General features: G+C 36.9%; 60 protein-coding genes, 1 riboswitch and 1 other annotated feature (1 of these 62 running past the window's edge). Of the genes, 29 read left to right on the top strand and 31 right to left on the bottom strand.

The window, feature by feature from the left end:
• Window positions 1–319: the start of an ABC transporter ATP-binding protein gene (locus tag D8M04_RS09465; RefSeq protein WP_121522677.1), read on the bottom strand. It extends 800 nt beyond the left edge of the window; only the first 319 of its 1,119 coding nucleotides appear in the window; the start codon lies at window positions 317–319; its stop codon lies beyond the left edge, outside the window.
• 292 nt (window positions 320–611) lie between these two features.
• Here D8M04_RS09465 and D8M04_RS09460 point away from each other — a divergent pair, with 292 nt between their 5' ends.
• On the top strand, window positions 612–1,775 hold the full coding sequence (locus tag D8M04_RS09460) for an LL-diaminopimelate aminotransferase (RefSeq protein ID WP_121522676.1): 1,164 nt from the start codon (window positions 612–614) through the stop codon (window positions 1,773–1,775).
• A gap of 48 nt (window positions 1,776–1,823) precedes the next feature.
• Here D8M04_RS09460 and dapA read toward each other — a convergent pair whose 3' ends face one another.
• Entirely contained in the window at window positions 1,824–2,717 is an 894-nt protein-coding gene (gene dapA / locus D8M04_RS09455; protein WP_121522675.1) for a 4-hydroxy-tetrahydrodipicolinate synthase, read from the bottom strand.
• 105 nt (window positions 2,718–2,822) lie between these two features.
• Window positions 2,823–3,001, bottom strand: a riboswitch (Lysine riboswitch).
• Window positions 3,002–3,196: 195 nt separating this feature from the next.
• On the opposite strand from dapA, the gene D8M04_RS09450 reads away from it, so the two are divergent.
• The 6 genes from D8M04_RS09450 to D8M04_RS09425 all read left to right on the top strand — a co-directional run bounded on the left by D8M04_RS09450 (window position 3,197) and on the right by D8M04_RS09425 (window position 9,657).
• Window positions 3,197–4,927: an ABC transporter ATP-binding protein gene (locus D8M04_RS09450; protein ID WP_121522674.1), complete on the top strand. Its 1,731-nt coding sequence runs from the start codon at window positions 3,197–3,199 to the stop codon at window positions 4,925–4,927.
• Window positions 4,917–6,725 carry an ABC transporter ATP-binding protein gene (locus D8M04_RS09445; RefSeq protein WP_121522673.1) on the top strand — a complete coding sequence of 603 codons (1,809 nt, stop codon included), beginning with the start codon at window positions 4,917–4,919 and terminating at the stop codon, window positions 6,723–6,725. Before D8M04_RS09450 ends, D8M04_RS09445 begins: the two co-directional genes overlap by 11 nt.
• Window positions 6,726–6,924: 199 nt before the next feature.
• Window positions 6,925–7,662: an alpha/beta hydrolase gene (locus tag D8M04_RS09440; RefSeq protein WP_121522672.1), complete on the top strand. Its 738-nt coding sequence runs from the start codon at window positions 6,925–6,927 to the stop codon at window positions 7,660–7,662.
• Between the two features lie 56 nt (window positions 7,663–7,718).
• On the top strand, window positions 7,719–8,237 hold the full coding sequence (locus tag D8M04_RS09435) for a YjcG family protein (RefSeq protein WP_121522671.1): 519 nt from the start codon (window positions 7,719–7,721) through the stop codon (window positions 8,235–8,237).
• Window positions 8,234–8,656 carry a GNAT family N-acetyltransferase gene (locus tag D8M04_RS09430; protein ID WP_121522670.1) on the top strand — a complete coding sequence of 141 codons (423 nt, stop codon included), beginning with the start codon at window positions 8,234–8,236 and terminating at the stop codon, window positions 8,654–8,656. Before D8M04_RS09435 ends, D8M04_RS09430 begins: the two co-directional genes overlap by 4 nt.
• A gap of 287 nt (window positions 8,657–8,943) precedes the next feature.
• Window positions 8,944–9,657 (top strand): DUF421 domain-containing protein, encoded by a 714-nt coding sequence (locus D8M04_RS09425; RefSeq protein WP_121522669.1) that lies wholly within the window; start codon window positions 8,944–8,946, stop codon window positions 9,655–9,657.
• Between the two features lie 101 nt (window positions 9,658–9,758).
• Here the strand turns inward: D8M04_RS09425 and D8M04_RS09420 are convergent, their stop codons facing one another.
• Both D8M04_RS09420 and D8M04_RS09415 read right to left on the bottom strand, forming a co-directional pair.
• The gene (locus D8M04_RS09420; RefSeq protein ID WP_121522668.1) at window positions 9,759–10,013 is read right to left on the bottom strand and encodes a hypothetical protein; all 255 of its coding nucleotides are present in this window, start codon (window positions 10,011–10,013) and stop codon (window positions 9,759–9,761) included.
• A gap of 95 nt (window positions 10,014–10,108) precedes the next feature.
• Entirely contained in the window at window positions 10,109–10,306 is a 198-nt protein-coding gene (locus D8M04_RS09415; RefSeq protein ID WP_121522667.1) for a hypothetical protein, read from the bottom strand.
• Window positions 10,307–10,487: 181 nt separating this feature from the next.
• Between D8M04_RS09415 and D8M04_RS09410 the strand changes: the two genes are divergently transcribed.
• Entirely contained in the window at window positions 10,488–10,970 is a 483-nt protein-coding gene (locus tag D8M04_RS09410; protein ID WP_121522666.1) for a CotY/CotZ family spore coat protein, read from the top strand.
• A 107-nt stretch (window positions 10,971–11,077) separates the two neighbouring features.
• On the opposite strand, the gene D8M04_RS09405 is transcribed toward D8M04_RS09410, so the two are convergent.
• Window positions 11,078–11,602: a CotO family spore coat protein gene (locus D8M04_RS09405; RefSeq protein ID WP_121522665.1), complete on the bottom strand. Its 525-nt coding sequence runs from the start codon at window positions 11,600–11,602 to the stop codon at window positions 11,078–11,080.
• A 690-nt stretch (window positions 11,603–12,292) separates the two neighbouring features.
• The gene (gene mgtE, locus D8M04_RS09400) at window positions 12,293–13,675 is read right to left on the bottom strand and encodes a magnesium transporter (protein ID WP_121523122.1); all 1,383 of its coding nucleotides are present in this window, start codon (window positions 13,673–13,675) and stop codon (window positions 12,293–12,295) included.
• A 495-nt stretch (window positions 13,676–14,170) separates the two neighbouring features.
• On the opposite strand from mgtE, the gene prpE reads away from it, so the two are divergent.
• Window positions 14,171–14,911 carry a bis(5'-nucleosyl)-tetraphosphatase PrpE gene (gene prpE / locus D8M04_RS09395; RefSeq protein ID WP_121522664.1) on the top strand — a complete coding sequence of 247 codons (741 nt, stop codon included), beginning with the start codon at window positions 14,171–14,173 and terminating at the stop codon, window positions 14,909–14,911.
• Here prpE and D8M04_RS09390 read toward each other — a convergent pair.
• Genes D8M04_RS09390 through yjbM form a run of 3 tightly spaced genes read right to left on the bottom strand, consistent with a single transcriptional unit; the run spans window position 14,908 to window position 17,274 of the window.
• On the bottom strand, window positions 14,908–15,795 hold the full coding sequence (locus tag D8M04_RS09390; RefSeq protein ID WP_121522663.1) for an RluA family pseudouridine synthase: 888 nt from the start codon (window positions 15,793–15,795) through the stop codon (window positions 14,908–14,910). The two genes, prpE and D8M04_RS09390, sit on opposite strands and share 4 nt — an antisense overlap.
• Before the next feature lie 15 nt (window positions 15,796–15,810).
• Entirely contained in the window at window positions 15,811–16,620 is an 810-nt protein-coding gene (locus tag D8M04_RS09385; protein ID WP_121522662.1) for an NAD kinase, read from the bottom strand.
• A gap of 45 nt (window positions 16,621–16,665) precedes the next feature.
• Window positions 16,666–17,274 (bottom strand): GTP diphosphokinase, encoded by a 609-nt coding sequence (gene yjbM, locus D8M04_RS09380; protein ID WP_121522661.1) that lies wholly within the window; start codon window positions 17,272–17,274, stop codon window positions 16,666–16,668.
• 283 nt (window positions 17,275–17,557) lie between these two features.
• On the opposite strand from yjbM, the gene D8M04_RS09375 reads away from it, so the two are divergent.
• The 4 genes from D8M04_RS09375 (at window position 17,558) to D8M04_RS09360 (ending at window position 20,020) form a co-directional block, all read left to right on the top strand.
• Window positions 17,558–18,130: a CYTH domain-containing protein gene (locus D8M04_RS09375; RefSeq protein ID WP_121522660.1), complete on the top strand. Its 573-nt coding sequence runs from the start codon at window positions 17,558–17,560 to the stop codon at window positions 18,128–18,130.
• A gap of 163 nt (window positions 18,131–18,293) precedes the next feature.
• Window positions 18,294–18,680 carry a globin domain-containing protein gene (locus D8M04_RS09370; RefSeq protein ID WP_121522659.1) on the top strand — a complete coding sequence of 129 codons (387 nt, stop codon included), beginning with the start codon at window positions 18,294–18,296 and terminating at the stop codon, window positions 18,678–18,680.
• An 18-nt stretch (window positions 18,681–18,698) separates the two neighbouring features.
• Window positions 18,699–19,592, top strand: coding sequence for a ClpXP adapter SpxH family protein (locus tag D8M04_RS09365; RefSeq protein WP_121522658.1), 894 nt, complete (start codon window positions 18,699–18,701; stop codon window positions 19,590–19,592).
• Window positions 19,593–19,840: 248 nt separating this feature from the next.
• Window positions 19,841–20,020 (top strand): hypothetical protein, encoded by a 180-nt coding sequence (locus tag D8M04_RS09360; RefSeq protein WP_121522657.1) that lies wholly within the window; start codon window positions 19,841–19,843, stop codon window positions 20,018–20,020.
• Window positions 20,021–20,601: 581 nt separating this feature from the next.
• Here the strand turns inward: D8M04_RS09360 and pepF are convergent.
• The 6 genes from pepF to D8M04_RS09330 form a co-directional block, all read right to left on the bottom strand.
• The gene (pepF, locus tag D8M04_RS09355) at window positions 20,602–22,413 is read right to left on the bottom strand and encodes an oligoendopeptidase F (protein WP_121522656.1); all 1,812 of its coding nucleotides are present in this window, start codon (window positions 22,411–22,413) and stop codon (window positions 20,602–20,604) included.
• Between the two features lie 103 nt (window positions 22,414–22,516).
• Complete coding sequence (locus D8M04_RS09350) at window positions 22,517–23,692, bottom strand: competence protein CoiA (protein ID WP_121522655.1); 1,176 nt, start codon at window positions 23,690–23,692, stop codon at window positions 22,517–22,519.
• 91 nt (window positions 23,693–23,783) lie between these two features.
• Window positions 23,784–24,458 (bottom strand): adaptor protein MecA, encoded by a 675-nt coding sequence (gene mecA / locus D8M04_RS09345; protein WP_121522654.1) that lies wholly within the window; start codon window positions 24,456–24,458, stop codon window positions 23,784–23,786.
• Between the two features lie 417 nt (window positions 24,459–24,875).
• Entirely contained in the window at window positions 24,876–25,271 is a 396-nt protein-coding gene (gene spxA / locus D8M04_RS09340; RefSeq protein ID WP_121522653.1) for a transcriptional regulator SpxA, read from the bottom strand.
• A 347-nt stretch (window positions 25,272–25,618) separates the two neighbouring features.
• Entirely contained in the window at window positions 25,619–26,197 is a 579-nt protein-coding gene (locus D8M04_RS09335; protein ID WP_121522652.1) for a GNAT family N-acetyltransferase, read from the bottom strand.
• Between the two features lie 209 nt (window positions 26,198–26,406).
• The gene (locus D8M04_RS09330; protein WP_121522651.1) at window positions 26,407–27,621 is read right to left on the bottom strand and encodes a putative glycoside hydrolase; all 1,215 of its coding nucleotides are present in this window, start codon (window positions 27,619–27,621) and stop codon (window positions 26,407–26,409) included.
• A gap of 310 nt (window positions 27,622–27,931) precedes the next feature.
• Between D8M04_RS09330 and D8M04_RS09325 the strand changes: the two genes are divergently transcribed.
• Complete coding sequence (locus D8M04_RS09325; protein WP_342772636.1) at window positions 27,932–28,849, top strand: nuclease-related domain-containing protein; 918 nt, start codon at window positions 27,932–27,934, stop codon at window positions 28,847–28,849.
• A 924-nt stretch (window positions 28,850–29,773) separates the two neighbouring features.
• Window positions 29,774–29,947: a binding site (T-box leader), on the top strand.
• Between the two features lie 54 nt (window positions 29,948–30,001).
• Window positions 30,002–30,997 (top strand): tryptophan--tRNA ligase, encoded by a 996-nt coding sequence (trpS, locus tag D8M04_RS09320; protein ID WP_121522650.1) that lies wholly within the window; start codon window positions 30,002–30,004, stop codon window positions 30,995–30,997.
• Between the two features lie 40 nt (window positions 30,998–31,037).
• On the opposite strand, the gene D8M04_RS09315 is transcribed toward trpS, so the two are convergent.
• From D8M04_RS09315 to D8M04_RS09290, 6 genes are all read right to left on the bottom strand, one after another.
• Window positions 31,038–31,799 carry a YjbA family protein gene (locus tag D8M04_RS09315; protein ID WP_121522649.1) on the bottom strand — a complete coding sequence of 254 codons (762 nt, stop codon included), beginning with the start codon at window positions 31,797–31,799 and terminating at the stop codon, window positions 31,038–31,040.
• A gap of 144 nt (window positions 31,800–31,943) precedes the next feature.
• On the bottom strand, window positions 31,944–32,159 hold the full coding sequence (locus D8M04_RS09310; protein WP_425464015.1) for a YuzI family membrane protein: 216 nt from the start codon (window positions 32,157–32,159) through the stop codon (window positions 31,944–31,946).
• A gap of 171 nt (window positions 32,160–32,330) precedes the next feature.
• Window positions 32,331–33,572: a beta-ketoacyl-ACP synthase II gene (fabF, locus tag D8M04_RS09305; RefSeq protein ID WP_121522647.1), complete on the bottom strand. Its 1,242-nt coding sequence runs from the start codon at window positions 33,570–33,572 to the stop codon at window positions 32,331–32,333.
• Between the two features lie 19 nt (window positions 33,573–33,591).
• Window positions 33,592–34,530, bottom strand: coding sequence for a beta-ketoacyl-ACP synthase III (locus tag D8M04_RS09300; protein WP_121522646.1), 939 nt, complete (start codon window positions 34,528–34,530; stop codon window positions 33,592–33,594).
• Window positions 34,531–34,626: 96 nt separating this feature from the next.
• Complete coding sequence (locus tag D8M04_RS09295; protein WP_246001170.1) at window positions 34,627–35,583, bottom strand: BMP family ABC transporter substrate-binding protein; 957 nt, start codon at window positions 35,581–35,583, stop codon at window positions 34,627–34,629.
• A 117-nt stretch (window positions 35,584–35,700) separates the two neighbouring features.
• The gene (locus D8M04_RS09290; protein ID WP_121522645.1) at window positions 35,701–36,303 is read right to left on the bottom strand and encodes a hypothetical protein; all 603 of its coding nucleotides are present in this window, start codon (window positions 36,301–36,303) and stop codon (window positions 35,701–35,703) included.
• Between the two features lie 178 nt (window positions 36,304–36,481).
• Here D8M04_RS09290 and D8M04_RS09285 point away from each other — a divergent pair, with 178 nt between their 5' ends.
• Window positions 36,482–36,658, top strand: a complete 177-nt coding sequence (locus tag D8M04_RS09285) for a DUF2929 family protein (protein WP_187695432.1) — start codon at window positions 36,482–36,484, stop codon at window positions 36,656–36,658.
• 121 nt (window positions 36,659–36,779) lie between these two features.
• Here D8M04_RS09285 and D8M04_RS09280 read toward each other — a convergent pair whose 3' ends face one another.
• The gene (locus D8M04_RS09280) at window positions 36,780–37,106 is read right to left on the bottom strand and encodes a hypothetical protein (protein ID WP_121522644.1); all 327 of its coding nucleotides are present in this window, start codon (window positions 37,104–37,106) and stop codon (window positions 36,780–36,782) included.
• A 257-nt stretch (window positions 37,107–37,363) separates the two neighbouring features.
• Between D8M04_RS09280 and D8M04_RS09275 the strand changes: the two genes are divergently transcribed.
• The gene (locus D8M04_RS09275; protein ID WP_121523114.1) at window positions 37,364–38,176 is read left to right on the top strand and encodes an undecaprenyl-diphosphate phosphatase; all 813 of its coding nucleotides are present in this window, start codon (window positions 37,364–37,366) and stop codon (window positions 38,174–38,176) included.
• Between the two features lie 39 nt (window positions 38,177–38,215).
• On the opposite strand, the gene D8M04_RS09270 is transcribed toward D8M04_RS09275, so the two are convergent.
• Window positions 38,216–38,527, bottom strand: coding sequence for a metal-sulfur cluster assembly factor (locus D8M04_RS09270; RefSeq protein ID WP_121522643.1), 312 nt, complete (start codon window positions 38,525–38,527; stop codon window positions 38,216–38,218).
• Between the two features lie 80 nt (window positions 38,528–38,607).
• Window positions 38,608–39,369 (bottom strand): esterase, encoded by a 762-nt coding sequence (gene yjfP, locus D8M04_RS09265; protein WP_121522642.1) that lies wholly within the window; start codon window positions 39,367–39,369, stop codon window positions 38,608–38,610.
• A 221-nt stretch (window positions 39,370–39,590) separates the two neighbouring features.
• On the opposite strand from yjfP, the gene D8M04_RS09260 reads away from it, so the two are divergent.
• The 4 genes from D8M04_RS09260 (at window position 39,591) to D8M04_RS09250 (ending at window position 41,353) form a co-directional block, all read left to right on the top strand.
• Window positions 39,591–40,409 (top strand): Cof-type HAD-IIB family hydrolase, encoded by an 819-nt coding sequence (locus D8M04_RS09260; protein WP_121522641.1) that lies wholly within the window; start codon window positions 39,591–39,593, stop codon window positions 40,407–40,409.
• A 205-nt stretch (window positions 40,410–40,614) separates the two neighbouring features.
• A complete protein-coding gene (locus D8M04_RS20175) occupies window positions 40,615–40,764 on the top strand; it encodes a hypothetical protein (RefSeq protein WP_187695431.1) in 150 nt (49 codons plus the stop codon).
• Window positions 40,765–40,953, top strand: coding sequence for a DUF3813 family protein (locus tag D8M04_RS09255; protein ID WP_121522640.1), 189 nt, complete (start codon window positions 40,765–40,767; stop codon window positions 40,951–40,953).
• Between the two features lie 136 nt (window positions 40,954–41,089).
• Window positions 41,090–41,353 carry a NifU N-terminal domain-containing protein gene (locus D8M04_RS09250; RefSeq protein WP_121522639.1) on the top strand — a complete coding sequence of 88 codons (264 nt, stop codon included), beginning with the start codon at window positions 41,090–41,092 and terminating at the stop codon, window positions 41,351–41,353.
• A gap of 330 nt (window positions 41,354–41,683) precedes the next feature.
• On the opposite strand, the gene D8M04_RS09245 is transcribed toward D8M04_RS09250, so the two are convergent.
• Window positions 41,684–42,091, bottom strand: a complete 408-nt coding sequence (locus D8M04_RS09245; RefSeq protein ID WP_121522638.1) for a hypothetical protein — start codon at window positions 42,089–42,091, stop codon at window positions 41,684–41,686.
• A gap of 15 nt (window positions 42,092–42,106) precedes the next feature.
• Entirely contained in the window at window positions 42,107–42,949 is an 843-nt protein-coding gene (locus D8M04_RS09240; protein ID WP_121522637.1) for a YitT family protein, read from the bottom strand.
• 188 nt (window positions 42,950–43,137) lie between these two features.
• Here D8M04_RS09240 and D8M04_RS09235 point away from each other — a divergent pair, with 188 nt between their 5' ends.
• Together D8M04_RS09235 and yppF are read left to right on the top strand one after the other, a co-directional pair.
• The gene (locus D8M04_RS09235) at window positions 43,138–44,001 is read left to right on the top strand and encodes a DegV family protein (RefSeq protein WP_121522636.1); all 864 of its coding nucleotides are present in this window, start codon (window positions 43,138–43,140) and stop codon (window positions 43,999–44,001) included.
• Between the two features lie 222 nt (window positions 44,002–44,223).
• Window positions 44,224–44,430, top strand: a complete 207-nt coding sequence (yppF, locus tag D8M04_RS09230; protein ID WP_121522635.1) for a YppF family protein — start codon at window positions 44,224–44,226, stop codon at window positions 44,428–44,430.
• A gap of 304 nt (window positions 44,431–44,734) precedes the next feature.
• On the opposite strand, the gene D8M04_RS09225 is transcribed toward yppF, so the two are convergent.
• From D8M04_RS09225 to D8M04_RS09215, 3 genes are all read right to left on the bottom strand, one after another.
• Complete coding sequence (locus D8M04_RS09225; protein ID WP_121522634.1) at window positions 44,735–46,237, bottom strand: alpha-amylase family glycosyl hydrolase; 1,503 nt, start codon at window positions 46,235–46,237, stop codon at window positions 44,735–44,737.
• Window positions 46,238–46,387: 150 nt separating this feature from the next.
• Window positions 46,388–46,762: a YisL family protein gene (locus D8M04_RS09220; protein WP_121522633.1), complete on the bottom strand. Its 375-nt coding sequence runs from the start codon at window positions 46,760–46,762 to the stop codon at window positions 46,388–46,390.
• A gap of 109 nt (window positions 46,763–46,871) precedes the next feature.
• The gene (locus D8M04_RS09215) at window positions 46,872–48,035 is read right to left on the bottom strand and encodes a DUF418 domain-containing protein (RefSeq protein WP_121522632.1); all 1,164 of its coding nucleotides are present in this window, start codon (window positions 48,033–48,035) and stop codon (window positions 46,872–46,874) included.
• 98 nt (window positions 48,036–48,133) lie between these two features.
• Between D8M04_RS09215 and D8M04_RS09210 the strand changes: the two genes are divergently transcribed.
• The 6 genes from D8M04_RS09210 to D8M04_RS09185 all read left to right on the top strand — a co-directional run bounded on the left by D8M04_RS09210 (window position 48,134) and on the right by D8M04_RS09185 (window position 50,381).
• Complete coding sequence (locus D8M04_RS09210) at window positions 48,134–48,349, top strand: spore germination protein (protein WP_121522631.1); 216 nt, start codon at window positions 48,134–48,136, stop codon at window positions 48,347–48,349.
• Between the two features lie 13 nt (window positions 48,350–48,362).
• Complete coding sequence (locus D8M04_RS09205) at window positions 48,363–48,572, top strand: spore germination protein GerPB (protein WP_121522630.1); 210 nt, start codon at window positions 48,363–48,365, stop codon at window positions 48,570–48,572.
• An 84-nt stretch (window positions 48,573–48,656) separates the two neighbouring features.
• Window positions 48,657–49,235, top strand: coding sequence for a spore germination protein GerPC (gene gerPC / locus D8M04_RS09200; RefSeq protein ID WP_121522629.1), 579 nt, complete (start codon window positions 48,657–48,659; stop codon window positions 49,233–49,235).
• Complete coding sequence (locus D8M04_RS09195) at window positions 49,232–49,408, top strand: spore gernimation protein GerPD (RefSeq protein WP_121522628.1); 177 nt, start codon at window positions 49,232–49,234, stop codon at window positions 49,406–49,408. Before gerPC ends, D8M04_RS09195 begins: the two co-directional genes overlap by 4 nt.
• Before the next feature lie 342 nt (window positions 49,409–49,750).
• A complete protein-coding gene (locus tag D8M04_RS09190; protein ID WP_121522627.1) occupies window positions 49,751–50,113 on the top strand; it encodes a spore germination protein GerPE in 363 nt (120 codons plus the stop codon).
• A gap of 46 nt (window positions 50,114–50,159) precedes the next feature.
• Window positions 50,160–50,381 (top strand): spore germination protein, encoded by a 222-nt coding sequence (locus D8M04_RS09185; protein WP_121522626.1) that lies wholly within the window; start codon window positions 50,160–50,162, stop codon window positions 50,379–50,381.
• A gap of 30 nt (window positions 50,382–50,411) precedes the next feature.
• Here the strand turns inward: D8M04_RS09185 and addA are convergent, their stop codons facing one another.
• Window positions 50,412–54,146, bottom strand: a complete 3,735-nt coding sequence (addA, locus tag D8M04_RS09180) for a helicase-exonuclease AddAB subunit AddA (protein WP_121522625.1) — start codon at window positions 54,144–54,146, stop codon at window positions 50,412–50,414.
• The gene (gene addB / locus D8M04_RS09175) at window positions 54,139–57,633 is read right to left on the bottom strand and encodes a helicase-exonuclease AddAB subunit AddB (RefSeq protein ID WP_121522624.1); all 3,495 of its coding nucleotides are present in this window, start codon (window positions 57,631–57,633) and stop codon (window positions 54,139–54,141) included. Before addB ends, addA begins: the two co-directional genes overlap by 8 nt.
• Between the last annotated feature and the right edge of the window lie 38 nt (window positions 57,634–57,671).

Genomic DNA, 57,671 nt, shown 5'->3' with positions numbered 1-57,671 from the left:
ATACTTTCTTTGCTTTTAATCCAAATAATATATTTTGCTCCACTGTTAAATGTGGGTACAAGGCATAATTTTGAAAGACCATGGATAGATTGCGTTCCTTTGGTGGAAGGTGATTAACCACCTTATCATTAATTTTCAGCGTGCCATCTGTAATGTCTTCCAACCCGGCTATCATACGAAGTAAGGTACTCTTACCCGAACCTGAAGGACCAACCAGCACAAAGAATTCCCCTTTTTCAATAGAAAGGCTGATTTCATTTAATACTTTTTTCTGTTTGTCATAGGATTTGGTAATATCGATTAATTCAACCTGCTCCATGTCCAAAACCTCCTTTACTTTCTGATTAAATCATATTTTTTCATACAAATAGTTAAATTTACAAAAATCTGTCAACTATTTAACATCTGTTTAATAACCTTAATATTGTGTTTAACTAGTTCAAGTTAAATTAACATCAAAATCCTTCTTATGACATGTTGACACATTTAGTTTAGATCGAATTGCACGGTATTAAAGGCCTGCAATATTTTTTTATATTTTTATGGTTCCACAGATTATTCAAAAAAATGATATAATATGGGATAAAATAGACTTATTTGAGGTGAGTTTCTTGAAATTTTCCTTTTCTACTAAAATGGATCAATTTAAAACTTCTATATTTAATGAGCTGGCTGCATTTAAAAAGCAGAAAATGGAGAGCGGAATGGAAATAGTTGACTTGAGTATTGGCAGTCCAGATCTTCCTCCCCCTACTTATGTAATGGAAGAATTATCTACTCATGCAAAAGATCCCCTACAATATGGGTATGCATTAACCGGGATGGAGGAGTTTCATCAAGCCATTGCAAATTATTATCATAGAAACTATCATGTTCAGGTTGATAGTAGAAATCAGGTATTAACTGTAATGGGATCACAGGATGGACTTGTCCATTTACCACTTGTCTTCTGCAATGAGGGCGATACTGTTCTTGTCCCAGATCCTGGTTATACAGCATATGAAACGGGGATTTCACTTGCTGGTGCGACTCCCTACCCTATGCCCCTTCTAGAGGAAAACCATTTTCTTCCTGATTTAGATGCTATCCCAGAAGAGATAAAAAAGAAGGCTAAACTACTGATTCTAAACTTTCCAGGCAATCCAGTACCAGCATTAGCAACAGAAGACTTTTTCCAAAAGGTTGTTGCTTTTGCTAAAGAAAATAACATAGCAGTTCTTCATGATTTCGCATATTCTGAGCTTTACTATGAAAACAAGCCAATCAGTTTCTTATCTGTAGAGGGAGCTAAAGAAGTTGGAATTGAGTTTAACTCTCTATCCAAAAGCTTTAATATGGCTGGCTGCAGGGTAGGTTATGTCACAGGAAATGAGATCATTATTGACGCATTGGGAAGGCTTAAATCCAATCTGGATTATGGCATCTTTCTACCTATTCAACGTGCGGCTGTTCGTGCATTAGAGGGAAATGAGCCTTTTAGCAATGATTTAAGAAATATCTACAAAAGAAGACGAGATATTTTAGTAAATGGGTTTAATAGGTTAGGCTGGAGAATTCAGAAACCCGCTGCTTCGATGTTTCTTTGGGCACGAATCCCCTCATCCTATACATCAACCGAATTTGCTTATCGGCTAATCGATGAAGCTGGTATTGTCGTAACACCAGGTAATGCTTTCGGAGAATCAGGAGAAGGATTTGTAAGAATTGCTTACGTTCAATCAGAGAAGGTCCTGCACCAAGCCGTAGAACAACTAGCGCATCATAAATTTTTCTAAAATTAAAAAGGGATAAGCCTGATGACTTATCCCTTACCTTATATTACATTAATAACCAGATGCCTTCTTTAATTCATATGCAGCCATTATTTCGAATAAAACAGCACGTTCTGTCTCCGATAGCGGGACGAGCGGTAAGCGCACACCTCCGACTTCATTCCCGATTCGGTTTAATGCTTCTTTAACTGGTGTAGGACTTGGAGCGGCAAATATTGCTTTCATCATTGGTAATAAATCGCGATGCAAGCGTGCTGCTTCTATAACATTTCCATTCTGAAATTGTCTTACCATATCCTGCATTTCATTCCCAATTAAATGGGATGCTACGGAAACAACCCCTGTTCCACCAATAGATAGCATAGGAATAGTCAGACTGTCATCCCCGCTGTACACACTAAAATCTGAAGATGTATGACTAATAATCTGCGCTGCTGCTTCCAGATTTCCACTTGCTTCTTTAACCGAAACAATATTTGGAATGCTAGATAGTCTAATAACAGTCTGTGGCTCCATATTAATGACGCTTCTTCCCGGTATATTATATAGCATTACAGGAAGTGCTGTACTTTCAGCAATAGTTTTAAAATGCTGGTATAAGCCTTCTTGTGACGGTTTGTTGTAATAAGGAGTCACAAGCATAATCCCATCTACCCCAATTGCTTCCGCCTCTTTCGTCAACTCAACAGAACCTTTCGTGTTATTAGATCCCGTTCCAGCAATGACAGGCACTCTGCCATCTACAACTTCCACCACAAATTTAAAAAGTTCAAGTTTCTCCTTATGAGAAAGTGTCGGAGATTCCCCTGTCGTACCTGCGACGACTAAGCCTTCCGTTCCATTATTAATTAAGTAATTTACTAGATTCTTAGTAGCTTGAAAATCCAATTCCCCTTCTTTATCAAAAGGAGTAACCATAGCTGTTAATATTTTACCGAAATTCATTCAATACACACCCTTTTCTTTGATTTTTTTGTGAAGGGTGGAGGACTAATATAAAAAGCAATAACGAGAGCTCGCTATTGCTTTAGAACATTTGACGTTTGTTCTTCGCTTGATAGCCCTCCATATAGTCTCCTATATGACAGTTCTGCATTTATTCAATAACAGACCCAGCTTCAGGATGATGAGCATCCCTCTACTTCGGCGAATCTCCCTTTCCCTATGCTTCCATGGAGCCCATTCTCCTCCACATAAGTACTAATGATTTTCGCACCTCTATCCTTACTTCAAAAAAACATTTTTTAAAATAAGAAGATATTTGTTTGTTAATCTCAATGTAACAAATATATATATATAAAACAAGTGCTTTTATGGATAATAAATACAAATACTATTATAATAGTAGAAAATTTCTTTCTTTAACAACTAAGAAAATCCGCCAGGCTAAAACCTGGTAATTACTAAGCTGATGGAGGTTCATTGTGAAACATGTCGTTTCTTTCTTAAAACCATACAAACTCCCTGCTGTTATCGCTTTTTCATTAATGCTTCTGGAGTTATCTGTTGAACTGCTCCTGCCCTTGTTCCTGGGAAAGATGATCAACGAAGGTGTTATGAATCAAAATATAGATAATATTATTATCTGGGGAAGTTTAATGATTGGCCTTTCACTATTCGCATTTGCAGCTGGGATTATAAATTCATTTTTCTCTTCCCATGTAAGCTCTTCCTTTGGCTATGATTTACGGCAGAAACTATTTGAAAAAATACAAGCTTTCTCCTTTAATAATTTGAATCAATACCCAACTTCCGGTCTAGTAACCCGATTTACGAACGATGTACGTCAGGTGCAGAATACGATCTTTATGGGATTAAGAATTATGGCGAAGGCACCTTTAATTGTTCTAGGTGGGGTCATTATGGCCTTTGTCGTTAATAGCAGGTTAGCTATTATTTTTCTGTTTACCGTTCCATTCCTAATTCTGTTTTTATTAATATTACTAAAATTTGCCAGTAAGATGTTTCGAAGAGTTCAAGGTAATGTGGATAGGGTGAATACAGTCATGCAAGAGAATTTAATCGGGATGCGGCTAATTAAAGCCTTCAATCGCAAAGGATTTGAAAAAGACCGTTTCAATGAGGCGAATATTAATTTGGCAGCATCTACAAGGAAAACATTCCGATTCATTGAAGCTTCTACTCCAGTTTTGTTTCTAGTAATGAACCTGAGCATCGTGTTTATCCTATGGTTTGGAAATACCTATATCACTTCCAACATAACGAATGTGGGAGAAGTTGTTACCGTTGTAAACTACGCATTGAGAGTGTCGATGTCCATCTCTATGTTCTCCTTTATCATTATGGCCATCTCTCGTACTAAAGCTTCAGCTGAGCGAATTGGAGAAGTATTCGATGCAGAAATAGACTTAACAGACCAAATAAATGCGGAGAACAAAACGACCGTTACGCATGGAAAAGTCGAATATAAACAAGTAGCTTTCTTTTACCAGAATACAAGTAAAAAAGTGATAAACAATATCTCCTTCACCGTACAATCCGGGGAGAGATTAGCCCTCATGGGAGCAACTGGAGCTGGAAAAACATCACTCGTTCAATTAATCCCAAGACTCTATGATGCCTCAGAAGGAGAAATTCTAATTGATAATGTGCCAATAAAGAACTTTAGATTAAATGAGCTTCGCTTGACAATCGGCTATGTCCCGCAGAGCCCTCTGCTCTTCTCTGGTACGATCAAAGATAATATTGCCTGGGGAAAACAAGGTGCGACAGAGAAGGAAATCATTCAAGCAGCCAAAGATGCTCAAATTCATCGCACTATAATGGATTTACCAAATCAATATGATACAAGGGTAGGGCAAAAAGGGGTTAATTTATCAGGTGGTCAAAAACAGCGTATATCGATTGCCAGAGCTTTAATCAGAAAACCGAAAATCCTTATTCTTGACGATAGCACAAGTGCACTTGATCTAGAAACGGAAGCAAAACTGCTAGAAGCCATTCAACATTATCACTGTACGATGTTCATTATTACGCAGAAAGTTTCTACTGCTAGGAATGCCAATAAGATTATTTTATTAAATGAAGGAGAAATTCTTGCTCAAGGAACACATGAATTATTATTAAGTGAAACAAAATTATATAAAAAAATAGTGGAATCCCAATCTGGAAAGGAATTTGCAAATGCTCACTAATCAACTAAAATCCCCCTTTCAATATAAAAAAATTCCAATTAGCAAGGAGGATTCCGCAGAGAAGAAACGTGCCAAAAATATGGGAGCTACTCTAAATCGAATTGGAAAATACTTAGCGAAGGAAAAGTGGAAATTATCTCTTGTTATCCTTATGGTAGCAGCTACCTCTGGATTAAGCTTAATAGGACCCTATTTAGTTGGAATGGCAATTGATGATTTTATTGTTTCCAGAGAAATTGCAGGATTTGGCATCTTATTAATGAATTTAATCCTTGTCTATTTTTTGCATTCAATTGCAATGTTTTTTCAAAACTACTGGATGATTGGAATTGCACAGAATACCGTCTATGATTTAAGAAAAGATTTATTTCAGCATTTCCATCGATTACCAATCTCTTTCTTCGATAAACGTCAGCACGGAGAATTAATGAGTAGATTAACCAATGATATAGATAATGTAAATCATGTATTGAACTCTTCCGTTATTCAGATTATATCTAGTGTGTTAACACTAGTTGGAACAATCCTCATCATGCTCTCATTAAGTCCGATTTTAACAGCTGTAACCATGACGATTATTCCTATCATGTTCCTTTCCATAAGGTGGATTACGAAACGAACAGGACCTCTATATAAAATGCAGCAGCGCGATATTGGGGATGTAAATGGCTATGTGGAAGAAATCCTTTCAGGTCAGCATGTTGTTAAAACCTACTCTCAGGAGAGCACTGTCATCGAAGAATTTGAGAGAAAAAATAAAAGCTTAAGAAATACAGGATTCTGGGCACAAACCATCGCCGGTTTTACCCCGAAAGTGATGAATACACTGAATTTCTTAAGCTTTGGCTTCATCGCTTTTGTAGGAGGAGTTTTAGCAATCCATTCAACTCTAGTTACAATTGGGGTGATTGTGATTTTCACAGAATATGCAAGACAATTCACAAGGCCTTTAAATGAGCTGTCCAATCAATTCAATCTGCTGTTATCCGCCATAGCAGGAGCGGAAAGAGTGTTTCATGTACTGGATGAACCGATGGAAGAGATAGATGAGGAGAATGCAATAGAGTATAAAATTCAAAAAGGACATATTGAATTTAGGGATGTTACTTTTGCTTATGAAGATAAACCTATATTAAAGAACATTAGTTTTGAAGCCAAGCCAAATGAAACGATTGCATTTGTTGGACATACTGGTGCAGGAAAAACAACAATTATCAATCTTATTTCGCGTTTCTATAATTATGATAGCGGGAACATTATGATTGACGGAATGAACATTCAGAAGATCAAGCGGGCAAGCTTACGAAAACATATGGCCTTTGTACTTCAAGAATCCTTTTTATTCAAGGGTACAATCAAAGAAAATATCCGATATGGAAAGCTGGATGCAAGTGATGAAGATATTATTCAAGCTGCAACAGACGCGAATGCACATGAATTTATTATGAAGCTCCCTGAAAAATACGACACATATTTAGACCAAGAAGGCAGCGGTATAAGCAAGGGACAGAAACAGCTTATTACAATAGCCCGTGCTCTTCTAGCAGAGCCAACCATTCTTATTCTTGATGAGGCAACAAGCAATATTGATACGGTTACAGAAATCAAGATTCAAGAAGCACTAGCAAGGTTAATGAAAGGAAGAACGTGCTTAGTTATTGCTCATCGCTTAAACACCATACAAGAAGCTGATCAAATTATCATGTTAAAACAAGGAAGAATTATTGAAAAAGGTAATCACGAATCTCTCATTAAACAGAGAGGTCATTACTACCAGCTATATAAAGGACAGCTATAATCGATAATAAGTGAAACTTCACTCAGTGAGATGGTGGCAAAGGTTGTGAAATAACGCCCTCCTCCATTTATAATTCTTTTATTCTCCATAGATTCTTTAAGTGAGGGGATTAAAGCCATTTTATTAGCGAGAAAAAATCGAAAAAAATATAGATAAATGGTAAAATAAGTATATCCACTTATCTAAGGGGGCTGATACAATGGGAAGAAAAGGAACCATGACAGAAAAAACCATCGATAGTAATTATTTACAAGAAGAACACACCATTAAAATCTACCAGCCTGAAACTTTCTCTCCCTTGTATAGATACAATATTTGTATCATGCAAGACGGAAACGATTACTTTCAAATGGGCAGAGTAGCAACCTTTAGTGATCGACTGCATGAGGATGGGAATATCAGTAACACAGTTTTTGTTGGAATCCATTATAAAAATAGGCAGGACAGGCGTAATAAGTACCATCCAAACGGTAAAGAACATGAAGCTTATACAAAGTTTATTGTGCACGAACTTGTTCCACTTCTAGACGAGATGATTCCATCTAACCAATTAGGGAGTACGCGTGCCTTAATGGGGGATTCTCTTGCAGGAACCTTTGCCCTTGTAACAGCACTAACATACCCGAATACTTTTGGTAAGGTGATTATGCATTCCCCTTATATTGATGAAGCTGTGCTGCAATTGGTTAGAGACTCAGAAATTGACTTTTCTACCATCGATTTTTACCATATAATCGGTACCAGAGAAGATGAAGCCGTTCTATCAGATGGAAAAGTAGAGGATTTATTAACACCAAACCGCGAATTGAATCATCTCTTGAATAAGAAAGGCGCGAATTATACCTATCATGAAATAGAAGATGGAAACCATACTTGGAAATACTGGCAAAAAGACATGCCACATACACTATCAACCATGTTTAATGATTTGGATTAGGCCATCAGTTAATTCCAAGATAATTAATTTTAATATAAATTTCAGGAGGTCATTTTATGAAATATGGTATTGCAATCTTTCCGTCAAAACCTATCCAAGATGAAGCTAATTCATACCGTAAACGTTATGACTCACATTATGCACTAATTCCACCTCACATTACGTTAAAATCAGGATTCGAAGCAGATGATGCGACCATAGAGGAATTAATTGTGGAGCTTAAGCACATTGCAAATGCTACGAAACCATTTAAAGTAAATATTAATAAAGTAAGTAACTTCTCTCCTGTTTCGAATACCATCTACTTTAAGGTGGAACCCACTCAGGAGTTAGTGGAACTACAGCAGCAACTTCATAGAGGTAAATTCACTAACAATATGCAGCACAGTTTTGTTCCGCATATTACAATTGCACAAAACCTAAGTGATGATGAATTTTCTGATGTGGTTGGGACTCTTAAAATGACTAAATTCGAGTTTGAAGATTCTATTGATCGCTTTCAATTATTATATCAACTAGATAATGGTTCATGGACTGTTTATGAAACATTTGTATTTGGAAAGGAAAAGGTATGAACATCAAAATAGTAATGACACCTGAAGAACGTGAACAAGCTTTTCAAGTAAGACTAGAAGTGTTTGTTCATGAACAAAAAGTTCCAAAAGAAATCGAGCTAGATGAATTTGATGATACTGCTATGCATTTCCTAGCACTTGATAACCATAAGCCCATTGCTGCGAGCAGATTACGTTTTGTCGAAGAATATGGTAAGTTAGAACGAATCTGTGTGCTCAAAGGTTACCGCGGAAAGTCGATTGGGAAGGCGCTAATTCAGGCCATGGAAGTAGAGATAAAGGAAAAGGGCTATAAAAAAGCGAAGTTAAATGCTCAGATTCATGCTGTGGAATTCTATAGCAAGTTAGGATATGAAACAGTCTCAGATGAATTTATGGATGCTGGGATTCCGCATGTAACCATGATAAAAGCATTATAAACAGTTAGCCTTTAATGCTTAGTAAACAAAATAAAAAACAGCTTAAAGTCTGGTAAACATATGTTTATCAGGCTTTTCAAATACACTTTTACATTGAGAATAACGTTTCCCTCTCCCCTGCCTCCATAAACAAGCCAACATAAACGAACCCGTAAACCTCCCATCCAGATTTTTTCAAAAGGAGATATATAATTGCCATACCTTCTATACATTTTTTGTAAGCATGTTTCTTCTCCAAATGGTTATGATATGAAGTGAATGTTTAAAATACTAGGGGGAAATTCACTATGACGATAAATTTCGGTACGATGTTTATTGAAACACTATTTGGCTTTCTTGCATTATTCCTGACAACAAAAATTCTGGGAAAAACACAGATATCACAAATTACTCCATTTGATTTTATTTCAGCTTTGTTATTAGGTGAATTAGTGGGAAATGCCCTGTTCGATGATAAAGCAGGTGTGCCAGAGATAGCATTTGTAGTAGGAATATGGGGCATAATGATGTATTCACTTGAAATTATTACACAAAAGTACAAGCGAACTCGAAATCTTATTGAAGGCAGTCCCTCCATCGTGATCTACAATGGGAAGCTAGTTAGGGACGTAATGGAAAAAAATAAGCTTGATATAAATCAACTCCAGCATTTACTCCGATCTAAAGATGTCTTTACCTTACAGGAAGTTGAATTTGCAATTTTAGAATCAAATGGGACATTATCTGTTTTAAAAAAGTCAGATTATCAAACTCCAACCAGGAAAGATTTGAACTTATCTCCCCAGGAAATTAATTTATCAACTACCCTAGTCAATGATGGAGAAATCATCTATGATAACCTAAAAGAAAAGAACCTTACAGAGGACTGGCTCCACAATCAATTAACAGAACAAGGATATAAGGATATTAAAGAGATATTCTATGCTGAATATACGAAAGGAGAACCTTTATTCCTCTTACCATTCTATAATCGAAATCATCAAAAATGGGATGTTGAATAAACATCCCATTTAAGTTAGTCAATCAATATTCTTAATGCTTTTGAAAAACTTATCATATCAAATTTGGTAGCCATAGAAATCTCACTTCTAATTTTTATAGCTTAAATCGTTTCATTAACATACTTACCTTTGAAGTGGAGAGTTTCCAATTCAACATCTGAGCGATAAGTTTGGTAAGGAGAAGTGGGTTTCTGGTATATACGGTCATACTTTCCTTTTAGATCTTGGTGTTTCTTTTCTAGCACTGCTTTAAACGGCTTTTCCACAGATTTTGCTTGATTAGGCTGCTTATTTTTTATTATTCGGCTATGATACTGACTATATTGGTAATTCTCTAATGGCAATATATACCCCAATATCATCCCTCCCCATCTGTATTAAAGCTTTCGAATACATATCTAAATTTACGGCCGTTCTATTATTACTTTCCCGAATCACCTAATAAATATGTCTACGACTCAAAATAATTTTCTAATTTCTTCATTACTTTCTCAATGTTACTTATCTCTTCTAAAAATTCCTTATTCCAAGCTCCTGCATTTTTTTCAAAACTTTTCATTTTTTTCTCTGGCTGTTGAAACCACTTTTCATTTTTTTCCAGATGCTTTTCAATCACTTTAACGTTATAAAGTAATTTATCTTTGTCCATGAGATCACCCTTCCCTTTAATAGCTTATGAATAGAAAAGGGGACTGCCTAGGTAGCTATCATGAAAAATCATCAAACTATAAGTCAAACCTCCAGAAATATCAATATATGCCCACACCATATGTACCAGGATACATATTCTATTAAGGAAAGTTCACCAAATAACGAAAGGAGCTATTATCATGGGTTGTGGGAAAAATCATGACACAGGAAACTGTGTAGAAGATATTCTTAGAGATATAGTGGAAGCACAAAATGATATTATAGAGAATTGCTGTGATACTAGTTGTGAGCAGTCAATCAGTGACCTATTAGGAGAAACTGATAACCCAAATGGTTTAGATACAGTACCAGTTATTCTTTATTGTAAAGATTGCAAACCATTTAAAGGGTTCGGTGCAGAGAGAAAAATTCATAACGGTTTTGGGATGAGCGATATTGTAGCAAGCTTTATCTTCCGAGTGAAAAAAGTGGATGAAGATGGCTGTGCTGTATTAGAATTACTATTAGCTGATGGTCAAACTTGTGGTAAGGACCACTTAAAAGATCCAACAGATCAGGATACGAAAAGATTAGAGGGCACTGGAATCTGTATTACAGTAGACTTGGACTGCTTCTGCCATGTTACTTGCTTACCAGCAATCAGTATATTTAACAATGACTAATATATAAAGTGAAACTTGTACTCAGTGGAGATTTTACAGCAAGTTAATCTGGATAATGAGCACCAAAGAGATGGTTCATCCTACTCATTGGTGCTCCCTTTATTGCCTCAAAAACCTAATAATCTAATTTGACTAATTTCCTTAAAATCTATTTCAACCGAACGTCTCCCCGTTTGCATGTAAACAATACCCTCTTTGAAATCTTGAATAAATCCTTTATAAGATTTATCATTTACCTTAATCTCACATTTTAGTTTTGGGGCGTAGTCTGATGTATCTAAAAAATAATTCACCTTTTCCTCTAAGGATAAATCTTTAAATTGCTTCCGTTCGGACTGTTTCTCCTGAATTATTGTTTTCTCTTTTTCTTTCTGGTATGTTGGACCAGTTGATTCAGAGGTTGAGCTTTCCGTTTCCCCCATCTCTTCTGTATTAACTTTATCCATTATTCGCTGTTTCATCATGTTCTGCTTCGGCCGGACTCTTTGTACGGTTGATTTATTATCATTAATGGATGCTTCCTTACTCTTTCTTGGTGTTACATAATGATCCTGCATCAATGCTCTTGGAGGAGCGATGGAAGGCTGATTAATAAATAATACAGGGCCCTTTGCATACCTCTTCTCTTTCATGTCTCTCTCTCCTTTGTAGTACCATTTACTATCCTAGTATATGTAGGACACTTTTTGGATGTGCAAATGCCTACTTCTTTGTTGGAAAACTGGCTGGAACAAAGGCGCAAGCGCCCTTACAGGCTAAAAACGTGACGTCCTGTCGCAACGCCTGGGACTGCGGTTACTCGTCCCATCAAAAAGCGTTTGTACTAGCACGTCCTGTGCGTCGTAGCAACGTACAAACTGCGCCCCACAGGACAAGGAACGCTTCGGCAGCGAAACATCGCACGCAGAAAAAGTGGCTTTCTTTTTCAAGGACGTGGGGTGAATCGACGTTGGGACTGCGATTACTCGTCCCATCGAGAAGATCTGCCACGTGATATGGCGTTCTTAGTCGAACTTCTCTTACCCGCATTGAGATAAAGGAAACATGCCCCTTTATGGGGTACGCCGACGTTGGCGGAAGCCAGTTTTAGTCGGCGCACCCTATGACTTAATTAAGGAAGTTCAACTAAGTTGAACGTTATCGTAGTGGAGGAGCGTGAAGTTTGGGACTGCGCAATGCTCGTCCCACCAAAAGATCTGCTTAGCTTTAGCGCTGGAGCCGGACGGGGCTTTTCTTCATGATAAGGAATATCCACAGGTCGTTCATTTTATAATTTCCTAGGCTGTAATAAAAAACACCTTCCCATGGGGAAGATGTGCGATTCATAAATAGGCCATAAACGTAGTAGCTAAGCCAAAATAGATAAGAACAGATATAATGTCATTGATAGTAGTGATAAATGGACCCGAGGCTACTGCTGGGTCAATGTTAAAGCGATCCATAATCATTGGAACAAGAGAACCTGCTATAGTCGCAACCACAATAGAAGCCATAATGGAAACACCGACAAGAATTCCGAGGAAAAGATCGTCTTTCCAGAAGAAAATGACAAAGGAAATGACAATGCCACAGACGGTACCTGTAATAAACCCTGTTGCTGTTTCCCTGAATATTAATTTGATTTTCCCTGTATTCTCGTAGTCTCCGGTTGCTAGACCACGGACAGCAACGGCTAGTGCTTGTGTTCCAGAATTCCCTGCCATTCCAGCGATTAAAGGGATAAAAATAGCTAGTACAGCTACTTGATCTAGAGTCTGTTCGAACTGACCAATTAAACTGGCTGTGAACATTCCCATAAATAAAAGGATAACTAACCAAGGCAATCGCTTTTTAGCAGCAGAGAAGGCATTATCATTCGGGCGGTCTGTTTCAGATATCCCGGCTAGTTTTGAATAATCCTCACTTGCCTCTTCTTCCATTACATCTAAAATATCGTCAACTGTGATAATCCCTAAAAGGTGATCTTGAAAGTCTACAACTGGGAGTGCTAAGAAATCATAGTCCCGAAACATTTGGGCGATTTCCTCTTGGTCTCTCGCAACAGATACAGCTACAATATTCTCACTCATTATTTCACCGATAAGTGTAGAATCAGAAGAAATAATTAGGTCACGTAGAGAAACAACACCAACTAAGCGTTTGTCATCATCAAGTACATATAAATAATATATGGTTTCAGCTTCTTGGGCTTTTTGCTTTAAATGAAGCAGTGCCTCATTTACTGTTTGCGATTTTAATATCGCTACATATTCGGTAGTCATAATACTACCGGCGGTTTTTTCTTCATAATGCAGCAAGTGTTTTATCTCATTAGCAGCATCTTTATCCATTATGGTTAAAAAACTTACAACTGCATCTTTATCTAGCTGATTTAATGTATCAACTGCATCATCGGCAGGCATTTGCGAAAAGACCATTGCAGCAAATCTAGGATCCATTTCCATAAAAAATCCTTTTGTTTCCTCTAGTTCAATATTTATCATAACGTCTGCAAGCTCATTTGGAGCTAAGTAAGCATAGATAAGCATACGATTTTCTTTCGATTGTTCGTTAAAAAACATTGCTTGATCGTATGGATGCATTTCTAGAAATACTTCTCTGAATTCATCCATATCTTTATTATTTAATGTAGTCAATACATTTTCTGAATATTCTTTATACTTTTCTTCATATTGCTCTTCATAATTTGCATTGGTTTCTTCCATATGATAACTTCCTTTCTCGTATGGACCTTCAGTTTTATTGTTTTCCCCTTCTTCTCTTTTATGAAACGACAAAGTGAAACTTCACCTAGTTGGGAGTTCCTTACATCTCTCACCGGCAAGGTACAAAGACTATACCCGCTACGTCCTTGGACTCCCCGACGGAAGCCTTTTGTGGTAACATCTTTGTGACCTCCATCTTGTAGGCCGACCGAATTGGGCGTTCGATAAGAATTACTCCCCCACTTACATTTTTTGTATTCTCCACGTAAATGGTCTTATAGCCGACTTACTGCGATAAAAAGACAATTATAGGATACAATGTGGATAGCATATAAACTTAGATGAACCTGCTAGTGATTAAAGCAGCACGTACTATTAATCGTAAAACAAAAGCAGATCGATGTTTCATTTTACCATTCATATTATAATATAAACAAACGCTAATATATCTGCATGTAGTTGCCTAGTGATAACAAAAAAAAAGAGGTGCTATAAATGAAGATTGATGTAATTGGGGATGTACATGGTTGCTTTGAAGAACTCAAGCACTTATTTATGGTTTTGGGGTATAAGGAAAAGGATAATATTTTTATACATCCAGATGGAAGAATTCCTGTATTTGTCGGTGACATAACAGACAGGGGTCCTGCTTCTATCGCTGTCTTGCAATTAGTTTATACAATGGTTGTAAAAAACAAAATAGCGAAATACGTTCCTGGAAATCACTGCAACAAACTGTACCGCTTCTTTTTAGGCAATAAAGTCCAACTTAAACATGGACTTGAAACAACAGTTGCAGAATTTGAAGCAAGGAATGGGAAGGAGCAAACCGAGATAAAAAAACAGTTTAAAATACTTTATGAACAAGCCCCACTATATCTCGAAATTAAAGAACAAAACGCGGTAGTAGCGCACGCAGGAATAAAAGAGGATTTGATTGGACAAACAGGTAAAAGGGTTCAGACATTTGTATTATATGGTGATATAACTGGCGAGTCTCACTCAGACGGTCGCCCGATTCGCAGAGATTGGGCCAAATCTTACCAAGGTAATAAATGGATTATCTATGGACATACTCCAGTATTGGAACCAAGAATAAAAAATAAAACCATTAACATTGATACCGGATGTGTATTCGGCAACAAGTTAACGGCTTTTCGATTGCCTGAAGAAGAGACCGTTTCCGTTCCCTCTTTACAAGAATTTGTTGAAGAGAAATTTAGAAACTTGGATTAGTCCTTTTCTATCCTTTTAAGTGCGGAAAGCATATCATCTGGAAGATTAGATGTTATTTGTATCATTTCATGACTAAAAGGATGCTCAAATGTAAGCTCATAACAATGTAAAGCTTGTCGATTGATTATGTTGGTTTGGCCTCCATACAAATCATCTCCAGCTAATGGATGATGCAGATAAGCGAAATGAACACGGATTTGGTGCGTTCTTCCTGTCTCAAGCTGAATATCCAGCAGGGAATGAGAAGTATAAGTGTTTAGCCTCCTATAATGTGTAAGTGCAGGCTTTCCTGTTTCTAAAACCATTCTTTCAATGATTGAGTCTTTTTTCCGACCTATAGGGGCATCAATCTTTCCTTCTTTCTCTGCTGGTATTCCCTCTACGATTGCTTGGTACTTGCGTTTGATTTTTCCCGATTTCTGTGAGGCAGCTAATAAAGAATGACTGTAGCGATGTTTCGCAATAAGCACCAGCCCTGATGTATCCCTATCCAATCTTGTTACGACATGAACTGTATACGGGATGTCCATTTTTTCATAATATGCCAGAAGTCCATTTGCTAGTGAAGCTGCTGGATGATGCAAAGAGGGAATAGTCGGAATTCCTGCAGGTTTATCGATAACCACCACAGCTTCGTCCTCATATACAATATTTAGGGGTATGTTTTCCTTTTTCATATATGTTCCGATAGTTTCAGGTGGAAATACAACTTGTAGCTGGTCTCCTTCTAGCAGAACATGCCTTACCGTTCTTTCCAGCCCATTAACCAGAATCTTCCCATTCTTCTTAACATCGATTAATATTCTTCTGGAAAAGCGCCCAACGTCCTTTAGGTAATCACGAACAAGCATCTTGTGATGCTCTTGGCTAATGACCCACTTCATATTATAAAATCCTCACTACAAATTATTATTATCCTCAGCAACAAACGAATCCCTCACCCTATTCCAAAAAGGAAATTGGCGAAATCTCGCAAAGCGAATTCTTTCTTTCGCTACCCGACATTGAATGGACTTTACATTATTATAAGTTCGACTAAAGTGATCGATAGCAATAATAAAGCTCTTTTCCTTGATTGGCTCGAGTAAGCATGTATGGTGTTTCGGTAAAATCAACGGAGAACCTATTGTACGAAATATTCGATTATTAATAGATGCCATTTCTGTTAATTGTATCGTTTCAATCGATGGATGGATAATTGCCCCTCCAAGCGCCTTATTATAGGCAGTACTGCCAGAAGGTGTTGAAATACATATACCGTCTCCTCTAAAGGTTTCAAAGTGCTCTCCTTTTATTTTAACATCAAAAACTACAGATCCTTCTGCTGTCTTAATCATTGCTTCATTTAACGCAAGCAAACGGTCTTCCTTTTTGCCGCTTTTATCTCGGATTATGACCTCTAATAACGGATATTCAACAATTTGATATGGTGTTTTTGCAATTTCAATAATTAACTTCTCTAGTTCTTCTGGTGTATAATCCGCATAAAAACCTAGATGTCCTGTATGCACACCAATGAATGCTGTTTTATCTAAGCGATGAACATAGCGATGAAAAGCCTCGAGAAAGGTGCCATCTCCCCCAACTGAAATAACGAGATCTGGTTCTTCCCTATTATATTCCAAATCAAATTCGGTTAAGTATTGCTTCATCGTTGCTTTTATTTTTTCAGATCGATTATCCCCTCTGGAAACAATTTTAAATTTCATTGTATCCTCCTAATCTCTAACCAAGTTTAAGGCCTTTCATTTTTCCTATTTGCGACGAAATGCTCGTTGCGCCTCTTGAATTTCATGCTTTATTTTTGACATTTCTTCATCTAATTTAAATGCCGCTTCCGCAGCGCGCTGTAATCTTTCTTTTACCTCGACCGGGATTTCTCCAGCATATTTATAATTCAATGAATGCTCATTCGTAGCCCAGAAATTCATAGCCAGTGTACGGATTTGTATCTCCGCTAATACCAATTTTTTCTCTTGAATCATTTCGACTGGATACTCTATAATTAAGTGGTATGAACGATAGCCACTCTCTTTTTTTCTTGTAATATAGTCCTTTTCCTCTACTATTGTAAAGTCATTCCTACCACGAAGCATCTTAACGATCGTGTAAATATCATCTACAAACTGGCATACTACACGAATTCCAGCAATATCATAAATCTCTTTTTCAATATTATCCAGAGGAATATTTCTTGTCTTCGCTTTTTCTAATATACTTGGAATCGGTTTTACTCTTCCAGTGACAAATTCAATGGGAGAGTGGCTACTCTGGTGTTCAAACTGAGTCCGTGTTCCTTTTAATTTTACTTTTAGTTCTTCCACTGCTTGTTTATAAGGAGCAAGCATAGGTTCCCAATTCATAACAACACACTCCTACAACAAAATTATAGCCTAAATTATTTTAACATACTAGCGTCTGATTCAATTCTTTGCATAATAATAAGGAATTGGCCATAATCAATAATAATAGAAGGATTAATTGAAAAAAAATCGCATCTTTCTTTATAGGATGGTTTTATAGTTGAGAAGTTAACTAGGTAATTTTTTAACTATTCTCAACAAGAAGACAGGCATTGCTTTACATTGGGTAATCCCCTATGTTTTACTATACATTCCTAATACTACCGTAAAGGAGGTTTGGAACATGACACAAGAGATAGAAATTGAATTTAAAAACTTGTTAACTAAAAAAGAATTTGACTTATTGTTAAGTCAGTTGCCCTTCCCTATGGATGGAATCAAGCAAACGAATTACTATTTCGAGACAGATGATTTCTCTTTAAAATCCAAAGGTAGTGCATTAAGGATTCGTGAAAAAGAAGGCAACTATTACCTTACACTTAAGGAGCCTCATATGTTAGGTCTACTAGAGACCCATGAACAAATAACAAAAGAGGAAGCTTACAAATGGAGAAATAATGAATTTGTTCCAAAGGCAACCATCTCCAAACAATTAACCAATCTGGGAATTGTTGAAAAAGAACTTCGTTTCCTTGGAGAATTAACGACTATCCGAAGAGAAATCCCCTATCATGGGACATTACTTGTTTTGGACTATAGTATATATAATAATGAATCAGATTATGAATTAGAGCTGGAAGCAAATAATAAAGATGATGGCATTTATACTTTCCAACAAATTCTGGATACCTTTCAAATTGAAAGAAAAGAGACACCAAATAAAATTGAAAGATTTTACCGTTCTCTACTAAAGTGAACTTCTCCCTGTGGGTTTATAAATCATACCGACGTGTTAGCCCCACATGGAGAGCTCCACAACCGCAAAATAGGTCATGGCTCATTTTTGTAGTAAATCAGATTGGTTGCCCTTCTCTCCCTTTCCTTGCTAAAATATATACAAAATCTGCAAGGAGAGTATGATGATCGAAAATAAACATGGAACCATCTACGAGGCCATTGGTGGCTTTGAAACAATAGAGCAAATTGTTAACGCCTTTTATAAAAGGGTTGGAAAGCACCCGGATTTAATACCAATTTTCCCAACTGATTTAACCGAAACGGCCAGGAAACAAACATTATTCTTAACTCAATTTTTTGGCGGACCAAGGCTCTATGAAGAGGAACGAGGCCATCCAATGATGAGAAGAAGACATTTACCATTTCCCATTACACCTACTAGAAGAGACGCTTGGCTTCACTGTATGAAAGAAGCACTTGAGGAAGCAGGTTTGGAGGAGCCATATCGTACAATCATGTTTGAAAAATTGACCTTAACAGCTAACCATATGATGAATACACCTGAATAAAGGAAAGGAGAATTCGATGTGAGTTGGAATCAATTTGGGCTAAAGAATGCAGATAAAGCAAACAGTTCAGAACCGTACACATCGAAGGAGTTAAGTCCAAAACCAGTAGAAATGTACGTTTTTATTGATCCTCTTTGCCCAGAATGCTGGTCGTTAGAACCTTTTTTAAAGAAATTATCAGTAGAGTATGGAAGATTCTTCACCGTACGAATCATAGTTAGCAATTTTTTAAATGCGATGGATGCTAACGATCCTAATAAGCACATCAAATTAAGAGAACATTGGGAAAGAGTTGCAAGACGTACAGGTATGAGTTGTGATGGCGATTTCTGGTTAGAAAATTCGATAGCCAATCCATGGAACGTGTCCATCGCAATTAAAGCTGCAGAAATTCAGGGGAAAAAAGCAGGTAAAGCTTTTTTAAGAAAAACGCAGGAGAAACTTTTTCTTCATAAATTAGACATATCTGATGAGGAAGTATTAATGCAAATTTCAGAAGAAGCCAAGATTGATACAGAAGAATTTGCGGAAGATTTATACTCTGAAACAGCTAAGAAAGCATTTCAATGCGATGTTAAACTTACTAGGGAAATGGATATTAAATCTACTCCAACTTTAGTCTTTTTCAATCAATCAAATGACGAGCAAGGAGTTAAGATTACTGGTCTTTACCCTTATGAAGTATATGAACTTATTTTACAAGAAATTCTGCAAATGAGTCCTATTCCATCAGAGAAGCCGCCCTTAGAGACATTTATAAAGGATAATGGGATTGTCGGAAGTAAAGAAATCTCAGTGGTATATGATTGGACCCCTTCTAAAACAGAGAAGGAAATGAAAAAATTACTATTCAAACAGAAGGTCAGTCGAATTCATGCGAAGTACGGAACCTTTTGGAAATATAAGCATTAAAAAAGGATATACGGGGCAGCGTATATCCTTTTTCTTCCGTTCTTTGTATCGAATACAAAGGGGGATGGGAGAAAGTTTCATGATCAAACAAAAGGGGTTTTTGTTTGTAATTAACTTACAAACAAATATTAACAGTTTTTATTATAAAAGACAAGTACAATGTTCATGGATTCACAAAAAGTTCAATTCTAAACACAGCTTCTTCTTCATACACTCCTAGTAATACTTGGACGTTAGGAGTGTGGTCGATGCAACAGCTTATTCCTTTTTTATTTTTTATCTTGTTAATCATTTCTTTTTTCTTAAACATACTGGGATTGTTACAATTAATTCCGCTTTATCTTACCTTGCCACTATTGTTTATTTCTATTTATTTAACGATCTATTCCTTTGCCAATCAAAACACAAATCGCAGGCGGATACGCTAAAGAACAAATAATTTACTTTACTTCCCTGGGAGCACTGGCTTTTTTAGGCAAAAAAATAAAGGATATACGGGGCAGCGTATATCCTTTTCCGTTCTTTGTATAGAATACAAAGGGGGATGGGAGAAAGTTTCATGATCAAACAAAAGGGGTTTTTGTTTGTAATTAACTTACAAACTTATATTATCAGCTTCCAAATAAAATGGCAAGGTTGATGTTCATATATTCACAAAATGTTCAATGATAACGGTTACTTTTAGTAACTCCTTAAAGATCAGGTGTGCTACTCTAGAATGTTACTATCAACCTGAATTGTTGCAGGAATAATATTTAAGAGAAAATAAAAAGGATATACGGGGCAGCGTATATCCTAAGTCCGTTCTTTGTATAAAATACAAAGGGGGATGGGAGAAAGTTTCATGATCAAACAAAAGGGGTTTTTGTTTGTAATTAACTTACAAATTTATATTATCAGCTTCGTATTAAAATAACAAGGGCAATGTTCATGTTTTCACAAAAAGTTCAAATTTTGTCTTATTTTGTCGAAAAACAAAGGCTGGCCTTATTTGGCCAGCCATTACTGTTTATCCTAATAAAAGCTTTTCCATTTCGGTTAATTTCTCTTCAAATACATCTAATGCTGCTAGAACTGGCTGTTTAGATGTCATATCTACCCCAGCCTTTTTCAATACCTCAATTGGATAGTCACTGCTTCCTGCTTTCAAGAATTGCAGATATCGTTCTACCGCAGTATCCCCTTCTGTTAAAATTTGATTTGCTAAGGAAGTAGCAGCAGAATAACCTGTCGCATATTGATACACATAGTAATTGTAATAAAAATGTGGGATACGAGCCCACTCCAGACCAATTTCTTCATCTGATACAACCGCTTCCCCATAATATTTCTTATTTAACTCATAGTATATTTCTGTTAACTTGTCTGCAGTTAGTGCTTCCCCATTCTGGGCACGGACATGAATATCATGCTCAAATTCCGCAAACATCGTTTGACGAAATACCGTACCACGGAATCCTTCGAGGAAATGATTTAAAATATACAGTTTTTCTTTTTCATCTTCTAAATGGTTGATGAGGTAATCATTGAGTAGTGCCTCGTTACAAGTAGATGCGACCTCTGCAACAAATATAGAATAGTTTCCATAACGATATGGTTGATTGTTTCTTGTATAGTAACTATGAACAGAATGACCAAGTTCATGCGCGAGTGTAAATGTATTGTTTACATTATCCTGCCAGTTTAATAAGATATATGGATTGGTTCCATATGCACCGGAAGAATATGCACCACTTCGTTTTCCTTTGTTCTCTTCTACATCAATCCAGCGATTATTAAATGATTCTTGAAGGATGTTAGCATAATCTTCTCCAAGTGGCTCTAATCCCTTTAGTACATATTCTTTTGCTTGCTCATAGCTTATCTTCATATCTACATCTTTAACAAGCGGTGTATATAAATCATACATGTGAAGTTCATCTAGCTGTAAAACTTTCTTGCGTACCTCTGTATAGCGGTGCAGCAAAGGCAGCTTATTATTAACTGCTTCAACTAAATTATCATAAACCTGTTCTGGAATATTATTATTATCCAATGCCGCTTGTCTTGCCGATTCATAGTTTCGAACCTTTGCGGAGAAATTATGTGTCTTTATATTCCCACTTAAAGTAGAAGCAAATGTATTTTTAAAGCTTCCATATGTTTTATACATAGCCTTAAACGCATCTTCTCTTACTCGTCTGTCTTTTGATTCGAGAAATCTGCTATATCTCCCATGCGTTAAGTCCACCTCTTCCCCATTTTCATCCTTAATGCTTGGGAAGGTTAAGTCGGCATTATTGAGCATGCTGAAGGTTTGAGATGCCGTTGATAATGGATCAGAGGCTTCTGCAAGCAAGGCCTCTTCTTTTTCACTTAAAACATGAGGGCGAGCACGCGTAATTTCATCTAGCGTTTTCTTATATAACTGCAGTTCCTTTTTGTCTTCTAAAAATGATTCTATTTTCCCTTCATCCATCGCTAAAATTTCAGGAACAATATAACTCATTTTACTGGAAGCCAGCGTCAGCACGTTTTCCGCTTGCGCATTCATTGCTTGATAAAAAGAATTTGTCGTATCTTGATCGTTGCGCATGTGTGCGTATGTATAGAGCTTTCCTAATCGTTCTGAAAGTTTATCTTGCAGGCTTAATAATTCATATAAGGTATCAGCAGAAGAAGAAAGCTTTCCCTGGTATTTTGAGATTTCCGGAATATCCTTCTGAAGCTTTGTGTATTCTTCTTGCCAATCCTCATCTGAAGTAAATATGTCTTCTAGTCTCCACGTTTTCTCAACAGGAATTTCGGAACGTTTTGGTAATTCTTTTGTTTGATTTGTCATATTAATTCCTCCTTTTTCTTACTGTTTCTATATTCGGGATTTATTTCAAGAATCCTTTAAATACCTTATTCATTTAGTATAACGAATTATTCCCGAAACATGCTCATATTTTGCTTTCTAGTACTTCAAGTAATCGCCTGTCTCCTTTAACAGCTTCTTCCACATTTGTATAAAATGGAAAAATCATTTGTTTCCTGAAATGAGTATCCGAGATGGATGTTAAATAGCCTAATCGCTCTAATAAATGAAGATATTGCAGGATTGGTTCACCATGCGAATGGATTAAAGGAAAGTGTACAGAGGGGGAGTAATATTTCTTCAAGGAGTATTTTGCTTTATGAATGGAGAAAACATGCCCTTTAGAGAGCGGGTGAAGAATGTCCATTAATAATCTGCTCTGCCAATTCCACGGCGGCAGTTTCATTCGATACTGATCCTTAACAGGTAAATGAATACTAGAAGGTAGATACTCATAATGGGTACCCCTTTCGTACAGCCATTTATGCCAAGCTAATTCCTCTCCATAAAGCTTGCCTCTTACGTTTTGGCGGAAGGCTTCCTTTTCTCTTTTCCAATATCGATAGGTTAATGCTTCATGGTAATTGTCTACAGAAAATAATGATGGAAAGGCGCTATGGTACAATTTCTTTACAGATAGTGACCCAAAAGCTTGGCCACTGCCGGTAAGAATAATGTTTTGTATTTTAACAAATTGAGACGTAATTGGACAGAAATAAAGTAAAAGTAAAGGATACGAAGAGGAAAATTGATGTAAAAATTGGGTAAGAAAAGGAGTTAACTTAAATCTATTCTGTGATATTCTTATAAATTTATTCGCACCTAGAATCCATATTGGAATAATTCCAGCATTCAGGTAACCTCTATTCCGATTTTGAATAATCTCAATTGGCACCTGTGCACACTGGTATTCAATGGCAATCTTCTTATCATAAAGGGTTAATAGTATATCAGGACGCTGAACAATACTTGGAATAAATGCTTCTAGCTGAACTTCGTATCGTTGCTTCTTTAACCAGTTGTATAATTGTATCTTCCCACTCTCGTGATACGCACCTTCTCCATTCTCAGCGAGAGAACAGTTTTTTTCCGCGAAGTGAGCAAAATGGGAAATAACTTTGATTCCCGATTTCACCAGAACAGGCTGACTACATTCTGGACAATAGAATTCCTCTCCTCTTGATTTAATTTCTTCTACTTCTTTTTTAGATAAATGAATGAGCGTAATAAGTTGTCCATTTTTCATCTTCGCTTGTAACATACATCATCACCTCCAACTACTCCATTCGACAAAAACCCCCTTTATCCTTTTTATTCCATAAAAAAATATAGGCACGCAATAATTGGCATGCCTATAATTGTGCTGGAAAATGTGATTTTATGTTAGAAAATGCATGATATTCAAAGATTTTCTTTCCATATTCCTCAAGAAGATGAATAGTCATATCCGTATCATCGCCAAACTCCAATACTTGACTGATAAGATCTTCCTGAAGATGATCGTCAAGCAAGTCCGGTGAAAACTCCATAAATAAGTAATACTTATTATTATAATAGTACAGTGTTTCTTCCACGCTGTCTGTGTCATCTTGGAAATAGTGGCTTAATTGTATAACATCTTCAAAATTATCGAATCCCGCTATAATCCACATGGAGCCTTCTACCATATCAATCTCATCGGAACTCTTTACATTCTTGCCAAATTTATCTTCCAACAAGTTCTCAATCTTCTCATCATATGATAGATCTCCTATATCCTCATGACCTTGAATCTCTCCATTTTTAGTAACTTTTGCCTTTGTTACTATGACTTCTAACCCCTTCTCTAATGCCTGTACCTGAATCCATAAAGGACCATCAACATTAAAGTCCTCTTTATAGTTTACTTCATCCATCATTTGCCAAAACAATTGTTCACTGCGTTCACGGTCATACCATATTTCTTCTCTTTCAAACCCCAAATCCTCGATATCCAAATATGAAATATAAAACTTAACCGTGTTTTCATTGATTCTCTCTATTTCCATTCCCTTTCTCTCCCTTCTTCATAGTAAATGTTTACCCTTTTATTTACATATTTTATAAAGTTTAAACAGTTAGGTGGAAGAGATAACTTCACCGTTATTTATATTCAATGAAGAATTATCATTAAAGATTAACTAATATGTTACTAACTATTCATCTTTTGATTACTACTATTGTATGTTAGTGTCTGGCATGTTGGAAATTAATATGCCTATACAAATATAAATTTTTCTCCCATTTTTTGCTTAGTTTCAATAACTATCTGATTTGAATAGTTAATACATAATTCTAAACGAAAAGCCTGCTTTTGTCACGGGATTATTCTTCGTAAACACTATAATACTCTTCTTCACTAAAACAAAAACGCAGAACACCACATTCTGCGTTTTATTGTTACATATATATGCGTTTTATTTAAATTAATTAACCATTCTTTGTGCTTCTCGCAGCTGGAACGTTCGAACTGTTCTTGGCAAGAACCTTCTAATTTCATCTTCATTATATCCAACCTGTAAACGCTTCTCATCAAGAATAATCGGCCTTCTTAATAGCCCAGGATTCTTTTGTATCAAAGTGAATAGGTCTTTCATTGGCAGCTGTTCAATATTAACATCCAAGCTTTGAAAAACTTTAGATCGTGTGGATATAATCTCGTCTGTTCCATCTTCCGTCATCCGTAAAATTTCCTTTATTTCATCAAGCGTCAACGGTTCAGAAAAGATATTACGTTCTTTGTAAGCGATGTTATGTTTTTCTAGCCATGCCTTAGCTTTTCTGCAAGATGTACAACTTGGTGAGGTATAAAGTGTTACCATGTAACTTCACTCCTCATTCTATAAGTATAAGTTTTTCTTTTGAGAACGTCTTAAACCTCTCTATTCTTAAATTAAAATAACTTTAAATAACCCATATGTACCAGTATACTATAAATGTCAAGTAATAGGTAGAGGATATCCAAGAAATAAAAGTGGAATTTTTCAACGTTCACAAAAACGTTTCATTTACTATGTAACATACCCCTAATTTTTATCAATTAAACCATTTTAAATGAAAAAAGAAATATTCATTTACCAGAACTTCGCAAGCTGATAAATCAAAATATTTTATAAAATAAGAACGGAAAGCCCCAAGCATCATACGAGGCTTTCCGTTCTTGTTTTGTTTAAAGGTTATTATCTAGGATATTTGCTGATTTTCTATTTTCATCGTACGTAAGAACTTCTTCAGCAGGCTGATAAGACTTCCCGTAAATTTCTTCATCTTTATAAGTATGAATAACTTCATACATTTTTCTCATTTGTTCATAAATGACTTCTTCAGACTCATTTGTTGGTGACCAATACAAAATCTCCATTGGCGTTTCTTGATTAGTTGCTAATGAACGTCGATTATATCCAATAGACCTAGCATGAACAAAGCCCTCTCTACTGTAGAACCGTAATCTTTTTTCAGTATCTGTATCTTCATAATCTACAGGTTCCACTTCTAAAATGATCGGTTTCCCCTTTTTCTTAAGCTTCTCTATTAATTGATGACCAATTCCCTGCCCTCTTGTTTTTGAAGAAACCCAGATATAATCAATAAATATAAATGTGTCAAACTCTGCGAACATAAGAACATGTTGCGGGCTGTCATCTTTATGATATACATCCCCTTTTTCCTGCAACAGCAATTCCATATGCCTTTTTGATTTCATTTCTTCAATGGGGAAATATTCCTTTAACTTATCATACCAATTCATGATTTTCTCCTTTATGTTTGTACTTTATTTACTTTAATTACATTAAAAATACATCCTACTTTCTTAGGATACCCATATTAATAACTTTTTTAAAGCCGGCTATCAGAGTGTTTTTCACCATTATTTTACATTTACTGTGATTAAAGACATTTAAAAAAGCAGATCTCATATTTTCTCGAGATCTGCTTTAAATAATCTAAAATACTGTATTACTTACTTAAACCAAACAGGTAATCCACGTTCTTACTATAATTACTTCCTGCATTCCATAATAGGAATTCATAAATGCCATTATCATATAATGCTTTGATTTGTGCTTCTATTTCTTCTTTATCATATTCTGTTGCTGGTCCATCATAAATCCAAGGAGCTTCGAAATCTTGCAGCCAAGGTCTGGAAACCGGCGGGCTTTCTAAGGCTCCCAGCACTTCATTTTCCACCTTTGCATATTCCGAGATGAGTCGGTAAGGCTCTTTATCAGGCATTTCAATCCCAAAATAGCCATTTGACCAGTGGCTCGGATAAACCATGGAAGAAATGATATCAACATTTTCGGAGATGCGTGAGAAATTCTGACCAATACCTGGAGTTTCTTCTATTGTAGCAGCATAACCAAAAATATCCACAGATACATCTACGTTATAATCCTTTAATTCTTCTTTTGCATAAGCGACAAAATCCGATACTGCTTCTACTCTCTTCTTCACATTATTCATCTCCAGATCTTGGTAGTCCCCCATCGTATATTCAAAAATCTCGTCCTTCGTTTCAAATCCTTCCGGGAACCGGACATAATCAAACTGTATTTCCTGAAAACCCATCTCTGCAGCCATTTTAGCTATTTCGACATTGTATTCCCACACTTCTTTTACAAAAGGATTAACAAATGCTTCTCCCCTATTATTCACCCAAACTTCTCCATCTTCTGTAAAGGAATACTCTGGATGGCGTTTAGCTAGCTCTGAATCTTTGAAAACAACAACTCTAGCTATTGGGTAAATTTGTTTTTCTTCTAACGTTTTCATCATTTCATCAGGATCCTGAATCATGTTCGTCCCAACTTCTTCAAAATCAGAACCTTGTTCTGGCATAAATGTCAGATTCCCAAAATCATCTTTAACATCGATAACCATCGCATTTAAAGCTGTTGAGTCCACAAAATCAACCAGTGTATCAAACTTACTCGTACCTGCTGCATTACCAGTTACATAAATTCCACGAACCGCATCAGGGTACTCAAAGTGATATTCTGATTTTCCTAAAAAGCGAGCTTCACTTTGATTAGGTTCTATCTTTTCTATTTTGGTCTCCCGTTGAGAATGATCCTGAACTTCGAATAACTCATCTGCTTGAATAAAGAGAGCCAGCCCAATAATAAGAAGGGTTGCCAATATTATAGTTGTACCAAGTTGTTTCTTCCCCATTATGTATCAATCCTTACTTTTTTTCTTTAGTATAAAGGAAAAAAGCTGATAGATGAATGGGTAATTATTCATTCTAATGAAGGACTAGATACTTTGGCTTCTACTATCGGTACATGAGCTTTTAGCATGTTCCACTGAAGCCACATGCATATATTTTCATTTCTTATTTCTCCCTTCCGTGTCAGTAGAATAGTTAGTTATGAACAACCCTGTATTACAAACTTCCCTAAACAATTTCGATAACTTTCTGTTTGATTGATACAAGTATTCCAAATATAATAGATTTGAATTTACTCTACTAAAGGATGTGGTGACCATACTTTATAAATCAAGAAGTAAATCCAGCGAATTAAATACACTAGAGATATTAAACTACCGAATGGATTTATCTAATAAAAATAAGCAACACTATTTTAATCTTAAAAAGGGGTATGAAGGAGAAGTGATTTTTGACCTTTTAACCGAAAGACTCGACTGTGATTGCTTGATTTTAAATGATCTATTACTAGAAGTGAATAATACTAGCTTCCAAATTGATTCTTTATTGATAATCCAAGGAAAGATCTATTTTTATGAAGTGAAGAACTATGAAGGTGATTTCTATTACGAAGCTGACCGATTTTATAAGAAGCCGAAATATGAAGTTGTAAATCCATTTACCCAACTCACTAGAACCGAATCTCTACTTCGACAATTGCTTACGAGCCTCGGATATAGCCTCCAAATAAACTCCTTTTTAGTTTTCATCCATCCTAACTTCAACCTATATCAAGCTCCCTTAAATGCACCAATCATATTTCCAAACCAAATAAAAGCTTACTTAAACAATCTTAATAGCAAACCATCCAAGTTAACTGAAAGGCATATGGAGCTTGCTGCTCAATTATTCTCCTTACACAAAAATGATTCGCCCTATACACAAATCCCCACTTACGATTATGATCGGTTACGAAAAGGAATTATTTGCCCACAATGTCAATCATTTTCTATGCTTGTTATAAAGCAAAAATGTATATGTCACAATTGTGAATATCAAGAACCAAAGTCTAACGCTGTATTAAGTTCTATTAGAGAATTTCAGGTTCTATTTCCGAATGAAAAAATCTCGACTAATATCATTTACGAATGGTGCAAAGAGATGGTATCAAAAAAGTCAATAAGAAGAATCTTGTCAAATCATTTTGAAACTGTCGGAGTGCGTCAATGGACTTACTATAAGGAAAAATAGATTCTTCAAAGTCTTTCATCCTTTCGATGAAAGACTTTGTACTTTATTAATTGTTTTTTCAATAGAGCTTTTTCAATAAAGAAAAGTAAACTCTTTAGTTAGTCTACAAATTTAAGCAAAGTAACTTTAATGAGTGTTCTTTCTAGTGTTTCGGCTACCTTATTCAGGACTTCATTTCTCAAATTAGATACATTTTAACGAATGCGACTTCGATTGGCTCTTTATCACTCCCATGAGTGACCTTTTCGACGCTCCTCACCCTCAATTGGGCCTTCATCACTCACATGAGTGACCTTTTCGACGCTCCTCACCCTCAATTGGGCCTTCATCAGCCCAATGAGTGACCTTTACGGCGCCCCTCAACCTTAATCGGGCCTTCATCACTCACATGAGTGACCTTTACGGTGCCCCTCAACCTTAATCGGGCCTTCATCAGCCCAATGAGTGACCTTTCCGGCGCCCCTCAACCTTAACCGGGCCTTCATCACCCCGATGAGTAACCTTTTCGACGCTCCTCTGCCTCAATTAAGCCTTCATCACTCCCATGAGTGACCTTTCCGACGCCTCGCAGTCTCAATCGGGCCTTCATCACTCCCATGAGTGACCTTTCCGGTGCCCCTCAACCTTAATCGGGCCTTCATCACCCCCATGAGTGACCTTTCCGACGCTCCGCAGCCTCATTCGGTCCTTCACCGCTCTCATGAGTGACCTTTCCGGCGCTCCGCAGCCTCCATCAAGGCTTCATTACTTCGATAAGAATCTTTCTACACTATACGGGCTTAATCGAAATTTAACGTGCTACTTTATTTATACTAAAGAAGAAAACAGATAATACTACTTAGCATAATATAGATGAAAGGCTTTTACAGACCCTCCTTCTTGCATTTCACCTTAAGAATATATATAATAATAAAAAATCAATATTTGTTAGCAATGAATAAGGCGTAGTACAATTGCCCGCTGATTTTTAGAGAGCTTGTGGCTGGTGGAAACAAGCATCAAGGTAAATTGGAATTGGACTTTGGAGCTAATTATGAGATAAAGCGATCTTAAACATTAAGATAATAAGGGTGGCACCGCGGTTCATTCGTCCCTTCTTTGAGGGATAAATGGGCTTTTTTTGATGGCTAAAAACGAAATGGAGTGGATAAGATGGAAACGATTTTTTCAGGGATTCAGCCAAGTGGAACATTAACATTAGGTAACTATTTAGGAGCAATTAAGCAATTTGTTGAGCTTCAAGATGACTATGATTGTTACTTCTGTATTGTGGATGAGCATGCAATCACCGTTCCACAAGACCGTTTAAAACTAAGACAGAATATCAAATCTTTAGCTGCACTATATTTAGCATCGGGAATTAATCCTGAAAAAGCAACATTATTTATACAGTCGGAAGTACCTGCTCATACTCAGCTTGGTTGGATGCTGCAATCAATTGGATATGTTGGGGAATTAGAAAGAATGACTCAATATAAGGATAAATCAAAAGGAAAAGAAGCAGTTTCGACAGCTCTTTTAACCTACCCAGCTTTAATGGCAGCTGATATCTTACTTTACCAAACGAATGTTGTTCCTGTTGGAGACGACCAGAAACAACATCTGGAGTTAACGAGAGATTTGGCAGAGCGCTTTAATAACCGTTTCAATGATATCTTTACAATACCAGAAATTCGCATCCCTAAGGTTGGAGCCCGTATTATGTCTTTACAGGACCCAACAAAGAAAATGAGTAAATCAGATGAAAATGAAAAGGGATTTATCTCAATGCTGGATGATCCGAAGAAAATAGAAAAGAAAATAAAGAGTGCGGTAACTGATTCTGATGGCATTGTTAAATATGACAAGGAAAACAAACCAGGTGTCTCTAACTTACTTACCATCTATTCTAGCTGTACAGGCGAATCTATTGAAGCGCTTGAAGCTAAATATGAAGGCAAAGGCTATGGAGATTTTAAACAAGGTGTAGCTAATGCTGTTATTGGTGTCCTTCAGCCGATTCAAGAAAAATACGCTGAGCTTTTAGAGTCTGATCAATTGAATGATATTCTTGATACTGGTGCAGAGAAGGCAGCCTTAACAGCAAATAAAACATTGGCAAAAGCTAAAAAAGCAATGGGGCTTGGAAGGGTTAAAAAGAAAAAATAGTATATACGCTAAAAGGCATCCCGGAAAGGATGCCTTTTTCTTACTTTTGACTAGATGTATTTTGTTCTTCTCCATTTTCGACTTGCCACATTTTTTCTAGAAATGGCTGTCCTTTAATTAATTTTCCACATAACTCTTCTTGTTCTGGGCTCCACCCATCTTTTATACCGTCGTAAAGTGTTTGCCATACTTTTTCCTCATCCATATATCGAATGAAAGGATATTGCTTAGGATCCCATTCAGTTAACCAATAGCGTAATTCTTCTAAGTTATTTGAAGTGTGAAGCTGATCTAACGCTATCATTAATAATTGCTTTAATTGCCGCTCTCTCCGTGTTAACCCAAATACAAGTTCTGGAGCCATAGACAGCATATGATATTCTTTCTGGAAATTCCTCTCCTCGAAACCAAAGGATTGAGGTTTTGTCTTTTTAATCATGTCATAAACAAGTTGCTCTTGTCTTGGAATAAGCCTGCTTTTACGCATTGGGATCTGATACCCAATTGTATCAAAGGCAATGATATCATCCCCATCCGTCACAATACCTGCAAAATCAACAACTGATCGTTCATGGCCTTTTCGTATATAAGCGCGTTTGTATATAGCATCAAGGAGTTCTTTAGGTAAATCATGCATATCATTCTCAATATATTGATATAAGCCTTTTGTTATGTACAAAAGCGGCACCTGATCCAATAACTCAATTCCATCTTCTTTGCGCCACTCGTGAAAATAACACACATTATACCCATTTTCTTCGCCTTCAAACCAATTTACCCAAACATCATGCAAATATAACATAAACAACCCCCGCTTTTTAAAAACTTCTAACCATTTTCTAATACTTTTCATCTTCATCATAATCATTCAAATCCGTTCAGCTGAACAACTTTTCTTAACATACATTATGACCATGATTTAGAAAAATATTCTTATAATGCACGATTATGGGTTGTTTGGAAAACGATTTAACACAAAAGCCATTAACAAAAGCCCTATCGGCAGAAAATAACATTCCGCACGACTTCGGATAAATATAAAGTAATCAGACCATTCCAGTCCTGCTGGTAAAAAGTTTATATAAGCAATAAGGCTTACTCCACCAACTACAGATACTCCAAAACCAACCAAAAATAAAAATATATACCCCAACAAAATCACCTGCTTGTCCGGTGTCGTTTACTATATTTTTATGCTTGTCCAAAAGAATAAATGAAACAAATGTTAGAAAACCTGGCATTGGCTAAGCCTTTGGGCGAATGTCTTAGTTACCCTAATGTTGATAAGAAAGTTAAAAAAAGAACTGACTAATTAACTAGTCAGTTCTTATATTTATCCATTATATTTTTTAAAAATTAAACTTACATTATGACCGCCGAAGCCAAGAGAGTTACTTAATACAGCATTTACTTCTTGTTCTCTCGCTTCATTAGGTACATAATCCAGGTCACAATCTGGGTCAGGTGTTTCATAATTGATTGTTGCAGGAATCCGGTTATGGTAAATGGATAGAATGGAGATTAGTGCTTCCACTCCACCTGCAGCTCCAAGCATATGACCAGTCATTGATTTCGTTGAAGAGACGGCTAGCTTATGAGCATGATCACCAAATACTGTTTTGATAGCTTCTGTTTCGTACTTATCATTTAATGCTGTACTTGTACCATGAGCATTGATATAGTCAATATCTTCTGGTGTAATGCCTGCATCCTTTAATGCATGCTGCATTGCACGTGCCGCTCCTTCTCCGTTCTCAGCTGGAGCGGTAATGTGATACGCATCTCCTGTTGCACCATAGCCAACTATCTCACCATATATATGTGCGCCACGTTCTAATGCAGTATCGAGCGCTTCTAGGATTAAAATCCCAGCACCTTCTCCCATTACAAAGCCATCACGATTCTTATCAAATGGACGACTTGCCACTTTTGGATCGTTGATTGTTGAGAGTGCTTTAGCGGAAGAAAAACCGGCAAACGCCATATTAGAGATTGGTGCTTCCGTTCCCCCTGTAATGATATAATCTACATCTCCACGACTGACTGCTTTATAGGCATCCCCAATGGAATTTGCACCAGAAGCACAAGCAGTTACGGTACAAGAGTTAATTCCCTTCGCACCAAGTTGAATAGATACTTGCCCTGCTGCCATATCGGGAATCATCATCGGCACGAAGAAAGGACTGACACGCCCAGGTCCCTTTTCCATTAATTTCGTATGCTGTTCTTCCCATGTGCGCATACCTCCGATTCCAGAACCAATCCACACACCAACACTATGGGCATTGCTGTCATCAATTGTAAGCTTTGCGTCTTCTACAGCCATCTTAGCTGCCGCAACCGCATATTGTGTAAATGGATCCATCTTGCGGGCATCTTTTTTATCCATAAAGTCTGTTGGATCGAAATCCTTCACCTCTGCAGCCACTTTTGCGGGATACAAATCTTTATCTACTTTTGTTACAAAATCAATTCCTGATTTTCCTTCTAATAAATGATTCCACATTGTTTGTACATCATTTCCAATTGGTGTTACTGCACCTAATCCAGTAACAACTACTCGTCTATTCATCATTTAATCGTCCTCCTCTCTATTATTTACCCCATCGCAATGCAATTGCGCCCCAGGTTAATCCGCCGCCGAATCCGACTAATACAACAACATCATTATCTTTAATGCTTCCATCTATTACAGATTCAGATAAGGCAATTGGAATAGATGCCGCTGAAGTATTGCCATATTTTTTAATGGATGTATTCATTTTATCTTGAGGAACACCAAGTCTTTCCCTTGCTGCTTCCATAATGCGAATATTCGCTTGGTGTGGAATTAAATAATCCACATCTTCTTTATTAATACCGGCTTTTTCAATAACTGACACAGAAACCTCAGGCATTTTTCTTACCGCAAATTTAAATACTTCACGGCCGTTCATGATAATATGATTTTGGTCATCTTCATATAAATGCTTCCCGCCAGTACCGTCTGAACCTAATTCAAAGGCTAGTATTCCTTTTCCTTCTGATACAGGACCAAGTACACAAGCACCAGCTCCATCGCCAAATAACACACAAGTACCGCGATCTGTCCAGTCCGTTATTTTGGATAATTTCTCTACTCCAACTACTAGTACATGCTTATACGTATTCGTTTCGATAAATTGCTTTCCAGTAACTACCCCATACATAAATCCAGCACAGGCAGCACTAATATCCATCGAAGCAGCTTTCGTAGCTCCTAACCGCTCTTGCAGCATGCAAGCAACAGAAGGAAATGGTGTATCTGGTGTCACCGTTGCCACAAGTATCAAATCAATGTCCTCTGGCTGTAGATTAGCATCCTCTAATGCTTGCTTGGCTGCAAAGTACGCCATATCTGACGTGTTTATATCATCCTCAGCAATTCGTCTTTCTTCAATACCTGTTCGTGTGCGAATCCATTCGTCATTGGTGTCAACCATTTTCTCTAAATCATGATTGGTAACTATTTTTTCTGGAACATAATGTCCTGTTCCTAAAAAACCAACGCTCATTCATACCGCTCCCTATATATTAATTATTATTATCAATTATTATGACTTGGTACTAATTTTAATATAAAACCCTTTAAATAGCAAGCCTATTCGATTTTAATACTCGTTTGGCAATAGTTCAGTTTCTTTGTATTTCTCTATTGCTTCTTTAATATCCCTCTTAAAATACTCCGGGATATCCTCATGATACTCTCCCATAGAAATAACTTCCTCCTGAAAATCAAAGGTCATTATTTCCCCTTTTAGCTTGCCTTTATTAAAGGACTTCGCTGCTAGTTCATACAGCTTGTCCACATCTTGTATGGTACTTGTTAGAACTGTATCAGGGGCTAACTCTCGCTGATCTGATATATAGCCAATCGCATACAGTCCATCTGCTTCTGCCTGCATAATGATTTTTTCACTAAATGCATCTCCAGCAGGATAGAAAACATCTGCACCGTCGTTCTTCATTCTTTCATAGATGCTTTCTGCCATCTCTGTATCCTTCCAGCTCTTCAGGTAGTCGATTTCTAACGTTGCCTGTGGATTGATGTACTTCACACCCTCATAGAAGCCTTCAATTTCTGGTTGCCATAGAAACGAACCTATAATTCCGACCACATTTGTTTCCGTCATTTTCCCTGCAACCATTCCACCAAAAAACCCCATTGCATGGGCGTTAAAGTTTAAACTAGTTACATTATCATTTGTAATCTCACCATTAAAATAAACAAAATGAATATCGGGATAATACTTGGACAAATCTGTAAAAGCATCGCCGTAGATATTACTATGGCCAAAAACTAGGTTAACACCGTCCTCAGCGAATTCATCTACTGCATTTCTGATCTCTTCTTCTGTATCTACATTCTCTTTATAAAAGACATCTATGTCATATTTATTTTCTATTTTAATTAAACCTTCGTACCCCTTTTTATTCCATATTGTGTCATTAACTCTACCATCCAGCAGCATGCCAACATTTTGAATATCATTGTTTCCACCATAACTGCAACTAGCCAATATAAGGAGAGCAGTGCTAACTAGAACTGTGATATATACTTTACTCAATAATGAGCACTCCTATCTTCTACTTCAAGAAAATTCAACATTAAAAGGATTAAAGCTTTGTGAAAATATAACATCCTGTATTTTTATTTTATAACTCTTCACTATATTTTAAAACAATTATTGATGATAAAGAGACTTATACTGTCTATAATGCTTAAGTACTTCCTCTACCCTATTCTTTTTAACATTCTTTTCAAGAAATAAACGATTGATATAATCCCCACCAATATCCCCCTTTTTCTCACGAGGAATTGCTATCATATTCGGCAATTGGGAAGTATTCAACCAATCGTGTAATGCTTTCGCAAATTCTTTAATATCGATAGCATTCTTTGTAAACTCTTCTGAATCAAAAGGAATAAATTGCTCGCCATTATAACACCCTTCTTCATTCATAGGCATCCATTCTCCGAATAATAGATTCGGTATGATTTGGATATCCTTAGAAATCCGATTATTTTGCTCTGGCAAAATCCAAAAAGTCCTCTTTGCTCTAATTTGATTTCTTTCTTTATATTTCCCAATTATTATACAGGAATCATATTCTAATTGCGAAACGTCATAATATAATTTAAAATTGCTATTTCGGCCAAAGAAATCAATCAATGTCTCATCCATATCGGGATTCACTAACCCCTCTACCACGCAGTCCTCTTCCATTAATTTATTTACAATATGATATCCTATCCAATGATTACAATTAACAACTAAGTTAGCCATACATCTTCCTCCTTTTAACTTTAATACAGCACAAAACATTAATCCTGCTAATATCTACTTATGGGTTCACGAGAAAAGAATATTGTGCTTTTCCTTTCTTTCCATCTTTGTTAAAATAGTTATGGAGATTAGCATTAACGGAACAAAGGAAACTTTAAACGAAAACGAGGTGGAAACAATGAGATACATAATGACTATTGTTTGGGCTGTATTGATCGGCGCAGCTGTTAATTATGTTTTAACAAGTATGGGTGGCGAAACATTTGTAATGTCTGATGCTTTGATATTTGCTGTTTTGCTAGCTGGGATGGCCATTTTATTAGGTGATTTTGCATTAAAAGATAAAAGTGAATAAGTTTTTTCACTTTCATCAGTGGGTAAACCCCACTGATGTTTCATTTTTATTCTATGTTTAATTAACTATGAAGATGATGTAAAACCCTTGCCGCAGGAGTTTGGCAAGGTTGTATGATTAATCAATACCATGCTAATGTACTTAAAGCCACCAATCCAGCTAAAGGTAAAACTAAACGATTAAATCTTCTAGGCGGACGTCCGAAGCCATACCCTGGAAAGCCGGAGCCATATCCCGGATAGCCATAAAATCTTTGATAATCTGGGGAAGCGGACATGGAAGTTTCGTGGTGCTGTTGCCCAGCTTCTACTGGAACTGCGAAATATACATATTCATCATCTAAGCCAGTAACGATTCCATCAAAAGTGCTACCATCAACCGTTTCTGCCAATACATAAGAATGTACATGCTGCTTGCACAAGTCATACATTTGATTCTCTTTTTTCATTACATCAACCTCCTCATCTTCTAGACTATTCATGCGCCTAGAAGGTGTGAATTATCATAGTGACAGGGTACTCAAGGTTAAAGTGAAGTCGTCCCTGGGCTTTCTTCCCTTATGGAGTATCAATACCGCATAGAGCAAATGCGGAGTTTGGATGGAAGCGGTCCTCCGGAAATTATTACAAAGCTCAGAGGCTGTGGTTTCAGCAATACTCAGTAGACTTGATAGAAATGTATAAGGAGAGTTTTATATTGGATTCAATAGAAAAATTATGGACAACCATTGAATATTTAATTTTGGGACTTGTACAAGGTATTACCGAACCTATTCCCATTTCATCCAGCGGGCATCTTGTCCTTTTCCGTGAATTACTTGGAATAGAAACAGAAGGCTTGTCCTTTGAGATTTTTGTTAACTTTGCTTCTTTATTAGCCATTTTTATTATATACCGTAAAGACATCGCACGATTAATTACTAATAGCTATTTATATGTTTTTAAAAAGGATGAATCTCAGAAAAATGATTTCCTTTTTATCGTCTATCTAGTTGTTGGAACTATTCCAGTTGGAGTGATTGGGGTTCTATTTGGGGATGCTATTGGTAAAGCTCTTAGTGATCCAGTAGTTGTTGGGTATACACTATTAATTACAGCGGCTGCCATTTGGGCAATCCGTAATCTGCGCGGCAGAAAAAGTGATGGTGATTTATCCATGAAAGATGCCATTATTGTTGGACTCGCTCAAGCAGTTGCTGTAACACCTGGTATCAGCCGTTCTGGTGCAACCATAGTTGCTTCTATGCTTGTTGGAATGAAGCAAGAAACCGCATTGCGTTTTTCATTCCTATTGTACATTCCAGTGAGTCTTGGTACCGCAATACTGGATATTCCAGATTTAGTATCAAGTGAGGCATTTCAAGCATTGTTGATCCCTAATATCGTTGCATTTATTACAGCGTTTATCGCTACCTACTTTGCCTTAAAGTGGTTTATGAATATTATGGCAAAGGGGAATTTAAAATACTTCTCCTACTATTGTGTAGTAGTTGGGTTACTCGTCATATTTCTAATGTAAAAAAGCAAGCGAGGTTTCTCGCTTGCTTTTTTACTTATATCAATCCGGAATTCCCAAAGCAATTTTTGCGTATCGTGACATATTGTCCTTGCTCCACGGCGGGTTCCAAACAATGTTAACATTAACCGCCTTCACTTCTGGTATATCTGATAAAGCAAATTGGACATCACGTTCAATGTGCGCGGAAAGTGGACAGCCCATTGCTGTGAGCGTCATTTTCACTTCACATATACCTTCTTCATCTAAATCTACATCATATACTAAGCCTAGATTAACAATATCAATACCTAACTCAGGGTCGATAACGTTTTCCAGTGCACCCATTAAATTCTCTTTTAACGCTTCATCCATCCTCGTAACCTCCCTTTTTATTCTTTCTTCTATTTAAACATATCTACATTGAAATTCAAGTAAATCCTAACTCTAAAGGCTTATAAATAACGCCTGAACCATTCCACAAGTTCTAATTTAGCTGGACGGCTAACCTTATGATCCCGGTTTGCCTCTCTGATATGACGGATACGGTCACTATCATTGTATAGTTCCCGTGCCTCTTCATAAAAGCTCAAAGAATGGTTAAATGGTACAACGTTATCTTCTTCTCCATGCCATAAGAGTAGTGGTCTCTGATTTAATTGCTCTATTTCTCGGGACAGGTCATATTCTTTAACTCGCTCATATAATTGCTGTATTTCCTCATCGGTAACTGGAAGCTGAGTTGCATTTCTGTAGTTTTCCACTAATTCTTCTGTAAATTTCGTTAGTTTAGGAGAGCCCATCATAATTGCGGCAACTTTAATCCATTGGTATTTTCTTAAAGCTGCAGCAGTGGTAATCCCCCCCATACTTGTCCCTGCTACTCCAAGTCTTCCCTTGTCAATCAATCCTTTATTCTCTAAATAATCCTTCATCGTTTCCAACTCTTTTACATTTTGAATTACCATATCCCAAAAAGCGAATGTTCGTTTTACTGGAGATATTCCATTTTCTCTTTCCCCGTGATGCATTGCATCAGGCAGAATGACCCGAAAGCCTTTCTGTGCTAATAAAAATGCAGTATCTAAATTATGCTCCTTTGCACTTGTAATACCATGGAAATAAACAATAACAGGCAGTGGCTGCTTTTCTTTATCGCTTTCAACAACAACTAAGCTAGGTATACCATTTATATCTTCATTAATAACTGCAATCATTATTTTAATCTCTCCCAAATATTTTCATTACCTTTATTTTAAAGCTTTCTTTGACAATCTTGCAAATATATTACCTAAAAAGAAACTTCAAACAGTGAGCACAAAGAAAATGATGGATTTTCAGCTGTTTTTATGTGAGGTTTTATAGTGCCTGCTCACTATATAATTACTTTACTTATCATGTAAAGCCCTTTAAACTAGATGCATATGAGGTGAATAAAATGAAGAACCAACACTTAATAGCATTGGATTTAGATGGAACATTATTGACTGACAAAAAAGTAATTAGCAATCATACGAAACAGGTAGTATTAAGAGCAATAAATGAAGGACATATTGTTGTTATTGCGACAGGCAGACCTCATCGGGCAAGCATTAATTATTATCATGAGCTTGGGTTGACAACACCAATGGTCAACTTTAACGGTGCATTAATTCACCATCCGACAGATAAAAAGTGGGATGTATTACATAATCCTCTGCCAATTCGTACTGCACACAAGATTATCGAAACCTGCTATGATCTAGATGTTTATAATATTCTTGCTGAGGTCATGGATGATGTTTATCTGGACGAATATGATGAGAAAATCATTGAAATTTTTCAGCAAACAGAAGAGGATACTCCCTTTACCATCGGTAATCTGACAAATGAGCTAAAAGAAGATCCTACTTCGTTACTTATACATCCGAGAGAAGATCATATCTTTCAGTTACGGAATCACCTAACAGAATACCATGCCGAACTTATTGAGCATCGTAAATGGGGAGCACCATGGAATATTATAGAGATCGTAAAAAAAGGAATGAATAAAGCAGTCGGCTTGCAAAAAATTGCTAAATATTTCGGAATACCAAAAGATAGAATTATCGCATTCGGCGATGAAGACAACGACCTTGAAATGATTGAATATGCTGGTGTCGGTGTTGCAATGGGTAATGCAATAATTGAATTGAAAAACATTGCAAAGCACATTACAGACACAAATGAAAAGGATGGGATTGGCATATTCCTTGAAAATTATTTAAAAATAAAGTAAAACTTCGCTTAATGGGAGTTTTACAGTCAGTTAACCTGCGATAAATCAATTGTAACAACTGCCTATTCTTTCCACGATTACAGAAAAGTAAATGAACCATAATATTAGTGAGCGCTACATGAGCGTTCACTTTTCTTTTTACTTCTTGAACAATTACTTGTACCGAACATGTAATTCCATAATGATTCTCAGGGAGGAATCAAGCATGGGTAAAGGAAGTAAATCCAAACGTTTTACTCAGCAAGGGGCTGACTCAGTCAAAAAACATGCAGAGCGTTTTCCATACCGTTCTACGTTAGCTGAAGCAGAAGCAGAGAAGAATCCAAACAACGAACAGTCATTAGGAGGGTTTTAGTTGCAAAATAACTTATTACAACAAGCGATGAATGCTGTAACGAATATGATGAGTGGAAATGCTAGTGAACAGGATAAACAAGCAGCGCAATCCGCTATTCAAGCTGCATATACAAATGCAACTTCTGAAGAAAAACAACAATTACAGCAATTAGAAAACCAGTTAAAGCAACATAACCAGTTACACTAACCTCCCTTTAACGCCTGTTAAGAGCTTCTCTTCCTTGCACTAGCTGGAAGAGAAGCTTTTAATTATTTTTGCTTTTTAATTACTTGCTTTTTTGATAAGATAAGGATTAAGTATGATTTTAGGAGGAGATTTTTTAATGGGAGTTCGCGTAGAACCTACACCAAACCCTAATGCAGTGAAATTTTCTACTGATAGTGTCATTTTTGAAGGTACAAACAGTATTTCTGTAATGCCGGGTGATACAAGTGAACATGCCATTCTAAATGACTTGATGCAAGTTGATGGTGTGGATAATGTGTTTGGTTATCAAAACTTTATAACTGTAAATAAAAAATTTGACGTTGAATGGGACGATCTAACACCACTCGTATTGAATGTATTTGAAAAATACAAGTACTAATTATTACATACAGGGAGCAATAATTAATTAGTGAACTGTTTACCTATTGACTCAACATTTAAACACAAGTGATTATTTGCAAGAGAACAAAGGCGCAAGCGCCCGTTTAGCAACGTACAAACTGGAGCGCTCCGCAATGAGATAAAGGAAACACGACGACCGTAGGGAGTCGATGTTGACTTATCGTAGTGGAGGAGTGTGAAGTTTGCTAGTTGCTGGGCGCTGGAGCCGGACGTGGCTTTTCTTAATGATAAGAAATATCCACAGGTCGTTTATTTTAAAATTTCCTAGTCAATAAAGAAAAAGGCTGACATGCATCAGCCTTTTTCTTTATTCTACCTCCGGATAGATTGGTATGTAATTAGGATTAATCGCTTCTCCTGCTTCGTTTTTCACATAGATGGATAGTACAGGAATATTCTCCTTTGTTGATGTAATATCCTTTAATCGTTCTTCAATTTCAATACTTGTCCAAGGAGAGTCTTCTCTTACCCCTTCTATCCTTTTTTCTTTCACAAGAACTTCCTCTCCCTGTGCAATCGAATAGTATATATAGTCTTCTTCGGTACTGACTTCTGCAGTTACATTAACTTCCATCTCTTCTACTTGTAAATGAATATTCCTCATTTCGAGAAACGGCTCTTTACCACTCGATTCTCCTGCGTTTTCAGTAACTTCACTATTTCCACAACCAACTAATATCATTCCAATAAGCAAGATACTAATGAAGTGCTTCATTTACCTTTAACTCCCTTAATCTTTTCTGAAGAGTCCATAGATACCAGCTGTTTCTACAATATTGGTAAACGCATGAGGATCTACTTCATTGATGACTTGTTCTAAATCATACAGTTCATATCGTGTAATAACTAAATACAACATACTTTTTTCTGATTTTGTATACGCACCTTTGGCAGGAAGAATTGTAATCCCACGAACCAACCGCTTGTGAATAGCCTGTTGCAATTCATCAGCTTTTAACGTAATAATCATTGCAGTGACTTTTTCATGGCGTGTATGAATCGCATCAATAACTCTTGTCGATACGTACAAAGTTACCATTGTATATAAAGCATTTTCTGGCTCATACAGGACTCCGGATAATACAATTATTATACCATTCATGAGCATAAAGTAATTGCCTATAGGTTTGTCTTTTTTCCTTGATAATATCATTGCAATGATATCCAAACCACCAGTAGAAGCACCATGCTTCAGTGTAAAGCCAATCCCTATACCACTAATTACTCCACCAAATACTGCATTTAATATTATGTCTTCAGACAAACTTACTACAGGAAGGATTTCCAAAAATATAGTGGAGCAGACAACGGAAACAATACTATATATGGTGAATCCTCTTCCAACTCTATACCATCCTAATATTAATACCGGTATATTAAGAACGAATAATAGGATACCTGTACTTAAACCGATACCAAGGTAGTCAATAAAAAAGCTGGAAATTAATTGTGCGGCACCAGTAAATCCACTGGCATAAACATTTGCTCCAATTAAGAAATAATTTAATGAAACTGCATTTAGCAAGGCTCCTATTATGACGATAATAATTCTTTTTGCTTCTACCATAAACATGACGAATAACTCCTTTCCTTGTTTTTATTAAACTTTGACTTAATTCTTATCTCCATATAAACTTAAAGATATTAAAGTGATGCTTTTTAGAAAGCAGATTACCTCAAGTTCTTAATAAAAGTTTACATAGTTGGCAATCTGCTATTGAAGTACACAGTAATTAACTAATATTTATGTAGGTGATGAAAATGACGGTAAAAATACTGGCAGATTCTGCTTGTGATTTAACAAAAACTCATTATAACGAATATAACATTGAAATGGTATCATTAACTGTTCATTTAGAAGAAAAAGAATATGAAGATGGAAAAACCATTCAACCCAAAACAGTTTATGAAGCTATGAGGAACGGAAGCTCTCCTAAAACATCGCAGGTTTCTCCACAAACCTTTAAGTCTGTTTTTACTTCCCATGCAAAAACGAACCAGCCTCTGCTATATATTGCTTTTTCTTCACAACTATCAGGCACGTATCAGACAGCTAAGATGATGGAACAAGAAGTAAAAGAAGAATACCCAGATGCCCCTATTCATGTTGTGGACACAAAATGTGCTTCTATAGGATACGGGCTCGTTGTTTTACATGCAGCTAAGCTTGCTAAACAAGGTGCTAGTCTTGAAGAATTAATAGAAGATGTTACTTTCCAGGCTGAACATATGGAACATATTTTTACAGTAGATGACTTGGAATACCTTTATCGTGGTGGAAGAGTGAGTAAAACAGCCGCATTTGTTGGCTCTTTATTAAAGATAAAACCTCTCCTTCATGTAGAAGATGGCAAACTCATTCCATTAGAGAAAATTCGCGGTTCTAAAAAAGTTTTAGGCCGGATGCTTGAAATTATGGAACAAAGAGGGAACGATTTTACCAAACAAACAATTGGAATTAGTCATGGTGATGATTTAGAACGTGCACAACAACTTTCCTCTATGATTCAAGATAAATTCGGAGTAAGAGAAGAAGATATTGTAATTGAAATGGTAGGTTCTGCAATAGGTGCACATGCTGGTCCAGGGACAATCGCTCTGTTCTTCTCCAACAAAGTAAAATAATAATTTAATCCTTTGAAAAGAAGAGAAACATGCCCTAATATATAGCAGGTTTATTCTTCTTTTTTTCATTATGTAATACCTAGTTTTATCACTACCCTAAAAAGGTAAATAATAATCCTTCTGCATTACATTATTAATGAGCTTAGAGAAACAACTATCATGAGTTAGTTATTTACTTCATATTATAGATTAAACGAATGAATCTTAATAAGGAGGAAAAACATGCATATTCATGATTTAGTAGATACTTTTATTAGTGAACGACATTATTCTCCAGATACGATTAACAATTTATTAGACTACTATCAGCAAAAATATATTACAGGTAAAATTGAACCAAATGATTACCGAAACATCTTTGCATACCTTCATAAGCAAGGTGCAACATCGGCATACGAAACCCAACAATACTATCAAAAGTCCTATTAGGGCTTTTTTTCTCTATGAGTATCTATAAGTACACCATTTACAAGGTGGGATAAAATGAAAATGAAACATAATAATGGGGGATCAAAAGCCCCAGTATAGTTATCCAACCTGGTATAGTATTTAAGGTGGGACCACAACTGCATTTATCCGTGGAAATTAGGAAGGCAATTAACAGATAGGGAAAGTTTATTGGTAAAACTTCAAAATTTAATAAAATAACAGATTGAGAATCTTGTTCTCAATCTGTTAGGAGTAATTCAACACTTCCTCTTCCCATTCTTTCGGGCACTTATTGACTTTAAAATTAAGAAATCTTTTGCGCTTCTCTTCTTTTCTGTTTAAAACTTAGGTAAGAAACACCAAATATAAACAATAGAATAATACCACCAGATAACGATATTAGTCCCCAATTTAAACCCACATCAGGTTGAAGTGCATAAACCTCGACTGACTCCCTCGGAACTCCCACTCGGTATGTGCCATTCTCATTTTCCCGAACAATATTATCCCCCAAAAATCCACGAAGCTGCATACCTGGTTCAATATCACTAACATCAATATATTTCGATTCACTATCATTATTAATAGCGATAAACATGGTCTCTCCATCATAGGTACGTTTGAACACACTCATGGCCCCATTTGAACCGACTATTTCAAAGTCGCCATGTTGTAAAGCTGGGAATTCGGAGCGCAATGAAGCGATTCGTGAAAAAAATTCCTGCAGTTCAGGTTCCCCGCTATTAAACTGAACCAAACGTTGGGATTCTTCTGCATTTCTTCCATACATAGCAAATTCTGATCCTTGAAATAGAACCGGAACTCCCGGAGAAGTATACATATAAGTGAGAGCCAATGTCCAGCTTGTTACAGCATTTCTCCCATTTCCAGAGAATTGCTGAGTAAATCGTTCTGTATCCATATCATCTAAAAACAATAAATCAAGATTCTGTTGTGTTTGTTCCCATGTTTCGTAAACCTTAGAAACATGTGCAGTTGGTTCTGAAAAGACTTCAGTCATCGCTTCGTATAAAGCGACATTTTCTATCGCATCTATTTCTGTCTCAGCAATTATTTCCTCGTTATTTTCATCTGTAACCAGAATATCCCCCAGCAAATACAACTCTGAATCGGTTTCCTTTAAGCTTTGTGTCAATTGCTGAAGAAATGATAGTGGTGTTTGATCAACAGCGTGCAGTTTCAAACCATCCAGGTCCGTCTCTTCCACCCAGAATTCAGCTGCATTAATGATATATTCTTTTACCTCTGGATTTTCTAAGTTTAGTTGAACTACATTTGAAGTCCATTCTGGTTCGGTTATATCCATGGTATTTATCCAATCTTCATTGGAAGGATCCGTGACGATTGGGTTAGACTTTGCAGCATAGTTTGTTACTAGCTCCATCAATACCTTTATGTCACGCTGGTGAGCCTCTTCTATTAATGTGTTGAGTTCCTCGATTGTTCCAAACCGTTCTTCCATTGCTTTAAAATCTTCCACCCAATAACCATGGTAGCCTCCTTCTGCATTTTGCATAAGGGGTGACAATGTAATAGTAGTTATCCCAATTTCTTTTAATCCATCAAGTCTATCAATTATCCCTTGAAAATCACCGCCATGATAAGCAGCTGGATTCTCAATTTCTACTCTTTTATCATTTTCATAATTCCCATTATTAAAGCGATCCACTAATATTCCATAGATAATTTCCTCTTGCAATTGATTCCCTTCTGCTACTACAGCGTTTCCATTGAAACCAAATAAAAGCAGCAGAGCGATAACAAATACCCCATATCTTTTCTTCATGTTAAATTCTCCCAGCATTTGTATTTCTATTTTTATTATTAACTAAACCAATCTTTAGTCAATATAAATCATACTATTGTTAAAAATCTTTCACTTTTCACAAAACGAAAAGGCTGCCTTAACGAAGGCAACCTTCCTCTTTGTATTTTATTATGGCGCTATCCCATAAGGCAAACGAGCGAAACCTAATATTAGCACAAGAATTAATGCGATAATAAATTGAATCCATCCACTCTTAGCGGATTTTCCTTTGTTGATTTTCACCAAAATGATTTCCATTGCGGCAATTAGCCATATACCAGCTAACGCTTTCGTAATTGCTTCTGCTAACATAGGCATTTGAGCATTTACAATGTAATTAGCAGTTAAAGTTCCACCTGTATAAAGAATAAACAAGTAATCCAAACGCAGTATCATATGTACTATTTTCGCTTGTTTTTGTTTGCCTTGTTTTATTAACATGTAGGCAATAATAAATAAAATAAATCCTAGTACCCATGATGTAATGTGCATATGCGTGTTCATATATGTATCCTCTCCTTTTTCTACTTTCTCTCTCTACACGAATAGAATTAAGTAGATTACTACCGTTATGATACCATGTCAGCTTTAATAAATCATTTATAAACCTTTACTAAGATCGTTTAAATGGTTGACGTTTCCAATAGGTAAGACTTCGCCATACCCATTCTAATGGACCGAATTGATAGCGCATAAACCACCACTTGCTAAAAAGAACTTGTAAAGAATAAAACAGAATCACAATGATTATTCCCACTAGAGGAGAGATAGAACCATATAACCCTATTCCATAAGACAATAAGAATAGAAAAATAGATTGTGTAATATAACTGGTAAGTGCCATTCTGCCTACATAGGTAAAGGCTCTGGTCATCCGCTTTCCTCGATTGCTTTGTGCAAGCAATGTCATGCTTACAATATAAAAAATAGCAGATGCACCTCCACCTACATTATCCTGAATATAGGAAAACCACGGTGGATTATCAAATAGATAAGGGCCCATCTTCAATAGGATAAAAATAACAAAAGATACGGACCAAATCTTCCACAATATTGCACGATAGTTCTCTGGTTCATGAAGCAAACGCTTTCTTGCTATGTACATTCCAATTAAAAACAAAGGAAGGATTGTCATCACTAGGAAAATAATGCCAATTCCGCCATTTGCATACATCCAATCGGTATAATTCTGTTCCCAAATCAGGAAAAAGTTGCGACTTTGGTAATTCGCGAAGGCTTCGTTGATGGCAGCTTGATTCGATACACCTAAATAATCCCTTGCAATATAATATACAAATGTTATAAAAGATACACTGCTTCCTAATAAAATCACAGCAACCCATAATAGATATTTGGAGCGGACATTTATAAACAATAAAAGGATAAATCCTACAACGCTATATGTTAATAAAATATCACCATACCAAATTACAAAGGCATGAATCAATCCAAATCCAAATAAAATACTCATTCTCCTTATTAAGAAAGGATATAAAGAAATATTCTTTGCTCGTAACCTTTCACTCATGATTTGGTAACCAAACCCGAATAAAAGGGAAAATAATGTATAAAAGCTAGCTTGAAAAAAGATATCGATTATTATTCTAATAAATGAATCCACAGGTTCATTCCAAACACGATCTCCTCCCCCGTATAAAAAGTATGGGGCACTAAAAGAGCCAATGTTAACTATAAAAATACCAAATACAGCAAAACCTCTTGCAGCATCAATCCATTCTAATCGATTCTTTCCTCTTATCGGTAAAGCAGTATTCATCCAACCATCCCCCCTTATTCCAAAATACCACAATCAACCCGTTTCTTCCTTCAACTTTTTTAACTAAATACATAAAATAACTTAGAGGAGGATTGTTTATGCCTGCAAAAGTTGGTGCTGTCAAAGTTATTACAGTAACCTTTTCCAGTATTCTTCATATCGGAGATGTTTATTCCATAAGTCCTACCAGTTCAGCAAAAACATATGCTGGAGGTGGCTCATTTAATACAGGTAACGGAATTCACGTTAATCTTAACAACTCACAAACATATGTAAATGATCCTGATAATATTGACCAGCCTAATATAGGGTAACAGGAGGATTCCTATGCACTTTACTATCCATCAATCCATTAACATTCATCTATTAAAAATAGGTTCCATTACCAATTCATCCGTTGTTCAAATTGGAAGTACAGGGAGCATTCAAGGGCAGTCGGAGCAATATAATACAGGAGGTTTTACTGAAGAGGCTAAAACAGCAGAAGTGGCAACTGAGGTAGAGGAAACCCCACCACTTGTCCCTCTTTCCCCTTAAAGCTAACAAAATTATTTTGCTTGCATAGACTATTTCTAGGCATAAGTCTAAGAAGATTATTGTTACGTTAAAGGGGATTTTTACATGTACGATAACAATTGGAATTATTATATCGATCAGCTATGGCAATATATCCAGAGGCAGGATACCATGATACAATCGTTAACCGAACGATTAGAGAAACTAGAATCAGATTTTAAAAATAAGCCTACAACTTCGATTGAAAAAGTGGAATACAAGTTCGATCAATTAAAAGTAGATACGTTATCTGGAACACTTCATATCGGTATTTCCCCTGAAGAATTGCAGAAGATGGACGATATAACGCTTCCTAATACAACGAATCAGCCTAGACCACCATTTCAGCAGCAATTACAGAGTGAGATCCAGGGATTTATTCAAAACAATGGTCCAGAACTAATTCGCAACCTTTCTGAAAAAGAAGGGTTAAATCATCAAACATTTAATCATGATTTACTATTAGAGGATATTAGTAAACAAATCCCTGGCAGAATTTCTTATTACAAGCAAGAAGCTATAAATTCAATGGGAAACCTATCTGAAGAACATCTTCAACGTTATATCTCAACTAAAATTAAAGATGAAATTCATCAGTCACTAGCAAGATATATGAAAAATTTACAAAAAGGAGAAGACCAATGATAATGGAAATCCACAATTGGGGACTATGCGTTGGCAATGTTCAAATTGGATCCGTGTCTTCTGCTTCTGTATTTTTGATTGGGGATAATGAAGAAATCGTTCTTTCTTCTTTTTTTGATACTCCCCCTGAAAGCTTTACAGTAGCAAGCCTTGTACCACTAGCCCCACAATAAAGTAAACTATAAATCAGAGGGGGACCCCCTTTTCTTCCCAATGATTGTTGGCATCATAGAGAGAGAGGCCGGCAGGACTAAGTCAAATCGGTTTTTGACTTGTAGCTCGTCCACCACTACCTTTCTTGAATTCACCTCATCGGTTACAAGATAAGGTATTACGACAGGGATGCTGTGCCGATATTGCTACAAATCTATAGGGGCAAGGAATCGCATCCTCAGGACGCGGCATTTTAGTCAGTCTGTCACGTAATGCAGAATAAAGTTATAGTCTATACAGTGAGGTTTTACTGCGATTATATTAAGAAGAAGCATTTTAAACAACCTTGAAGGGAGAGAAAGATGAATAAGCGTACTTCTGAAGTAGATACCGTACAGGTGACCTCCTTCTCTACTAGTGCGATATTTAATATTGGGGATACCAATCAATCTAATCAAAAATCAAGAGGCATTGCCGTTCAAAAAGAAGGATCCCTGGCCGATTTTGATTTACAATTTGAGGATTATCCTATTTTTAAAAGAGATGCTGTATGGCCTAAGCAACGAACTACAGTAAGAAAACACACTTATCACCATTCCCCTGTCATTCAAGTACAAAACGTTAATATTATAGGGGTAAGCACCTCTTCCGTCTTACAAATCGGAAGTTTAGAGCATATTCGAGCAGAATCACGAATAAAGCATTTTCGTATGCTTGAGAGATAAGCTTCACAGGCAAACGATAATTACGATAAAAAAGAGGTGTAAGAACATGCCATCTATTGTTGGCCCACTAAAAATTAATAGTATTACTACCGGTGGAGTAGCTAATTTCGGAGATTCCTTTTATTTATCACCTAAGAGTACCGGAAAAACAAGTACTGGTTCCGGCTCATTTAATACTGGTGATTTTATTAATACGAATAATGGTTTCAGTGCAACTGGTATTTCAGATCCAGATGTTAATGACCAGACTCAAACCGCCAATGCATAAAAAAACAGCTAGCAAAAAAAGCTAGCTGTTTTAATGCTTCCTCGGTACTTCCAGTTCTAATTGCTTTGCAAAGAAGTAAAGATACGTTGCTTTTACAGGCATCTTCGTAATTTGTTCTACAGCATGACGATATAAATTAATTTGTACCTCATATCGCTCCAGTAATTGCTGCTTCACTTTATCTGTAAGCTCCTGAAAAATAGCATCTGTTTTATAATCAAGAATAACCCATCCATCTTCATAAGGAATAAGACAATCTATGATCCCTTGAATCAGAACGCGGTCATCTGCTCCTGACCAGTTCGCATATACTTCACTTGCATCCAATGTTAAGCTAAAAGGTACTTCTCTTTGAATAGAAGATTCTTGTTTCATCATAAAGGCAGCAATATCACTGTGGAAGAACTGCTGAATCGCTCTAATGTCGATGATATCCGCTTCTTGATTGGTTAAGATTTCTTTTTCCACCAAAACCTCTAAATACTCCTCAATTTCTTCCGCGGTTAATGGCTCTTTTAACGGAATATGCTGCATCACCGTATGCATAGCGGTCCCTTTTTCAGCTGCTGTAATTGTTTTTTCCTTTTGCATAAAGGCAGGACGCTTTATAATAGGTGCTTGAAACGGTTTAATGAATTGCTCCGCACTATATTCATCTCTTAATGCGCGCTGCCTCTTAATTTCAGTCACCGACTGCTTTGCACGTGAAAGAGCAGCAACTTCATGTGGATAGGTAAAAGATAATCGCTCTTCAACAAGCTGTTCAAGTTTTTCATCTTCTACGTCCACCTTCTCCCAATTGGTGAGCTTTTCTTTTAGTAACCCAGTATCGTTAGCTGAAGTATCTTCTAAATTGGTAAACTCGCTTGCATGATAGATGGAAATCTCCCATTTAGATGGATTGGCTTTAATAGAATCTAAGACAATGTCATCCACGTCTTCTGTTCGAAGTGCCCCACTATCTTGGTGACGTATCAGCGCAGGTCCTACCCAATCCAGGTATGTCTTTGCTTCCATTCGGAAATATGCTGGCAATATCCACTGGGAAAAATCAACCATCCGCTGCCACTTTTCTATCTTCTTAGCAAATGAAGAGACACTTCCGATCATTACGAGCTTTTCTTTCGCTCTTGTAAGCGCAACATACAGTACCCTCATTTCTTCCGCTAATAACTCGCGCTTCTTCTCTCCATTTAGTGCATGATAATAAAGCGTTGGGTACATAATTCGCTTGTCTGGATCAATGTACTTGCTTGCGAAACCTAAATCTTTATGAAGCAAGTATTTATCTGTTAAATCGCGCATATTAAACTGCTTATCCAATGCTCCTATAATAACGGCAGGGAATTCTAATCCTTTGCTTTTATGAATAGTCATAATTCGAACGACATCTTCTTGTTCACTTAGTGCTCTGGCTGCACCAAGATCATCTCCACGTTCCTCCATCCGTTCAATAAACCTGAGAAAGCGGAAAAGACCACGGAATGAGGTGGATTCATACCCTCTTGCTCTGTCATACAATGCACGGAGATTCGCTTGCCGTTGACGACCTCCAGGCATCCCTCCGACAAAATCATAATAACCTGTTTGACGGTAGATATCCCAAATCAACTCAGAGAGAGCCCCTTGTCTGGATGCTAACCGAAACTGATTTAGCTGCTCTAGGAAGGAGGCAATTCGATCTACTGTTTCGTTGCTGTTTTCCTCTTTGTATTTCTTTAGAGCATCATAATAATTGTTTTGCTTATCCGCCAATCTCACCTTCGCCATTTCGTCTTCTGTTAGACCTACAATAGGAGACTTTAATACAGAGGCAAGTGGGATATCCTGTCTCGGGTTATCAATAACCTTAAGCAGACTAATCATGATTTTCACTTCAATTGCTTCAAAATAACCTGTTGAAATCTCTGCGTATACAGGGATCCCTTGTTTCTTCAATTCATCTACTATCGTTGGAGCCCAAGTCATAGAGCGAAGTAATATAACAATATCCCGATATTGAATGTCACGCTGCATTCCAGCGTTTTTATCAAAAACCTGTAATGGCACGCTATTATCTGTCCCTATCCAGCTTTTTATTTTTGCAGCATAGGCTCTGGCTTCAATTTGCGCCTTTTCCAAGTCCTGGAAGTTCTCTGTATCCTCCGATACCTCAGCTTCTTTCTCCTCCGGCTGCTCTCGATCGATAATGATTAATTCAGGTGATGGCTGTTGGAATGGATAGTCATCATAACCTTTATTCCCATATATTAGTTCAGCCTTTTCATCGTAATCAATATCACCTAATTTTTCATCGAGTATTTGCTTAAAAATATAATTCGCACCATTTAAAACCTCTTCCCGACTTCGGAAGTTTCTGGCTAAGTCGATTCGTTTCCCTGCTGTATCCTCTTGTTCAAATTGCTTATATTTCTCGATAAAGAGCGATGGTTCTGCATGGCGAAAACGATAAATACTTTGTTTCACATCCCCAACCATAAATCGGTTACCAGGACCATCCTGATCGCTGACGAGCATAAGAATCGTTTCCTGAACAAGGTTTGTATCCTGATACTCGTCGACTAATACTTCACTGAACTTCTCTTGAAAGTGTACCGCTACACTGGAAGGTAAAATATCATTCTTTGTGGACGCATCGTCGATTAAAAGCTGCAAACAGAAATGTTCTAAGTCGGAAAAATCTACTATAGCCCTTTCTCTCTTTTGCTCGCTGAACTTCACCGCAAACTGTTTTACAAGTTCGGTTAATTCTTTTACTACTGGAGCAAGCTCATTCATGTCTTCTATATGAGCTGATAAAGATCGATTAAACCATTTATCCTTCATATCTGTCCAACGATCTTTATAGCTTTTCCTTAAGTTTTTAACCTTTTCCTTCTTCGTTTCATCACAATCCTGCTTTTTACCGGAAAGCCTTGCAAATTTACTGTTCGTCATAAACGCTTGCAAACTGTCCCATGAATCGAGATTCGTAAGTGCTTCGCTTAAATTAGCAAGATCACTATCAATCGTTTCTGCATATTGATATGGTCCATCACTTTCCCTTGTAATGTCTAAAGCGAGCTTCATCTCCTGTTCAATGGCGTGAAATTGATTTCGGACTTCCAGCTTCATGAGGTTCAACCAGTCTAAATCCTCTTCTTTCCAATCTGAGGGAACCCGATAGCTGTCTGCTAGCGAATCAAGCCATTGTAATGGCCAAGGATTCTGCATGGCAAATGTATATAAGTCAAGAATGACATTTTCTACTTCTAGATCACTTCGGTCCGTCGAGAATCGATCAACTACAGAGAAGAATGCTGCTAATTCTTGTCCTTCTAAGCCATACCACTCTTCAAATAAATCGTCCATCACTTCCTGCTTTAATAAATCTGCTTCCATATCATCAGCGATTCGAAATGCTGGATCGATCTCCAGCAAATAAGCATATTGTCTTACAACCTCCAAGCAAAAGGAGTGAAGCGTAGAGATCGAAGCACGCTGTAATAAAGCCAATTGCTTCTTCAGATGATTAGATTCTGGATTTCTCTCTAGAGCTTCTTCTAATGCCTCCCCAACACGGTTACGCATCTCCTGTGCAGCAGCATTTGTAAATGTAACGACTAGTAAGGAATCGATATCAATGGGTTTACTTTTATTAAGCAGCTTCTGAATGATTCTTTCAACAAGAACTGCAGTTTTTCCAGAACCTGCAGCAGCTGCAACTAAAATATCACTGCCATCTGAATAAATGGCTTCTTCTTGTTCTGGTGTCCAATTAACCATCTAATTTCGCCTCCTCACTAATTCTTTCTAATACTTCATCATCTTTCATATCTTTTAATTTTCGATAATTATTCTCTTCCAGAATAGGATCGAATTGACATACAGATAGAAATGGACAGTAGGTGCAGGCAACATTGTTCTTATGCTGATAAGGATTCAAATCAACTTCCCCAGATGTAATATGAATCCCTGCATCCTGCAGCAAATGATGAATATGATTCTGCAGACTTTCAAAGGTCTCATTTGAAGCTACTTTAGAACGCGAATCAAATGATCCATCCTTTTTCAGCCCGGCAGGAATAATCTGGCTCGTATTTCCTTCTAGTGTCGTATCCATCATTTTTACAATCTCTTCATTTGAAAGGATTAATCCTTTCATCTTATAATGCTTAAATATTTCTTTTTCAATTTCGTCATTACTAATTCGCTTGCTCTTCGAAATCATTGGATTATGCACATGGAAATAAAGTACTCCTGCAGGGGTTGCCTTTTGTTTTAGCCATCTCTCAGAATGTGTTAAGACAACATCCAAATAGGCAAGCATTTGTAATGCTAGTCCATAATACACTTCCAAAAGGTTTAAACCTCTTGCACTGGATTTATAATCAATAATCCTTAAATAGAGATCATCCATGTTCGTTGCCTTGTCAACCCGGTCAATACGGCCCCTGAGCATTAATTCATAGCCGTTTGGCAGCTTCATAGAAAGGGGCGGCAGGGTTTCTCCTTCACCGAACCCTAATTCTAACCCAATCGGTGAAAAGTGACTCTGTCTTGCTTGTTCACTTAATATAAAGGTTGCCCTTGCAATGATTTCCTGCAGCTTTTGCTTTATATATTTATAGCGATTAGAACTATGCAATATCTGATGCTGCAGGACGGGTGATAAATTACTTACAGCCTTATTCGCATAGCTCTCAGCATCATTCTTATTTAATTGATTAAAGTCCTTACCTTCTCTTTGAATCCACTCGGTAATAATTTTTATAGCTTCATGGAATAGCATTCCTATATCTGGTGCATCTAACTTATACGTTTTCCGTTCATCCAGTTTTAAGCTATATTTAGCAAAATGCTGATAGGAACAACGGAAGTACGATTCTAAGCGACTTACACTTGCCTTGATTTCTTTCGGATACAACGCTTCCACTGTATCCCTTTCCAAGCTCTGCGGTTTATTTTCATAAAACAGACTCTGTAAGACGCTATAGGTTGTACTATGTTTCGGATGATTCGTGATATACCAATTCAATACATGCCACCATATCGGGCTTACGGGATAACCTTTCCTGGATCTTGCAAGCTGTGCAGTTAGTGCAGACCTTGTTTTCACTGGAGTAGTTATAAAGCGGCTAGCTTCTGCCAGCTCATCTGGATCCTGAAGCAAGATATGATTGCTGCATACTGTAAATAATCCTTCCATCCGTTTAATTAGCTGGGAAGGCATTCTGGACTTGCCTTCATTATCACTTAATGGATAGCTGATCCATAGTCGATCTGTCGCCGCTGTAAATGCTAGATACATATAAAACCAATCATCTAACAGCTGACGTTTGCTGCTATCTGCAAGTTGAATCCCTGTGTCTTTTAACCATTCTCTTTCTTCCTCGTTAATCATCCCATCACTTGGTGGCTTCATTGGCCAGATCCCATCATTGACACCTAGCAGAAATCCGCACTTCACTCCACTCATTCTTGAACGGTCGATGGTTCCTACAATAACGTGGTCAATGCTTGGTGGGACATGGGAGAATTGAAGGGTTTCAAATCCTGCATCGAGAGTGGTTCGAAATGTCGCTAAGCTCATTTCTTCTTCGCCGGCCATCTCTACCATTTCATCGAATAATTGAATCATTGCATTCCATACTTGTTCCTGTTCTCTTGCTTTTTCCAGCTGGCCGATAGAATCATAATATTGGCGCATTTCTTCCAAACGCTCACTAGCTCCAAGCCTTTCCAATAACAAGTAGGTTGCCTCGCATAACTGGCGGATCGTCTTTGCCTGTCTTATCTGTTTGTCAAAAAGTTGCAATGCTTGTACAATTTGCTTTCGATAACGGTTCAGCCTTGTTTGTGTTTCTCTTTCCTGGCTGGTTTGTACCGCCTTTTCAAAGCCTCTGAATCGCTGGAACTTCCAATCTTCTTCGGAAAACCAGCGCTCCCTGGACCGAATGCCATATTCCAGCACATAATTCTCTAGCTCATCAATGGCATCTGGATTAAGGGGGTATGCTTCATCTGAAATTGGAATAAATCCTGTTTTTAACACACGGAAAATAGCACCATATCGCCAGTTTCCCTCTACAATATCTAATACGGATCGAATAAATTCGATTATAGGGTGGTTCAGCATATGTTTCTTCTCATCAACAAAAACAGGAATGTTATAGTCCGTGAAAATGGTATGAATTAAATCATGATATACATCAGTTTGGCGAATAAACACCGCTATATCCTTAAATCGATACTTCTCCTCACGTACCAGCCGTAAAATTTCCTGTGCGGCTCCCTCTACTTCTGCTCTTGGATGGACTGCCTCTGCAATCTGAATTGGTGCTTCACCTTCAAATACTGGTGCTGGCCGTTCATCGAAATAACGATCCAAATGAGCAAAGTATGGCCGGTCACGGAATTTGCCATTTTCTGTTTCCATGATGATTGTTTCATCTACGGAAATGGCATTTTCATAAGCCAATCGCTGTAAAGTATGATAGGTTTCCGATGTTTGATAAAAGAGATCTAACTCCCCAATGTCTCTTTCTGGATTGTCGAGCGTTAAAGTCACCGTAACAGATTTACACTTTTGCATTAATTGCTCAACCACGAGCATTTCCTTTGGAGTAAATCGATGGAAGCCATCAAAATAAACCTCTGCACCATCTATTACATTCGTATGCCTGATTTTGTCTGCAAGCAATTGAAGACTATCCTCGCTATCAATATAGTTATTCTGTAAAGCGATTGTGAGCTTTTCATAAATATAGAATAAGTCCTGTAATTTATTCGTTAGTGCAACTTCTTTCGTATTTTTATGAACAAACTTCTGCATATGGTCGATTTGCAGCTGTAAAACTTCCGGAGTCACTTGATACCTTTTGAATTCTGTTATCATCTCTTCCAGCTGATGCAGGAATCCATGCTTCTCTACCGCCTTTTGGAAGGTATGCCATTCTCCTTCTTTCTCTTCTATAATTTTTCTGAGCATCATTTGAATCCCAATGGAGCTAATAAATTGCTTCGTGCCTCCCCCTGTTTCTTGCAGAATTCTATATGCAAGACGCGAGAAACTAACAACTTGTGCTCTTATACTTCCTTGCAGTTCTGTATCATTAAATAATGCATATTCTTGTTGAAAAGTCATTTGATCAGGAACAATATAATAAATTGGATTACCTAAAGGGTTTTTTTGAAGTTTATCTTTTATTTCATCAAGGGTTCTACCACTTTTCCCTGTTCCAGAGCGTCCTAAAATAAATCGAAGTCCCATTATTAAAAACCTCCATTTCAGTGCGTAAAAAAAGAGCC

Origin of the sequence: Oceanobacillus piezotolerans (assembly GCF_003665065.1) — a bacterium.
GTDB classification, from domain to species: Bacteria; Bacillota; Bacilli; order Bacillales; family Amphibacillaceae; genus Oceanobacillus; species Oceanobacillus piezotolerans.
The sequence above is the reverse complement of the archived record's forward strand: the minus strand, read 5'-3'. Positions and strand labels throughout refer to the sequence as shown.

Coding starts and splice junctions, on each gene's coding strand:
- D8M04_RS09415 (WP_121522667.1), bottom strand. CDS start 10,306: ATGGACAAAGATAAATTACTTTATAACGTTAAAGTGATTGAAAAGCAT.
- D8M04_RS09375 (WP_121522660.1), top strand. CDS start 17,558: ATGACACAAGAGATAGAAATTGAATTTAAAAACTTGTTAACTAAAAAA.
- D8M04_RS09385 (WP_121522662.1), bottom strand. CDS start 16,620: ATGAAATTTAAAATTGTTTCCAGAGGGGATAATCGATCTGAAAAAATA.
- pepF (WP_121522656.1), bottom strand. CDS start 22,413: ATGACAAATCAAACAAAAGAATTACCAAAACGTTCCGAAATTCCTGTT.
- D8M04_RS09290 (WP_121522645.1), bottom strand. CDS start 36,303: ATGGCTAACTTAGTTGTTAATTGTAATCATTGGATAGGATATCATATT.
- spxA (WP_121522653.1), bottom strand. CDS start 25,271: ATGGTAACACTTTATACCTCACCAAGTTGTACATCTTGCAGAAAAGCT.
- yjfP (WP_121522642.1), bottom strand. CDS start 39,369: ATGATTGCAGTTATTAATGAAGATATAAATGGTATACCTAGCTTAGTT.
- yppF (WP_121522635.1), top strand. CDS start 44,224: ATGCATATTCATGATTTAGTAGATACTTTTATTAGTGAACGACATTAT.
- D8M04_RS09240 (WP_121522637.1), bottom strand. CDS start 42,949: ATGTTTATGGTAGAAGCAAAAAGAATTATTATCGTCATAATAGGAGCC.
- D8M04_RS09435 (WP_121522671.1), top strand. CDS start 7,719: ATGAAATATGGTATTGCAATCTTTCCGTCAAAACCTATCCAAGATGAA.
- D8M04_RS09215 (WP_121522632.1), bottom strand. CDS start 48,035: ATGAATACTGCTTTACCGATAAGAGGAAAGAATCGATTAGAATGGATT.
- D8M04_RS09410 (WP_121522666.1), top strand. CDS start 10,488: ATGGGTTGTGGGAAAAATCATGACACAGGAAACTGTGTAGAAGATATT.
- D8M04_RS09270 (WP_121522643.1), bottom strand. CDS start 38,527: ATGGATGAAGCGTTAAAAGAGAATTTAATGGGTGCACTGGAAAACGTT.
- D8M04_RS20175 (WP_187695431.1), top strand. CDS start 40,615: ATGGGTAAAGGAAGTAAATCCAAACGTTTTACTCAGCAAGGGGCTGAC.
- D8M04_RS09405 (WP_121522665.1), bottom strand. CDS start 11,602: ATGAAAGAGAAGAGGTATGCAAAGGGCCCTGTATTATTTATTAATCAG.
- D8M04_RS09220 (WP_121522633.1), bottom strand. CDS start 46,762: ATGAACACGCATATGCACATTACATCATGGGTACTAGGATTTATTTTA.
- addB (WP_121522624.1), bottom strand. CDS start 57,633: ATGGGACTTCGATTTATTTTAGGACGCTCTGGAACAGGGAAAAGTGGT.
- fabF (WP_121522647.1), bottom strand. CDS start 33,572: ATGATGAATAGACGAGTAGTTGTTACTGGATTAGGTGCAGTAACACCA.
- D8M04_RS09195 (WP_121522628.1), top strand. CDS start 49,232: ATGATAATGGAAATCCACAATTGGGGACTATGCGTTGGCAATGTTCAA.
- D8M04_RS09280 (WP_121522644.1), bottom strand. CDS start 37,106: ATGAAAAAAGAGAATCAAATGTATGACTTGTGCAAGCAGCATGTACAT.
- mgtE (WP_121523122.1), bottom strand. CDS start 13,675: ATGGAAGAAACCAATGCAAATTATGAAGAGCAATATGAAGAAAAGTAT.
- D8M04_RS09390 (WP_121522663.1), bottom strand. CDS start 15,795: ATGAAGTGGGTCATTAGCCAAGAGCATCACAAGATGCTTGTTCGTGAT.
- D8M04_RS09260 (WP_121522641.1), top strand. CDS start 39,591: ATGAAGAACCAACACTTAATAGCATTGGATTTAGATGGAACATTATTG.
- D8M04_RS09360 (WP_121522657.1), top strand. CDS start 19,841: ATGCAACAGCTTATTCCTTTTTTATTTTTTATCTTGTTAATCATTTCT.
- prpE (WP_121522664.1), top strand. CDS start 14,171: ATGAAGATTGATGTAATTGGGGATGTACATGGTTGCTTTGAAGAACTC.
- dapA (WP_121522675.1), bottom strand. CDS start 2,717: ATGAATTTCGGTAAAATATTAACAGCTATGGTTACTCCTTTTGATAAA.
- D8M04_RS09205 (WP_121522630.1), top strand. CDS start 48,363: ATGCACTTTACTATCCATCAATCCATTAACATTCATCTATTAAAAATA.
- gerPC (WP_121522629.1), top strand. CDS start 48,657: ATGTACGATAACAATTGGAATTATTATATCGATCAGCTATGGCAATAT.
- D8M04_RS09235 (WP_121522636.1), top strand. CDS start 43,138: ATGACGGTAAAAATACTGGCAGATTCTGCTTGTGATTTAACAAAAACT.
- D8M04_RS09445 (WP_121522673.1), top strand. CDS start 4,917: ATGCTCACTAATCAACTAAAATCCCCCTTTCAATATAAAAAAATTCCA.
- D8M04_RS09285 (WP_187695432.1), top strand. CDS start 36,482: ATGAGATACATAATGACTATTGTTTGGGCTGTATTGATCGGCGCAGCT.
- D8M04_RS09250 (WP_121522639.1), top strand. CDS start 41,090: ATGGGAGTTCGCGTAGAACCTACACCAAACCCTAATGCAGTGAAATTT.
- D8M04_RS09335 (WP_121522652.1), bottom strand. CDS start 26,197: ATGAATTGGTATGATAAGTTAAAGGAATATTTCCCCATTGAAGAAATG.
- D8M04_RS09185 (WP_121522626.1), top strand. CDS start 50,160: ATGCCATCTATTGTTGGCCCACTAAAAATTAATAGTATTACTACCGGT.
- yjbM (WP_121522661.1), bottom strand. CDS start 17,274: ATGAATTGGGAACCTATGCTTGCTCCTTATAAACAAGCAGTGGAAGAA.
- addA (WP_121522625.1), bottom strand. CDS start 54,146: ATGGTTAATTGGACACCAGAACAAGAAGAAGCCATTTATTCAGATGGC.
- D8M04_RS09350 (WP_121522655.1), bottom strand. CDS start 23,692: ATGTTACAAGCGAAGATGAAAAATGGACAACTTATTACGCTCATTCAT.
- D8M04_RS09430 (WP_121522670.1), top strand. CDS start 8,234: ATGAACATCAAAATAGTAATGACACCTGAAGAACGTGAACAAGCTTTT.
- D8M04_RS09300 (WP_121522646.1), bottom strand. CDS start 34,530: ATGAGCGTTGGTTTTTTAGGAACAGGACATTATGTTCCAGAAAAAATA.
- D8M04_RS09425 (WP_121522669.1), top strand. CDS start 8,944: ATGACGATAAATTTCGGTACGATGTTTATTGAAACACTATTTGGCTTT.
- D8M04_RS09190 (WP_121522627.1), top strand. CDS start 49,751: ATGAATAAGCGTACTTCTGAAGTAGATACCGTACAGGTGACCTCCTTC.
- D8M04_RS09330 (WP_121522651.1), bottom strand. CDS start 27,621: ATGGGGAAGAAACAACTTGGTACAACTATAATATTGGCAACCCTTCTT.
- mecA (WP_121522654.1), bottom strand. CDS start 24,458: ATGGAAATAGAGAGAATCAATGAAAACACGGTTAAGTTTTATATTTCA.
- trpS (WP_121522650.1), top strand. CDS start 30,002: ATGGAAACGATTTTTTCAGGGATTCAGCCAAGTGGAACATTAACATTA.
- D8M04_RS09245 (WP_121522638.1), bottom strand. CDS start 42,091: ATGAAGCACTTCATTAGTATCTTGCTTATTGGAATGATATTAGTTGGT.
- D8M04_RS09315 (WP_121522649.1), bottom strand. CDS start 31,799: ATGTTATATTTGCATGATGTTTGGGTAAATTGGTTTGAAGGCGAAGAA.
- D8M04_RS09370 (WP_121522659.1), top strand. CDS start 18,294: ATGATCGAAAATAAACATGGAACCATCTACGAGGCCATTGGTGGCTTT.
- D8M04_RS09210 (WP_121522631.1), top strand. CDS start 48,134: ATGCCTGCAAAAGTTGGTGCTGTCAAAGTTATTACAGTAACCTTTTCC.
- D8M04_RS09225 (WP_121522634.1), bottom strand. CDS start 46,237: ATGAAGAAAAGATATGGGGTATTTGTTATCGCTCTGCTGCTTTTATTT.
- D8M04_RS09440 (WP_121522672.1), top strand. CDS start 6,925: ATGGGAAGAAAAGGAACCATGACAGAAAAAACCATCGATAGTAATTAT.